56 protein-coding genes (1 of these 56 only partly in view) are annotated in these 57,005 nt (G+C 60.7%); 28 read left to right on the plus strand and 28 right to left on the minus strand.

The genetic code is table 11. From position 1 onward, the window contains the following. Together ACYP2A_RS29525 and ACYP2A_RS29530 are read right to left on the minus strand one after the other, a co-directional pair. A partial coding sequence (locus tag ACYP2A_RS29525) for an argininosuccinate synthase (protein ID WP_459749457.1) occupies positions 1–1,139 on the minus strand: 1,139 nt, incomplete at its 3' end. A gap of 108 nt (positions 1,140–1,247) precedes the next feature. Beyond that, complete coding sequence (locus ACYP2A_RS29530) at positions 1,248–2,225, minus strand: flagellar protein MotY (RefSeq protein WP_459749458.1); 978 nt, start codon at positions 2,223–2,225, stop codon at positions 1,248–1,250. Positions 2,226–2,374: 149 nt separating this feature from the next. Between ACYP2A_RS29530 and pyrC the strand changes: the two genes are divergently transcribed. The 4 genes from pyrC (at position 2,375) to bfr (ending at position 5,150) form a co-directional block, all read left to right on the plus strand. Then, positions 2,375–3,421, plus strand: coding sequence for a dihydroorotase (gene pyrC / locus ACYP2A_RS29535; RefSeq protein ID WP_459749459.1), 1,047 nt, complete (start codon positions 2,375–2,377; stop codon positions 3,419–3,421). Then, positions 3,418–4,092: a ribonuclease T gene (gene rnt / locus ACYP2A_RS29540; protein WP_459749460.1), complete on the plus strand. Its 675-nt coding sequence runs from the start codon at positions 3,418–3,420 to the stop codon at positions 4,090–4,092. The genes pyrC and rnt overlap by 4 nt, the downstream gene beginning before the upstream one ends. A gap of 168 nt (positions 4,093–4,260) precedes the next feature. Then, positions 4,261–4,479: a bacterioferritin-associated ferredoxin gene (locus ACYP2A_RS29545; RefSeq protein ID WP_459749461.1), complete on the plus strand. Its 219-nt coding sequence runs from the start codon at positions 4,261–4,263 to the stop codon at positions 4,477–4,479. Positions 4,480–4,679: 200 nt separating this feature from the next. Next, positions 4,680–5,150: a bacterioferritin gene (gene bfr, locus ACYP2A_RS29550; RefSeq protein ID WP_459749462.1), complete on the plus strand. Its 471-nt coding sequence runs from the start codon at positions 4,680–4,682 to the stop codon at positions 5,148–5,150. A 118-nt stretch (positions 5,151–5,268) separates the two neighbouring features. Here bfr and grxD read toward each other — a convergent pair whose 3' ends face one another. Next, on the minus strand, positions 5,269–5,595 hold the full coding sequence (gene grxD, locus ACYP2A_RS29555) for a Grx4 family monothiol glutaredoxin (protein WP_459749463.1): 327 nt from the start codon (positions 5,593–5,595) through the stop codon (positions 5,269–5,271). Positions 5,596–5,681: 86 nt separating this feature from the next. Then, a complete protein-coding gene (locus ACYP2A_RS29560; protein WP_459749464.1) occupies positions 5,682–5,987 on the minus strand; it encodes a hypothetical protein in 306 nt (101 codons plus the stop codon). 446 nt (positions 5,988–6,433) lie between these two features. On the opposite strand from ACYP2A_RS29560, the gene argF reads away from it, so the two are divergent. Both argF and ACYP2A_RS29570 read left to right on the plus strand, forming a co-directional pair. After that, positions 6,434–7,351 (plus strand): ornithine carbamoyltransferase, encoded by a 918-nt coding sequence (argF, locus tag ACYP2A_RS29565; protein ID WP_459749465.1) that lies wholly within the window; start codon positions 6,434–6,436, stop codon positions 7,349–7,351. After that, positions 7,348–8,424 (plus strand): ABC transporter ATP-binding protein, encoded by a 1,077-nt coding sequence (locus tag ACYP2A_RS29570; protein WP_459749466.1) that lies wholly within the window; start codon positions 7,348–7,350, stop codon positions 8,422–8,424. Before argF ends, ACYP2A_RS29570 begins: the two co-directional genes overlap by 4 nt. 4 nt (positions 8,425–8,428) lie before the next feature. Here the strand turns inward: ACYP2A_RS29570 and ybaK are convergent, their stop codons facing one another. Further along, positions 8,429–8,899 carry a Cys-tRNA(Pro) deacylase gene (ybaK, locus tag ACYP2A_RS29575; RefSeq protein ID WP_459749467.1) on the minus strand — a complete coding sequence of 157 codons (471 nt, stop codon included), beginning with the start codon at positions 8,897–8,899 and terminating at the stop codon, positions 8,429–8,431. 208 nt (positions 8,900–9,107) lie between these two features. Between ybaK and ACYP2A_RS29580 the strand changes: the two genes are divergently transcribed. The 9 genes from ACYP2A_RS29580 to aauR all read left to right on the plus strand — a co-directional run bounded on the left by ACYP2A_RS29580 (position 9,108) and on the right by aauR (position 19,796). Further along, a complete protein-coding gene (locus ACYP2A_RS29580) occupies positions 9,108–9,923 on the plus strand; it encodes an MIP/aquaporin family protein (protein WP_459749468.1) in 816 nt (271 codons plus the stop codon). 11 nt (positions 9,924–9,934) lie between these two features. Continuing rightward, complete coding sequence (gene glpK / locus ACYP2A_RS29585; protein WP_459749469.1) at positions 9,935–11,440, plus strand: glycerol kinase GlpK; 1,506 nt, start codon at positions 9,935–9,937, stop codon at positions 11,438–11,440. Between the two features lie 54 nt (positions 11,441–11,494). Further along, positions 11,495–13,003, plus strand: coding sequence for a glycerol-3-phosphate dehydrogenase (gene glpD / locus ACYP2A_RS29590; RefSeq protein ID WP_459749470.1), 1,509 nt, complete (start codon positions 11,495–11,497; stop codon positions 13,001–13,003). A gap of 271 nt (positions 13,004–13,274) precedes the next feature. Then, complete coding sequence (locus ACYP2A_RS29595; protein WP_459749471.1) at positions 13,275–14,189, plus strand: glutamate/aspartate ABC transporter substrate-binding protein; 915 nt, start codon at positions 13,275–13,277, stop codon at positions 14,187–14,189. Positions 14,190–14,346: 157 nt separating this feature from the next. Then, positions 14,347–15,093, plus strand: a complete 747-nt coding sequence (locus ACYP2A_RS29600; protein WP_459749838.1) for an amino acid ABC transporter permease — start codon at positions 14,347–14,349, stop codon at positions 15,091–15,093. Beyond that, the gene (locus ACYP2A_RS29605; protein WP_459749839.1) at positions 15,090–15,758 is read left to right on the plus strand and encodes an amino acid ABC transporter permease; all 669 of its coding nucleotides are present in this window, start codon (positions 15,090–15,092) and stop codon (positions 15,756–15,758) included. The genes ACYP2A_RS29600 and ACYP2A_RS29605 overlap by 4 nt, the downstream gene beginning before the upstream one ends. Next, positions 15,755–16,489, plus strand: a complete 735-nt coding sequence (locus tag ACYP2A_RS29610; protein WP_459749472.1) for an amino acid ABC transporter ATP-binding protein — start codon at positions 15,755–15,757, stop codon at positions 16,487–16,489. The genes ACYP2A_RS29605 and ACYP2A_RS29610 overlap by 4 nt, the downstream gene beginning before the upstream one ends. A 57-nt stretch (positions 16,490–16,546) precedes the next feature. Then, positions 16,547–18,457 carry a two-component sensor histidine kinase AauS gene (aauS, locus tag ACYP2A_RS29615; protein ID WP_459749473.1) on the plus strand — a complete coding sequence of 637 codons (1,911 nt, stop codon included), beginning with the start codon at positions 16,547–16,549 and terminating at the stop codon, positions 18,455–18,457. Positions 18,458–18,467: 10 nt separating this feature from the next. Beyond that, positions 18,468–19,796, plus strand: coding sequence for a two-component response regulator AauR (gene aauR / locus ACYP2A_RS29620; RefSeq protein WP_459749474.1), 1,329 nt, complete (start codon positions 18,468–18,470; stop codon positions 19,794–19,796). 20 nt (positions 19,797–19,816) lie between these two features. On the opposite strand, the gene ACYP2A_RS29625 is transcribed toward aauR, so the two are convergent. After that, complete coding sequence (locus ACYP2A_RS29625; RefSeq protein ID WP_459749475.1) at positions 19,817–20,812, minus strand: alpha/beta fold hydrolase; 996 nt, start codon at positions 20,810–20,812, stop codon at positions 19,817–19,819. 239 nt (positions 20,813–21,051) lie between these two features. Here ACYP2A_RS29625 and metR point away from each other — a divergent pair, with 239 nt between their 5' ends. After that, positions 21,052–21,969, plus strand: a complete 918-nt coding sequence (metR, locus tag ACYP2A_RS29630; RefSeq protein ID WP_459749476.1) for a transcriptional regulator MetR — start codon at positions 21,052–21,054, stop codon at positions 21,967–21,969. Here the strand turns inward: metR and ACYP2A_RS29635 are convergent. The 3 genes from ACYP2A_RS29635 to ACYP2A_RS29645 all read right to left on the minus strand — a co-directional run bounded on the left by ACYP2A_RS29635 (position 21,966) and on the right by ACYP2A_RS29645 (position 23,895). Continuing rightward, complete coding sequence (locus ACYP2A_RS29635) at positions 21,966–22,373, minus strand: NUDIX hydrolase (protein ID WP_459749477.1); 408 nt, start codon at positions 22,371–22,373, stop codon at positions 21,966–21,968. The genes metR and ACYP2A_RS29635 overlap by 4 nt on opposite strands. Then, positions 22,370–23,461: a D-alanine--D-alanine ligase gene (gene ddlA, locus ACYP2A_RS29640; RefSeq protein ID WP_459749478.1), complete on the minus strand. Its 1,092-nt coding sequence runs from the start codon at positions 23,459–23,461 to the stop codon at positions 22,370–22,372. Before ddlA ends, ACYP2A_RS29635 begins: the two co-directional genes overlap by 4 nt. A 152-nt stretch (positions 23,462–23,613) precedes the next feature. After that, the gene (locus tag ACYP2A_RS29645; protein ID WP_459749479.1) at positions 23,614–23,895 is read right to left on the minus strand and encodes a type B 50S ribosomal protein L31; all 282 of its coding nucleotides are present in this window, start codon (positions 23,893–23,895) and stop codon (positions 23,614–23,616) included. 241 nt (positions 23,896–24,136) lie between these two features. On the opposite strand from ACYP2A_RS29645, the gene ACYP2A_RS29650 reads away from it, so the two are divergent. The 3 genes from ACYP2A_RS29650 to ACYP2A_RS29660 all read left to right on the plus strand — a co-directional run bounded on the left by ACYP2A_RS29650 (position 24,137) and on the right by ACYP2A_RS29660 (position 26,644). Next, positions 24,137–24,505: a hypothetical protein gene (locus ACYP2A_RS29650; protein ID WP_459749480.1), complete on the plus strand. Its 369-nt coding sequence runs from the start codon at positions 24,137–24,139 to the stop codon at positions 24,503–24,505. A gap of 175 nt (positions 24,506–24,680) precedes the next feature. Further along, a complete protein-coding gene (locus ACYP2A_RS29655; protein WP_459749481.1) occupies positions 24,681–25,835 on the plus strand; it encodes an OpgC domain-containing protein in 1,155 nt (384 codons plus the stop codon). 95 nt (positions 25,836–25,930) lie between these two features. Next, the gene (locus ACYP2A_RS29660; RefSeq protein ID WP_459749482.1) at positions 25,931–26,644 is read left to right on the plus strand and encodes a hypothetical protein; all 714 of its coding nucleotides are present in this window, start codon (positions 25,931–25,933) and stop codon (positions 26,642–26,644) included. A gap of 13 nt (positions 26,645–26,657) precedes the next feature. On the opposite strand, the gene ACYP2A_RS29665 is transcribed toward ACYP2A_RS29660, so the two are convergent. After that, on the minus strand, positions 26,658–27,584 hold the full coding sequence (locus tag ACYP2A_RS29665) for a LysR substrate-binding domain-containing protein (RefSeq protein WP_459749483.1): 927 nt from the start codon (positions 27,582–27,584) through the stop codon (positions 26,658–26,660). 108 nt (positions 27,585–27,692) lie between these two features. On the opposite strand from ACYP2A_RS29665, the gene ACYP2A_RS29670 reads away from it, so the two are divergent. From ACYP2A_RS29670 to ACYP2A_RS29685, 4 genes are all read left to right on the plus strand, one after another. Continuing rightward, positions 27,693–28,301 (plus strand): LysE family translocator, encoded by a 609-nt coding sequence (locus ACYP2A_RS29670; protein WP_459749484.1) that lies wholly within the window; start codon positions 27,693–27,695, stop codon positions 28,299–28,301. Positions 28,302–28,394: 93 nt separating this feature from the next. After that, positions 28,395–31,490: a transglycosylase domain-containing protein gene (locus tag ACYP2A_RS29675; protein WP_459749485.1), complete on the plus strand. Its 3,096-nt coding sequence runs from the start codon at positions 28,395–28,397 to the stop codon at positions 31,488–31,490. 115 nt (positions 31,491–31,605) lie between these two features. Next, a complete protein-coding gene (locus ACYP2A_RS29680; RefSeq protein WP_459749486.1) occupies positions 31,606–32,157 on the plus strand; it encodes a PadR family transcriptional regulator in 552 nt (183 codons plus the stop codon). Then, entirely contained in the window at positions 32,154–32,930 is a 777-nt protein-coding gene (locus ACYP2A_RS29685) for a siderophore-interacting protein (RefSeq protein WP_459749487.1), read from the plus strand. Before ACYP2A_RS29680 ends, ACYP2A_RS29685 begins: the two co-directional genes overlap by 4 nt. Before the next feature lie 33 nt (positions 32,931–32,963). Here the strand turns inward: ACYP2A_RS29685 and ACYP2A_RS29690 are convergent, their stop codons facing one another. Both ACYP2A_RS29690 and ACYP2A_RS29695 read right to left on the minus strand, forming a co-directional pair. After that, complete coding sequence (locus tag ACYP2A_RS29690) at positions 32,964–33,584, minus strand: Pr6Pr family membrane protein (protein WP_459749488.1); 621 nt, start codon at positions 33,582–33,584, stop codon at positions 32,964–32,966. Further along, positions 33,584–33,814, minus strand: a complete 231-nt coding sequence (locus ACYP2A_RS29695; RefSeq protein ID WP_459749489.1) for a VF530 family protein — start codon at positions 33,812–33,814, stop codon at positions 33,584–33,586. The genes ACYP2A_RS29690 and ACYP2A_RS29695 overlap by 1 nt, the downstream gene beginning before the upstream one ends. 186 nt (positions 33,815–34,000) lie before the next feature. Here ACYP2A_RS29695 and ACYP2A_RS29700 point away from each other — a divergent pair, with 186 nt between their 5' ends. Continuing rightward, complete coding sequence (locus tag ACYP2A_RS29700; protein ID WP_459749490.1) at positions 34,001–36,394, plus strand: glucose/quinate/shikimate family membrane-bound PQQ-dependent dehydrogenase; 2,394 nt, start codon at positions 34,001–34,003, stop codon at positions 36,392–36,394. Positions 36,395–36,397: 3 nt separating this feature from the next. On the opposite strand, the gene ACYP2A_RS29705 is transcribed toward ACYP2A_RS29700, so the two are convergent. Genes ACYP2A_RS29705 through ACYP2A_RS29725 form a run of 5 tightly spaced genes read right to left on the minus strand, consistent with a single transcriptional unit; the run spans position 36,398 to position 41,976 of the window. Further along, positions 36,398–37,612: a GAF domain-containing sensor histidine kinase gene (locus ACYP2A_RS29705; protein ID WP_459749491.1), complete on the minus strand. Its 1,215-nt coding sequence runs from the start codon at positions 37,610–37,612 to the stop codon at positions 36,398–36,400. 42 nt (positions 37,613–37,654) lie between these two features. Next, positions 37,655–38,083, minus strand: a complete 429-nt coding sequence (locus ACYP2A_RS29710; protein WP_459749492.1) for a group I truncated hemoglobin — start codon at positions 38,081–38,083, stop codon at positions 37,655–37,657. Continuing rightward, a complete protein-coding gene (locus ACYP2A_RS29715) occupies positions 38,083–38,958 on the minus strand; it encodes a DUF3034 family protein (RefSeq protein ID WP_459749493.1) in 876 nt (291 codons plus the stop codon). The genes ACYP2A_RS29710 and ACYP2A_RS29715 overlap by 1 nt, the downstream gene beginning before the upstream one ends. Position 38,959: 1 nt before the next feature. Beyond that, positions 38,960–41,305, minus strand: coding sequence for a bifunctional diguanylate cyclase/phosphodiesterase (locus tag ACYP2A_RS29720; protein ID WP_459749494.1), 2,346 nt, complete (start codon positions 41,303–41,305; stop codon positions 38,960–38,962). After that, positions 41,305–41,976: a methylamine utilization protein gene (locus tag ACYP2A_RS29725; protein ID WP_459749495.1), complete on the minus strand. Its 672-nt coding sequence runs from the start codon at positions 41,974–41,976 to the stop codon at positions 41,305–41,307. Before ACYP2A_RS29725 ends, ACYP2A_RS29720 begins: the two co-directional genes overlap by 1 nt. Positions 41,977–42,243: 267 nt before the next feature. Here ACYP2A_RS29725 and lon point away from each other — a divergent pair, with 267 nt between their 5' ends. The 4 genes from lon (at position 42,244) to cmoB (ending at position 46,939) form a co-directional block, all read left to right on the plus strand. Beyond that, complete coding sequence (lon, locus tag ACYP2A_RS29730; protein ID WP_459749496.1) at positions 42,244–44,658, plus strand: endopeptidase La; 2,415 nt, start codon at positions 42,244–42,246, stop codon at positions 44,656–44,658. Between the two features lie 90 nt (positions 44,659–44,748). After that, the gene (locus ACYP2A_RS29735) at positions 44,749–45,144 is read left to right on the plus strand and encodes a protease inhibitor I42 family protein (protein ID WP_459749497.1); all 396 of its coding nucleotides are present in this window, start codon (positions 44,749–44,751) and stop codon (positions 45,142–45,144) included. Between the two features lie 95 nt (positions 45,145–45,239). Further along, on the plus strand, positions 45,240–45,983 hold the full coding sequence (gene cmoA / locus ACYP2A_RS29740) for a carboxy-S-adenosyl-L-methionine synthase CmoA (RefSeq protein ID WP_459749498.1): 744 nt from the start codon (positions 45,240–45,242) through the stop codon (positions 45,981–45,983). Beyond that, a complete protein-coding gene (gene cmoB, locus ACYP2A_RS29745; protein WP_459749499.1) occupies positions 45,980–46,939 on the plus strand; it encodes a tRNA 5-methoxyuridine(34)/uridine 5-oxyacetic acid(34) synthase CmoB in 960 nt (319 codons plus the stop codon). The genes cmoA and cmoB overlap by 4 nt, the downstream gene beginning before the upstream one ends. A gap of 6 nt (positions 46,940–46,945) precedes the next feature. Here cmoB and pdxJ read toward each other — a convergent pair whose 3' ends face one another. The 11 genes from pdxJ to rpoE form a co-directional block, all read right to left on the minus strand. Next, complete coding sequence (gene pdxJ, locus ACYP2A_RS29750; RefSeq protein WP_459749500.1) at positions 46,946–47,686, minus strand: pyridoxine 5'-phosphate synthase; 741 nt, start codon at positions 47,684–47,686, stop codon at positions 46,946–46,948. Positions 47,687–47,747: 61 nt separating this feature from the next. After that, positions 47,748–48,431, minus strand: coding sequence for a DNA repair protein RecO (gene recO, locus ACYP2A_RS29755; RefSeq protein WP_459749501.1), 684 nt, complete (start codon positions 48,429–48,431; stop codon positions 47,748–47,750). 9 nt (positions 48,432–48,440) lie between these two features. After that, positions 48,441–49,343 carry a GTPase Era gene (era, locus tag ACYP2A_RS29760; protein WP_459749502.1) on the minus strand — a complete coding sequence of 301 codons (903 nt, stop codon included), beginning with the start codon at positions 49,341–49,343 and terminating at the stop codon, positions 48,441–48,443. Next, positions 49,336–50,025, minus strand: coding sequence for a ribonuclease III (gene rnc / locus ACYP2A_RS29765; protein ID WP_459749503.1), 690 nt, complete (start codon positions 50,023–50,025; stop codon positions 49,336–49,338). Before rnc ends, era begins: the two co-directional genes overlap by 8 nt. After that, complete coding sequence (locus ACYP2A_RS29770; protein ID WP_459749504.1) at positions 50,022–50,399, minus strand: DUF4845 domain-containing protein; 378 nt, start codon at positions 50,397–50,399, stop codon at positions 50,022–50,024. The genes rnc and ACYP2A_RS29770 overlap by 4 nt, the downstream gene beginning before the upstream one ends. A gap of 99 nt (positions 50,400–50,498) precedes the next feature. After that, positions 50,499–51,353 carry a signal peptidase I gene (lepB, locus tag ACYP2A_RS29775; RefSeq protein WP_459749505.1) on the minus strand — a complete coding sequence of 285 codons (855 nt, stop codon included), beginning with the start codon at positions 51,351–51,353 and terminating at the stop codon, positions 50,499–50,501. Between the two features lie 8 nt (positions 51,354–51,361). Further along, positions 51,362–53,158 carry a translation elongation factor 4 gene (gene lepA / locus ACYP2A_RS29780; RefSeq protein WP_459749506.1) on the minus strand — a complete coding sequence of 599 codons (1,797 nt, stop codon included), beginning with the start codon at positions 53,156–53,158 and terminating at the stop codon, positions 51,362–51,364. A 160-nt stretch (positions 53,159–53,318) separates the two neighbouring features. Continuing rightward, positions 53,319–54,710: a DegQ family serine endoprotease gene (locus ACYP2A_RS29785; protein WP_459749840.1), complete on the minus strand. Its 1,392-nt coding sequence runs from the start codon at positions 54,708–54,710 to the stop codon at positions 53,319–53,321. Positions 54,711–54,991: 281 nt separating this feature from the next. Continuing rightward, the gene (locus ACYP2A_RS29790) at positions 54,992–55,957 is read right to left on the minus strand and encodes a MucB/RseB C-terminal domain-containing protein (RefSeq protein WP_459749507.1); all 966 of its coding nucleotides are present in this window, start codon (positions 55,955–55,957) and stop codon (positions 54,992–54,994) included. A gap of 8 nt (positions 55,958–55,965) precedes the next feature. After that, positions 55,966–56,547: an RseA family anti-sigma factor gene (locus ACYP2A_RS29795; RefSeq protein ID WP_459749508.1), complete on the minus strand. Its 582-nt coding sequence runs from the start codon at positions 56,545–56,547 to the stop codon at positions 55,966–55,968. A gap of 32 nt (positions 56,548–56,579) precedes the next feature. After that, positions 56,580–57,005 carry the 3' portion of an RNA polymerase sigma factor RpoE gene (gene rpoE / locus ACYP2A_RS29800; protein ID WP_056834582.1) on the minus strand. Its footprint extends 156 nt past the window's final position, so 426 of the gene's 582 nt are visible here — the last part of the coding sequence; its start codon lies off the right edge, out of view; its stop codon occupies positions 56,580–56,582.

Consider the following 57,005-nt stretch of genomic DNA (forward strand, 5'->3'; position numbering starts at 1 on the left):
TGGTTGTAAGCGCCGCCGTCTTCTTCGAAGGTGGCGATATTGGCATCGAACAGCGAGTCATCGGACTTGCGGCCTGTAACGATCACGTTGCCCTTGTACAGTTTCAGGCGCACGACGCCATTCACGTGTGCCTGGGAAGCATCGATCATCTGTTGCAACATCAGGCGCTCAGGGCTCCACCAGTAGCCGGTGTAGATCAGGCTGGCGTAGCGCGGCATCAGCTCATCCTTGAGGTGAGCGACTTCACGGTCCAGGGTGATCGACTCGATGGCGCGGTGAGCGCGCAGCATGATGGTGCCGCCCGGGGTCTCGTAGCAGCCACGGGACTTCATGCCCACATAACGGTTTTCGACGATGTCGAGGCGACCGATACCGTTCTCGCCGCCGATGCGGTTCAGCTCGGCCAGCACCTGGGCCGGGCTCAGATCCTTGCCATCGATGGCAACGATGTCGCCATTGCGGTAGGTCAGCTCAAGGTAGGTCGGGGTGTTCGGCGCATCTTCAGGCGACTTGGTCCAGCGCCACATGTCTTCTTCGTGCTCGGTCCAGGTGTCTTCCAGTACACCGCCCTCGTAAGAGATGTGCAGCAGGTTGGCATCCATGGAGTACGGCGACTTCTTCTTGCCGTGACGCTCGATCGGGATGGCGTGCTTTTCAGCGTAATCCATCAGTTTTTCGCGCGACAGCAGGTCCCATTCGCGCCACGGCGCAATGACTTTGACGCCTGGCTTGAGCGCGTAGGCGCCCAGTTCGAAGCGCACCTGGTCGTTGCCCTTGCCGGTGGCGCCATGGGAGATCGCATCGGCGCCGGTTTCATTGGCGATTTCGATCAGGCGCTTGGCGATCAGCGGACGTGCGATGGAAGTACCCAGCAGGTACTCGCCTTCGTAGACGGTGTTGGCGCGGAACATCGGGAAGACGAAATCGCGCACGAACTCTTCGCGCAGATCGTCGATGTAGATTTCTTTGACGCCCATGGCCTGCGCCTTGGCGCGTGCAGGCTCCACCTCTTCACCTTGCCCCAGGTCAGCGGTGAACGTCACCACCTCGCAGTTATAGGTATCTTGCAGCCACTTCAGGATCACCGAAGTATCGAGGCCACCCGAATACGCCAGAACGACCTTGTTTACGTCCGCCATGCCATCACTCCACCGGGTTGTACGGAAAACCGTCGAGTCTACCGTTCAAACCGGCAGATTTACAGTGGCGCGACAGCGAGTGATCACCAGGCGACAGGCCTCGTCTGCTCAGGAGGCCTTGCCTGGCGTACTTGTGACAGGCGCTGCGGGTGCCGGCAGACTCGCTGCCGGAGCGACCGGTGGTGCCTCTGTCGGTGCCCCGGGCATAGAGGCCGGCGCTGCGTGCTCTGGGGGCGCAACGCGGTCCAGTTGCACATTCACGCGACGGTTGCGCGCACGGTTGGCATTGTTGGTGTTGGCGGCCAGCGGGTAGCGTTCGCCATGAAAGCGCAGCGTGATCTGCTCTTCGGGCACACCATTGGCCTTGAGATAGTCCATGACCGCCAGGGCCCGGCGCCGCGACAGATCGCGGTTGGTCAGGCGATTGCCGCTGTTGTCGGAATGGCCGTCCAGCTCGATATGGTTAACCGTCGGGTCGGCCTTGATATACGCAAGCATGTTGTCCAGCCGCGCCCTGGCCTTGGCATCGAGTTCAATGCCGCCGCCCGGAAAGCCCACCTCGGCCTGCTTGATCTGATCGAAGTTCATCGGCAGCAGTTTGGCCGTACAGGCCTGATACTCGCCAAAAGCTTCACGAAACCTGGCCGGCAACAGACGTACTTCCATTGTGCCGCCACCATCGCGGGCAAAATGACGAATCACCGGACTGCGGCCTTCGAGCAAACCGGAAATCAGACGGCCGGCTTGCGCCTGGGTGGTATTGAATGGAATTTCACCGTTGCTGACCCGCACCGACCCCAGATTGATGTCGCCGCGCCCTGGCTGCCACGGCGCAGCGGCCGCCAGCAGCGTCGCCGAGCCGTTGCCCAGCGTGTTATAGGAAGCCTTCAGACGGAAAGTCGCCTGCTCGCCGGCGCGGCGCACGAACTCTCCGGCACCCAGGTCGGTGATCGGCTGGCTCAGACGGCACTCGAACTGATCGCCGTCGACCTTCCACTCGATGCTTTCCAGGCGCGTCTGGAAATTGACCGCTGCGGCCGGAAGGCTGACGACAAGGCTGAGCAAGGCTAGATATCGCTGGCGCACGGGAGGCTCCACCTGAAAAATTGGCGGCAAAACAGAAAATGCCGACCTGATTGCTTGCTATCGGTAACTTCCTACAAAACTTGATAGCGAGTGCCTGAGACTGTCTTTTCCGGTAGCATTCCGCGAGTTCGAACCGCCTGGAATCCCCAATGTCCGACCGCCTGACCCTATTGCGTCCCGACGACTGGCACATCCATCTCCGTGACGGAGCTGTGTTGCCTCATACCGTCGCCGACGCTGCGCGCACCTTTGGCCGCGCAATCATCATGCCCAACCTGGTGCCTCCGGTACGCAACGCGCAACAGGCCGATGCCTACCGCCAGCGCATCCTTGCGGCGCGACCTGCCGGCAGCCGCTTCGAACCCTTGATGGTGCTGTACCTCACCGACCAGACCACCGCCGAAGACGTACGTATCGCCAAGGCCAGTGGCTTTGTGCATGCTGCCAAGCTGTACCCGGCCGGTGCGACCACCAACTCCGACTCCGGCGTCACCAGCCTCGACAAGATCTACCCGGCGCTTGAAGCCATGGCCGAAGTTGGCCTGCTGCTGTTGGTGCACGGCGAGGTCACGCGTGGCGAAGTCGACGTATTCGACCGCGAAAAGATCTTCATCGACGAGCATCTGCGCCGCGTCGTCGAGCGCTTCCCGACCCTGAAAGTGGTGTTCGAACACATCACCACAGGCGACGCCGTACAGTTCGTCAACGAGGCATCCGCCAACGTGGCGGCGACCATTACCGCGCATCACTTGCTGTACAACCGCAATCACATGCTGGTGGGTGGTATTCGTCCGCACTTCTATTGCCTGCCAATCCTCAAGCGCAACACGCATCAGGTGGCATTGCTTGATGCCGCCACCGGTGGCAGCAACAAGTTCTTCCTGGGCACCGATTCGGCGCCGCATGCCCAGCATGCCAAGGAAGCGGCGTGTGGCTGTGCCGGCTGCTACACCGCCTATGCCGCCATCGAGCTGTATGCCGAGGCGTTCGAGCAGCGCAATGCGCTGGACAAACTCGAAGGCTTTGCCAGCCTGCATGGTCCGGCTTTTTACGGTTTGCCTGCCAACCAGGACACCATCACTTTGATTCGCGACGAATGGACAGCGCCTGCCAGCCTGCCGTTTGGCGAACTGAACGTTATACCGCTACGCGCCGGTGAAAAACTGCGCTGGCGTGTTCTGGAGGAAAACGCGTGAGTGACGATCATCTCGACGACGATCTCGACATCCACCACGGTGGCGGCGGTTCGCGCCACCCGATGGCCGCGCGCTTTCGCGGCTATCTGCCCGTTGTGATCGATGTTGAAACCGGCGGTTTCAATTCGGCCACCGATGCCCTGCTCGAAATCGCAGCCGTGACCATCGGCATGGATGAAAAAGGCTTCGTGTACCCCGACCATACCTACTTCTTCCGTGTGGAGCCTTTCGAAGGCGCCAACATCGAAGCGGCAGCGCTGGAGTTCACCGGGATCAAGCTCGATCATCCGCTGCGCATGGCTGTCAGCGAAGAAACCGCGCTGACCGACATCTTCCGTGGCGTGCGCAAGGCGATCAAGGCCAATGGCTGCAAGCGTGCTGTGCTGGTCGGCCACAACGCCAGCTTCGACCTGGGCTTTCTGAACGCCGCCGTGGCGCGCCTGGACATGAAGCGCAACCCGTTTCATCCGTTCTCCAGCTTCGACACCGCAACGCTGGCCGGCCTGGCTTATGGTCAGACCGTGCTTGCGAAGGCCTGTAACGCTGCTGGCATGGACTTCGACGGTCGCGAGGCCCACTCGGCCCGCTACGACACTGAAAAGACCGCAGAGCTGTTCTGCGGCATCGTCAACCGCTGGAAAGACATGGGCGGCTGGCGCGATTACGACTAAGCCCGCTTGCGCACCTGCACCGCGCAGGTGCGCTTTGGGTGACACGGTTATTGCAACACCGCACCACTCATCGGGCTGGCTGAATCCGCTTCAAAACAATTTTGACAAGCATTCTCATTATCATTAGTCTCGTCGGCAACTAGCAATGCACAGCGACGGTTCAAGCTTATGTATGTTTGTCTCTGCCAAGGTGTTACTGACGGTCAGATCCGGGATGCGATTCTCGAAGGCTGCTGCAGTTACCGCGACGTTCGCCAGACACTCGGTGTAGCCACTCAGTGCGGCAAATGCGCCTGCCTTGCCAAACAGGTCGTGCGTGAAACCTTGACCGAACTGCAAACCAGCCAGGCGTCGCTGGCTTATCCTGCAGAATTTTCTGCCGCATAAAAGACCCTGTTTTATCGAACCGGACCCAGTGTCCGGTTTTTTTATGCCTGCAATTCAATTACTTAGCGTCAAGATGCAGAACTCAAACATTCTTATTCAGATTTAAATTCACTTATTATTCAATAACTTAGGTTTGACAGCCGTTTAGTGCCGGCTCAAACTCGCTGCCTATAGACATTAGCCTGCGGCAGGAACACAACATGAAAGGCGACATTACAGTCATCCAGCACCTCAACAAGATCCTCGGCAACGAGCTGGTCGCCATCAATCAGTACTTCCTGCATGCACGTATGTACGACGACTGGGGCCTGACCAAAATCGGTGCCCACGAGTACCGTGAATCCATTCAGGCGATGAAAGACGCCGACAAAGTCATCAAGCGCATTCTGTTTCTCGAAGGCCTGCCCAACCTTCAGGACCTGGGCAAGATCCTGATCGGCGAGCACACCAAAGAAATGCTTGAGTGCGACCTGCGCATCGAGCACAAAGGCCTGGCCGATCTGAAAGCCGCCATTGCACACTTTGAAACCGTTGGCGATTTCGGTAGCCGCGAACTGCTCGAAGATATCCTGGAATCTCAGGAAGAGCATATCGACTGGCTGGAGACTCAACTGGGTCTGATCGTCAAAGTCAGCATCGAGAACTACCTGCAGTCGCAGATGGACAGCTGATACCGCTAGCGGTTATCGGTTGCACAATGCAGAAAGCCCCGCTCTGTTGTCAGAGGCGGGGCTTTCTTTTGTCTGCTTGCCTGTGCCGGCCGGGTTCAGACCCGGCGGGTCACTTGCATCAGGCCTTGGCTTGCTCTACAGCCTGCTTGACCAGGGTCTGCAACTCACCGTTTGCGTGCATTTCAACGATGATGTCGCTGCCGCCGACCAGTTCGCCGCCTACCCACAGTTGCGGGAAAGTCGGCCAGTTGGCGTACTTGGGCAGGTTGGCGCGAATTTCCGGGTTCTGCAGAATGTCGACGTAGGCGAATTTCTCACCGCAGGCCATCAATGCCTGAGAAGCCTTGGCAGAAAAACCGCACTGTGGCGCGTTCGGAGCGCCTTTCATGTAAAGCAGGATTGTGTTGTTGGCAATCTGCTCTTTGATCGTTTCGATGATATCCATGAAGCACCTCGGCTGAACTTTCCGACTCAGATGTCGGCACGGTGGCGCATTGTAACGGAAAGCCGAGCCTGACGCTCACACCGTCTTCAACCGATATCGGATGCCGAACCGATTGGCGTGACCTTGCGCTGCATCTGGATCTCGGTCACGGTTTCGATCTGTTCCTGGGCCACCGGCACGCCGGTCAGTTCGCCGATCAGACGCCAGTGCTCATCGAGGCCTGCGCTGATGGTTGCCATGCGATCGATCATCCTGCGTCCCGAAGCCCGGGTGACTTCATCCTCACTGCGCAGCAACTCAAAAGACATGGAGGTCATCGAGGCCGTCAGATGCGTAAGGGTGCGGGCCGTCAGCCCCAGAAGCTCCGTTAATTGACGCTCTTTTGAGTTCATGCCGAAAAACCTCCTGTAGATCTGTAAGCTTTATAACTCAGGGTTGATACTAAAGATACAAACGACTTCGTCGCACGTGATGCGCATCGCATCAGCGACCTGGCAGGTGCAAACGGGCAGTGCCCGCCCCAGCCGCTTTGTTGCAAATATTGCAAAGCAATCGGGGGGCAGTGTACAAATGCTCTCTTGCCCAACTGAACAACGGACGGAATGTCTCCCCTACCCGGTCAATGCCCCGCTTGTGGCCATGATGGGTCACCAATCCAGCAAAATACTCCCAACCCCCTGTAAATCAACGGCGCCGTTGTGTTGCTGCGACAATTTTTTATACCATCGCGCCTTCCCTATTCGTCGTTCAATCGGCTTTCGCTGCAGGTCACGACCGTTTTCCCGATATATAACCGGTTATGAACACCTGCGGTCTGTTGCAAAAAAGGTAATCAATAATGAGCGCCAGGCACTTTCTCTCGATGATGGATTACACCCCGGACGAACTGCTGGGCTTGATCCGTCGTGGCGTAGAGCTCAAAGACCTGCGAAATCGCGACGTACTTTTCGAACCCTTGAAGAATCGTGTCCTGGGCATGATCTTCGAGAAATCTTCGACACGTACCCGTCTTTCCTTTGAAGCCGGCATGATCCAGTTGGGTGGTCAGGCCATTTTTCTGTCCCATCGCGACACTCAACTGGGACGCGGCGAACCCATTGCCGACAGCGCCAAGGTCATGTCACGCATGCTCGACGCCGTCATGATCCGTACCTACGCGCACAACAATCTGGTCGAGTTTGCCGCCAATTCGCGCGTACCGGTCATCAATGGCCTGTCGGACGACCTGCATCCTTGCCAGTTATTGGCCGACATGCAGACCTTCCTGGAGCACCGTGGCTCGATCAAGGGCAAGACCGTGGCCTGGATCGGTGACGGCAACAACATGTGCAACAGCTATATAGAAGCAGCGATTCAGTTCGACTTCCAGTTGCGGGTCGCCTGCCCCTCCGGCTACGAGCCCAACCCCGAGTTTCTGGCACTGGCCGGCGACCGGGTCACCGTGACCCGCGACCCCAAAGAGGCAGTGGCCGGCGCGCACCTGGTCAGCACCGACGTCTGGACCTCCATGGGCCAGGAGGACGAAACCGCACGGCGCCTGGCGCTGTTCGCGCCTTATCAGGTCAACCGCGCCCTGCTCGACCTCGCCGCCGAAGATGTGCTGTTCATGCATTGCCTGCCTGCCCACCGTGGCGAAGAAATCAGTGAAGACGTACTCGACGATCCGCGCGCTGTGGCGTGGGATCAGGCTGAAAACCGTTTGCATGCGCAGAAGGCTCTGCTGGAGTTTCTGATCGCACCAATCCGCCAGCCATGAGCCAGCCCTTGCTGCTGAACCTGCGCAATCTGGCATGCGGCTATCAGGACCAACGTGTGGTGCAGGACCTGAACCTGCACCTTAACGTGGGCGATATCGGTTGCCTGCTGGGCTCCTCGGGCTGCGGCAAGACCACCACGCTGCGCGCCATAGCAGGTTTCGAGCCGGTACACGCCGGCGAGATCAGCCTGGGTGGCGAGGTTATCTCCCGCCCAGGCTTTACCCTGGCCCCGGAAAAGCGCCGCATCGGCATGGTGTTTCAGGACTACGCGCTGTTTCCGCACCTGAGCGTTGCACAAAATATCGGCTTTGGTATTCGTCGCCATCCGCGTCTCGATCAGGTCATCGCTGAGTTGCTGGAACTGGTCAACCTCACAGGGCTGGGCAAACGCTACCCGCATGAGCTGTCCGGCGGCCAGCAACAGCGTGTCGCCCTGGCCCGTGCGCTGGCGCCCGAGCCGCAACTGCTGTTGCTCGACGAGCCGTTTTCCAACCTCGATGTCGAGCTGCGCAAACGCCTCAGCCATGAGGTGCGCAGCATTCTCAAGGCACGTGGCACCAGTGCGATTCTGGTCACCCACGATCAGGAAGAAGCCTTCGCCGTCAGCGACCACATTGGCGTATTCAAAGAGGGACGGCTGGAGCAGTGGGACACGCCCTACAACCTCTATCACGAACCGCTGACACCCTATGTCGCCAGCTTCGTCGGCCAGGGCTATTTCATTCGCGGCCAGTTGCTCGACCATGAATCGATCAACACCGAACTCGGCGTACTGCGCGGTAACCGTGCCTACCCTGGCGCACCCGGCAGCGCGGTGGATGTCTTGCTGCGACCGGACGACATCGTGCATGCCCCGGACAGCCCGCTAAAAGCGCGGGTTACCGGGCGCACCTTTCAGGGCGCTTCGACCCTGTACAGCCTGCAACTGTCCACCGGCAGCCAGCTGGAGGCGCTGTTCCCCAGCCATGTCGATCACATGCCCGGCGATGAAGTCGCCATTCGCGTGGCCGCCGAGCACCTGGTTGCCTTTGCCGCTGCGGGCAGTGTCGCGACCCACAGCACCAGGCTCTAGTCGCTCAATTGCGACCGATTGCAGCAAAGCGTGCCGTGGTCTGCTGGGCCAGCGCTGCGGCAGGCAGCTCCACTTCCAGACCACGTCGCCCGGCACTGACGAAAATCGTTTCGAACGGCTCGGCACTCTGGTCGATGAACGTGCGCAGGCGCTTCTTCTGCCCCAGCGGGCTGATCCCGCCCAACAAGTAGCCGGTAGAACGCTGCGCGGCAGCCGGGTCGGCCATCTCGGCCTTTTTCACCCCGGCCGCCTGCGCCAGCGCCTTGAGGTCCAGGGTTCCGGCAACCGGCACCACCGCCACCAGCAACTCGCCCTTTTCGCTGCTGGCCAGCAAGGTCTTGAACACCCGCGCCGCCTCCAGCCCCAGCTTTTCGACCGCCTCAAGCCCATACGACGCCGCCTTGGGGTCATGCTCGTAGCTGTGCACACGATGCTCGATGCGGTTTTTTTTCAGCAAATCCAGGGCAGGTGTCATGGGGCACTCCATTGCGGACAGGGCGGTCGCCACTTTAAGCGAAATGCGCCCTCCGTGCCGCCGCTCTGTAACGAGAAATTTCCCACATCATAAGTAGACCGCCATGAATCGCGCTCAGACCTTGGCCGCGCTATGGTTCCGGGCAGCTATTCAAAGGCCACCCCGGCACCGGGCGGACAATAAAAAATAACAACAAGACGAGGTATGCATGACGCTTGCGATCAACCAACCCACCCTCACCGGCCAGTGTACGGCCGAATTTCTCGGCACGGCCCTGATGATCTTCTTCGGCACCGGCTGCGTGGCCGCACTCAAGGTCGCTGGCGCCAGCTTCGGCCTGTGGGAAATCAGCCTGATCTGGGGCATGGCCGTCAGCCTGGCCATTTACCTGAGTGCAGGCATTTCCGGTGCGCACCTGAACCCTGCGGTCAGCATTGCGCTGTGCCTGTTCGCCGGCTTCGAGCGCCGCAAACTACCGTTCTATGTCGCCGCCCAGGTCTGCGGGGCCTTCTGCGGCGCGAGCCTGGTCTACCTGCTGTATGTCAGCCTGATCGTCGATGTCGAACAGACCCGTCTGATGCTGCGCGGCAGCCAGGCAAGCCTGGAACTGGCCGCTGTGTTCGCCACCTACCCGCACCCGTCGATCTCGGTCGGCCAGGCGTTTGCGGTCGAGGTCATCATTACCAGCGTGTTGATGGCGGTGATCATGGCCCTGATCGATGACCGTAACGGGCTGCCGCGCGGGGCACTGGCGCCCTTGCTGATCGGCGTGCTGGTGGCGGTGATCGGCAGTTCCATGGGACCACTGACCGGTTTTGCGATGAACCCGGCACGGGATTTCGGACCGCGCCTGATGACCTTTCTGGCCGGCTGGAGCGACCTTGTCTTTACCGGTGGGCGCGACATTCCCTACATGCTGGTGCCACTGCTGGCGCCGATTATCGGTGCTTGCCTGGGCGCCGCCGGGTATCGTCTGCTGATTGCCCGCCACCTGCCGGGCGGCAAAACCCCGTCCTGCTCATGAGGCCCATCGACATGACCGACGCAAACGACAAGCACTACATCATTGCCCTCGATCAAGGCACGACCAGTTCGCGAGCCATCGTCTTCGACCGCAATGCCAATGTGGTCAGCAGCGCCCAGAGCGAATTCACCCAGCATTACCCGCAAGCCGGCTGGGTCGAGCACGACCCCATGGAAATCTTCGCCACCCAGAGTGCCTGCATGACCCAGGCCCTGGCCCAGGCCAACCTGTTGCCCAGCCAGGTGGCTGCAATCGGCATCACCAACCAGCGTGAAACCACGCTGGTCTGGGAAAAGGACAGTGGCCGGCCGATCCATAACGCCATCGTCTGGCAATGCCGGCGCAGTACACAGATTTGCCAGCAACTCAAAAGCCAGGGCCTGGAAGATTACATCCGGCAAACCACGGGGCTGGTGATCGACCCGTATTTTTCCGGAACCAAGCTCAAGTGGATTCTGGACAATGTACCCGGCAGCCGCGAACGTGCGCGCAACGGTGAATTGCTGTTCGGTACCGTAGACAGCTGGCTGATCTGGAAACTGACGGCCGGCAAGGTGCATGTCACCGATTACACCAATGCCTCGCGTACCCTGATGTTCAACATCCATAGCCTGCAATGGGACGCACGCATGCTCGAAGTGCTGGACATCCCGGCGCAGATGCTGCCGCAGGTCAAAAGCTCCAGCGAGATCTACGGGCTCACTGAAAGTGGCATTCCGATTGCCGGTATCGCCGGCGACCAGCAGGCCGCCCTGTTCGGCCAGATGTGCGTCGAGCCCGGTCAGGCCAAGAACACCTACGGCACCGGCTGCTTCCTGCTGATGAATACCGGCGACAAGCCTGTGCAATCGGCCCATGGCCTGCTGACCACCATCGCCTGCGGCCCACGCGGCGAGGTGGCTTATGCCCTTGAGGGCGCGGTCTTCAATGGCGGCTCTACGGTGCAGTGGCTGCGCGACGAACTGAAAGTGGTCAACGATGCGCTCGACACCGAATACTTCGCCAGCAAGGTCAAGGACAGCAACGGCGTGTATCTGGTCCCGGCCTTTACCGGTCTGGGCGCGCCCTACTGGGACCCGTACGCCCGAGGCGCCTTGTTCGGCCTGACCCGTGGCGTGAAGATCGACCACATCATTCGCGCGACCCTGGAGTCGATCGCCTTCCAGACCCGCGATGTCCTCGACGCCATGCAAAAGGACGCCGGCGCACGCCTCAAATCGCTGCGCGTCGATGGCGGCGCGGTGGCCAATAACTTTCTCATGCAGTTCCAGGCCGACATCCTCGGCACCCAGGTCGAACGCCCGCACATGCGTGAAACCACGGCCCTGGGCGCTGCGTTTCTGGCGGGCCTGGCCACCGGTTTCTGGAGCAATCTGGACGAATTGCGCAACAAGGCCGGTATCGAGCGGATCTTCGAGCCGCAACTGGACGACGCGCAAAGGCAGCATCACTACGCGAGCTGGCAAAGGGCAGTCGAGCGCACCCGCGACTGGGCACCCCACGACGAGGCGCTGTAAAGAAGAGTGCGGCTGGGCCATGATGGTTATCAACATTCACAGGGGTGCCACGCGATGTCGAAGACCAACCCACCGGTTTCATCCGAGCCCTACGACATCGTGGTCATCGGCGGCGGCATCAACGGCACCGGCATTGCCGCCGATGCCAGCGGTCGTGGGCTGTCGGTGTTGCTGTGTGAGCAGGACGACCTTGCCAGCCATACCTCATCGGCCAGCAGCAAACTGATTCACGGCGGCTTGCGCTATCTGGAGCACTACGAATTTCGCCTGGTGCGCGAAGCGCTGGCCGAGCGCGAGGTGCTGTTGGCCAAGGCGCCGCATATCGTCAAGCCGATGCGTTTCGTGCTGCCGCACCGGCCGCACCTGCGGCCCTCGTGGATGATCCGTGCCGGGATGTTTCTTTACGATCACCTGGGCAAGCGCGAAAAGCTGCCCGCTTCACGCCGGGTGCGTTTCGGCGCAGACAGCCCGCTAAAACCTGCCATTACCCAAGGCTTCGAATATTCCGATTGCTGGGTCGATGACGCCCGCCTGGTGGTGCTCAACGCCATGGCTGCGCGTGAAAACGGCGCGCATATCCACACGCACACGCGCTGCGTAAATGCCCAGCGGGTGAACGGTTTGTGGCAGATCAACCTGCAGGATCGCGAGGGGCACTCGTTTTCGATTCACGCCAGGGCACTGGTCAATGCCGCCGGCCCCTGGGTTGCACGGTTGCTGCGTGAAGACCTCAAGCAGAATTCGCCTTACGGCATTCGCCTGATTCAGGGCAGCCACCTGATCGTGCCGAAACTGTACGAGGGCGAGAACGCCTTTATCCTGCAGAACGAAGACAAGCGCATCGTCTTCACCATTCCTTATCTGGAGCATTTCACCCTGGTCGGCACCACTGACCGGGAATATCAGGGCGACCCCGCCAAGGTGCAAATCACCGACGCCGAAATGGGCTACATCCTCCAGGTGGCCAACGATCACTTCAACCGGCAACTGAACCGCAGCGATGTCCTGCACACCTATTCGGGCGTGCGTCCGCTGTGCAATGACGAGTCCGACAACCCCTCGGCCATTACCCGCGATTACACCCTGTCATTGAACGGCGCCGCCGGTGAAGCACCGGTTCTTTCAGTGTTCGGCGGCAAGCTGACCACCTACCGCAAGCTGGCCGAATCGGCGCTGGGACAACTGGCCGCGTACTTCCCGCACATGAAGCCGGCCTGGACCGCCAGTGCGCCATTGCCGGGTGGCGAACGCAGCATCGAGGCCAGCGAATTGACTGCCCGCTACCCCTGGCTGCCAGCCTCACTGGCCCGCCGCTGGGTGCGCACCTATGGCACGCGCAGCTGGCAATTGCTCGACGGCGCGCAAAGCCTGGCGGACATGGGCGAACACTTTGGCGCTGAACTGTATGCGCGTGAAGTCGATTACCTGTGCAACCACGAATGGGCGATGAACGTTGACGACATTCTCTGGCGGCGAACCAAGCTGGGGCTGTTTACCCATGCCGATCAACAGCGGGCCTTGCAGACCTGGCTGGATGAAAGATCGCGCGCAAGCGCTGCATAAAACATTCGGATTTCCGAACGCCTGCGCGGTCCAAATTCGGCTTCCCGGACGTCCGATAAGCGTCCTGAGGCTGAAACAATAATTTAATGCCCTATAAATCAACAACATAACCATATCGTCCGATCTGGCACGAGTCATGCTCTACACTCATTGTCGACCGCTTCAGCACCAAGGCGCGTGTCTAGCAAAGGCGCTGCTGAAGCATTCGTTAAGCCAGTGGACTGACGACAGATCGGCCACCCGAATAAAAAATGAAGTCGAGGATTCATCGATGCGTATCGTTCCCAAGTTGTTAGGCGCAGCCATCGCTGCCGCTCTGATCAGTACCCCAGTCATGGCTGCCGAACTGACCGGCACACTGAAGAAAATCAAAGAGTCCGGCACCATCACACTCGGTCACCGCGACGCGTCCATTCCGTTCTCGTACATGGCTGACGCGTCCGGCAAACCGGTGGGTTACTCCCACGACCTGCAACTGGCCGTCGTCGAAGCACTGAAAAAGCAGCTGGACGCGCCAAACCTGAACGTCAAGTACAACCTGGTAACCTCGCAGACCCGTATCCCGCTGGTGCAAAACGGCACCGTCGACCTTGAGTGCGGCTCGACCACCAACAACGCAGAACGCGGCCAGCAGGTCGACTTCTCGGTGGGTATCTTCGAAATCGGTACTCGCTTGCTGTCCAAGAAAAACTCCGAGTACAAAGATTTCGATAACCTCAAGGGCAAAAACGTGGTGACTACCGCCGGTACCACCTCCGAGCGCCTGCTCAAGTCCATGAATGCCGACAAGCAAATGGGCATGAACGTGATTTCTGCCAAGGACCACGGTGAGTCCTTCCAGATGCTCGAATCCGGCCGTGCCGTGGCGTTCATGATGGACGACGCGCTGCTGGCAGGCGAAATGGCCAAGGCCAAGAACCCGAATGACTGGGCGGTGACCGGTACTGCGCAATCGTATGAAATCTACGGCTGCATGGTGCGCAAGGGCGACGAGTCCTTCAAGAAAGCCGTCGATGACGCCATCGTTGCCGTGTACAAGTCTGGCCAAATCAACACCATCTACAACAAGTGGTTCCAGTCGCCTATCCCGCCAAAAGGCCTGAACCTGCAATTCCCGATGAGCGACGAGCTGAAAAAGCTGATCGCCGAACCGACCGACAAACCGGCTGAAGCCAAAGCAGGCTGACTCGCCGCTGTCCGCCCGGAGCCGCCTGCGCGGCGCTCCGGGCTCGCTTAACCAACACGCAACAGAGGCTTTACGAAAAGTGGCCATGTCACTTTTCGTAAAGCGCCTGGCGCAAGCGTGCATTTCGATCGACACCGAACAAGAGGGGGAGACCCTGATGAATTACAACTGGGACTGGGGTGTGTTCTTCAAGTCCACCGGCGTCGGCGACGAGACGTACCTGGACTGGTACGTTTCCGGTCTGGGCTGGACCATCGCCATTGCTCTCGTGGCCTGGATTGTCGCACTGGCACTGGGTTCGGTGCTGGGCATCATGCGCACGGTGCCTAACCGTGTGGTCTCCGGCATCGCCACCGCCTACGTCGAAATCTTCCGTAACGTACCACTGCTGGTGCAGCTGTTCATGTGGTACTTCCTGGTCCCCGACCTGCTGCCTCAAGGCATGCAGGAGTGGTACAAACAGGACCTGAACCCGACCACCTCGGCGTTCATCAGCGTGGTGGTGTGCCTGGGCCTGTTTACCGCCGCACGGGTGTGCGAACAGGTGCGTACCGGCATCGAGGCCTTGCCTCGCGGTCAGGAAGCCGCCGCGCGCGCCATGGGCTTCAGCCTGCCGCAGATCTACTGGAACGTGCTGCTGCCGCAAGCCTACCGGATCATCATTCCGCCGCTTACCTCGGAATTTCTGAACGTGTTCAAGAACTCCTCGGTGGCGTCGCTGATCGGCCTGATGGAGCTGCTGGCGCAGACCAAGCAGACCGCCGAGTTTTCGGCCAACCTGTTCGAGGCCTTCACCCTGGCGACGCTGATCTACTTCACCCTGAACATGAGCCTGATGCTGCTCATGCGCCTGATCGAGAAAAAAGTCGCCGTGCCCGGCCTGATCTCCGTAGGGGGTAAATAATGGACTTCAGTGGAATCATTCCCGCCCTGCCCGGCCTGTGGAACGGCATGGTCATGACCCTGCAACTGATGGTCATGGGTGTGGTCGGCGGCATTGCACTGGGTACAGTGCTGGCCTTGATGCGCCTGTCGCCGAGCAAGCTGCTGGCCAACATCGCCGGTGCCTACGTCAACTACTTCCGCTCCATTCCGCTGCTGCTGGTGATTACCTGGTTCTATCTGGCAGTGCCGTTCGTGCTGCGCTGGATCACCGGCGAAGACACCCCGATCGGTGCATTCACCTCCTGCGTTGTGGCGTTCATGATGTTCGAGGCGGCCTACTTCTGTGAAATCGTCCGCGCCGGTGTGCAGTCGATCTCCAAGGGCCAGATGGGTGCCGCCAAGGCACTGGGCATGACCTACGGCCAGATGATGCGCCTGATCATCCTGCCCCAGGCTTTTCGCAAGATGACCCCGCTGCTGCTGCAGCAGAGCATCATCCTGTTTCAGGATACCTCGCTGGTCTACACCGTGGGCCTGGTCGACTTCCTCAATGCCTCGCGCGCCAGCGGCGACATCATTGGCCGTGCCAATGAATTCCTGATTATCGCCGGTCTTGTGTACTTCACGATCAGCTTCGCCGCCTCGCGCCTGGTGAAGCATCTGCAAAAAAGGTTCGCCGTATGATTTCCATAAAAAATGTCAACAAGTGGTATGGGGACTTCCAGGTACTGACCGATTGCACCACCGAGGTCAGCAAGGGCGAAGTGGTCGTGGTCTGCGGTCCGTCCGGTTCGGGCAAATCGACGCTGATCAAATGCGTCAACGCGCTCGAACCGTTCCAGAAAGGCGACATCGTGGTCGACGGCACCTCGATTTCCGACCCCAAGACCAACCTGCCCAAGCTGCGCTCGCGGGTTGGCATGGTGTTCCAGCATTTCGAACTGTTCCCGCACCTGTCGATCGTCGAGAACCTGACCATCGCGCAGATCAAGGTACTGGGCCGCAGCAAGGAAGAAGCGACGCAAAAGGGCCTGCAACTGCTGGAGCGCGTCGGCCTGTCGGCGCACGCCAACAAGCACCCAGGCCAGCTTTCCGGCGGCCAGCAGCAGCGTGTAGCGATTGCTCGCGCCCTGGCCATGGACCCGATCGTCATGCTGTTCGACGAACCGACCTCGGCGCTGGACCCCGAAATGGTCAACGAAGTGCTCGACGTGATGGTGCAACTGGCCCACGAAGGCATGACCATGATGTGCGTGACCCACGAAATGGGCTTTGCCCGCAAGGTCGCCAACCGGGTGATCTTCATGGACAAGGGCCAGATCATCGAAGACTGCGCCAAAGAGGAGTTCTTCGGTGACGTGACAGCGCGCTCCGACCGCGCCCAGCAGTTCCTCGCCAAGATCCTGCAGCACTAAGTCGAGCGGCTGCCCGTGCCAACGCACGGGCAGCTATTCGCTCCGGAACGATTTGTGATGAAATGCGACCCCACCCTGACTCGCGCCGCACCGCCATCACTTGCCGTGAAACCCCGCCTGATCCGCCATCTCTTCATACCGCCCCTGCTGCTGATCCTGGTGATCGCATTGGGCTTCGGTGCCTATCGCGTCAGTGAACACTACGGCATCCGCGATTTGAGCGAGAGCGGCGCACGCCAGCTTGAACTGCACGCGCGCACCGTCGAAAGCGAGATCAGCAAATACACCTACCTGCCGAGCATCCTGGAACTGGAAGACAGTGTCGGGCAGTTGCTCAACGCGCCCAATCCCGAGCTGCAACAGCAGGTCAACCGCTATCTGGAAGGCCTCAACCGGCGCAGCCAGAGCCGCGTGATCTATGTGCTGGACACCACGGGCCGTGTGCTGGCCACCAGCAACTGGCGCGACACCGACAGCTATCAAGGCGAAGACCTGTCGTTCCGGGCCTACTTTCAGGATGCCGTGCGCGGCACGCCGGGGCGCTTTTATGGCATCGGCACCACCATCGGCGAGTCCGGCTATTACCTGGCCCACGGCCTGGAAGAAAAAGGCCGGATCATCGGCGTGGCAGTGGTCAAGGTGCGCCTGGACACCCTCGAAGAGCGTTGGCAACGAGCGCGTCTCGAAGCCTTCGTCAGCGACGAGAACGGCATCATCATTCTGTCCAGCGACCCGGCCCGGCGGCTTAAATCAGTGCGCCCGCTGACACCGACCATCAAGGAACGCCTGGCGCGCAGCCTGCAATATTACTGGTGGCCGCTCAACGAGCTGGTGCCGCTGGAGCGCGAAAGCCTGACCGAGGGCGTCGAAGAACTGACCTTCCCGGCCAACGCGAGCGTCGATCAGGAACACACCCAGGTCAGCTACCTGGCGCAGACCCGGCAACTCAATGACACACCGTGGCACCTGACCCTGCTGACCCCGCTTGAAGACCTGCGCCGCGAAGCCGCCAATCAGGGCATGTTGATGGCGGTGGCCTGCGCACTGGTGACCTTTCTGCTGATCGCCTGGAACGAGCGGCGCAAGGTGATCTCGACCCGGCTGGCGGCCCGCGAGGCCTTGCAGGCCGCCAACGATGAACTGGAACGCAAGATCGCCGAGCGCACCGAACACCTGCGCGCCAGCAACGAACGGCTCAAGGCGCAGATCCGCGAACGCCGACAGGCCGAAGAAACCCTGCGCAAGGCTCAGGATGAACTGGTACAGGCCGGCAAGCTGGCGGCCATCGGGCAGATGTCGACCAGCATCGCCCATGAGCTGAACCAGCCACTGGCGGCGCTGCGCACCCTGTCGGGCAACACCGTTCGGTTCATCGAACGCGGCTCGCTGGACATCGCCACCACCAACCTGCGCACCATCAACGACCTGGTCGACCGCATGGGGCGCATCACGGCCAGCCTGCGCGCCTTTGCCCGACGTGGTGACGACCGCGGCCAGGCGCAACTGGGCAAGGCGGTCGACGCCGCCCTGCAACTGCTCGCAGGGCGCGTCGAAAGCAGTGCACTGACCCTGCACCACGAATACACAGACAGTTTGCTGGGCATCGATCAGACGCGCCTGGAGCAGATTCTGGTCAACCTGATCGGCAATGCGCTGGACGCCATGCAGGCCCAACCGTTGCCCGAACTCTGGCTGACCGGTGCACGGGTCGAAGACCGCTACCAACTGCAAGTGCGCGACAATGGCCACGGCATCGACGATCAGGCGCGCAAGCACCTGTTCGAACCGTTCTTCACCACCAAGCCGGGCGAGCAAGGCCTGGGGCTGGGCCTGACCCTGTCGGCCAGCCTCGCCGCCGCTGCCGGTGGCAGCCTGAGCGCGGAACAACCAGAAGGCGCCGGTACAGTCTTCGTCCTCAGCCTGCCGCTTGTCGATGCCCCATCACCTCGCACAGACGTGCCCACTTGAGGCCACTGCCATGAACATCAACCATGACCTGACCGTGCTGATCGTCGAAGACGATCCTCATGTGTTGCTCGGCTGCCAACAGGCGCTGGCGCTGGAAGACATCGTCAGTGAAGGGGTAGGCAGTGCCGAGGAAGCACTGGCACGGGTGGGCGACAACTTCGCCGGCATCGTGATCAGCGATATCCGCCTGCCGGGCATCGATGGCTTGCAACTGCTCAGCCTGCTCAAGGCCCGCGACGCCAGCCTGCCAGTGGTGCTGATCACCGGCCACGGCGATATCTCGATGGCGGTCAATGCCATGCGCGACGGCGCCTACGACTTCATGGAAAAGCCCTTTTCCCCCGAACGCCTGGTGGATGTCACCCGCCGGGCACTCGAACAACGCGGCCTGGCCCGTGAAGTGTGGGCGTTGCGCCGGCAACTGGCCGAGCGCGACAGCCTGGAAGGCAAGATCATCGGCCGCTCGCCGGCCATGCACAACCTGCGCGAATTGATCGCCAACGTCGCCGACACCTCGGCCAACGTGTTGATCGAAGGCGAAACCGGCACCGGCAAGGAACTGGTCGCCCGCTGCCTGCATGACTTCAGCCGGCGCAGCAGTCACCCATTCGTGGCGCTGAACTGTGGCGGCCTGGCAGAGAGCCTGTTCGAATCGGAGATCTTCGGCCACGAAGCCAATGCCTTCACCGGCGCCGGCAAGCGGCGCATCGGCAAGATCGAACACGCCCACAAGGGCACGCTGTTTCTCGACGAAGTCGAAAGCATGCCGATCCCGCTGCAAATCAAACTGCTGCGCGTGCTGCAGGAGCGCACCCTGGAACGGCTGGGTTCCAATCAGCATGTCGAGGTGGATTGCCGGGTCATTGCGGCGACCAAGTCCGACCTGAATGCATCGAGCAAGGCCGGGCAGTTTCGCAGCGACCTGTATTACCGCCTCAATGTGGTGACCCTGGAGTTGCCGCCGCTGCGCGAACGTCGTGAAGACATCCTGCAACTGTTCGAGCATTTTTTGCAGCTGTCGGCGCTACGCTTCGACCGCGAGCCACGCAGTATCGACCGCCAGACTCTGTCAGCCCTGAACAGCCACGACTGGCCGGGCAATGTCCGTGAACTGCGCAACGTTGCCGAACGCTACGCCTTGGGCCTGCCGGCGTTCAAAGGCGTTGTCAGTGGGGTCGAAAGCCCTGCCTTGAGCTTTGCCGAGGCGGTGGAGGCGTTCGAAAAGAACCTGCTCAACGAAGCCCTGCAACGCAGCGGCGGCAACCTCAGCCAGGCCAGCCAGGAACTGGGCATGGCCAAGACTACACTGTTCGACAAGGCCAAGAAATACGGTTTGTAAACCCGTCCCGCACGACGTGCTTACAACTGCGCCATTTGCCGTTGCTCGTCATCATGGTGGGCCCTGAGATAAGGCAGCACCGCTGCCAGCAGCGGAGCCTTGAAGGCTTCCTGGAAGCGGTGGGCAAAGCCCGGAATCAGCTTGAGCTGGCTGCCACGAATATGCGCCGCCAGATGCACACCGTGCATTACCGGCAATAACGGATCAGCCGTGCCATGCACCACCAGCGTGGGCACACGCAAACGGTTAAGCAGTTCGACACGGCTCGGCTCGGCCAGAATCGCAGTGATCTGGCGCTTGACCCCTTCAGGGTTGAACGCCCGGTCATAGGCAGTGGCAGCCTGTTGCAGCAACACTTGCCGATCATCCTTGACCCGCGGACTGCCCAGCGCGGCGAGCAGGTCGGCCTGCTGTTCCAGCGCCATCGCCCGGTTCGGTGCGCCGCGCCGGGCGAGCAATTGCAGCAAGGCGGCATCGGGCATCGGTAGCCCCTCTGCGCCGGAACTGCTCATCACCAAGGTCAGGCTTTCGACCCGTTGCGGCGCCTGGTCGGCCAGGTGCTGGGCAATCATGCCGCCCATGCTCGCGCCCAGCACATGGAAGCGGCGAATGTTCAGATGGTCCATCAGGCCCAACGCATCATCGGCCATGTCGCTGAGCGAGTAAGGCGTCGACACCGGCACGCCGAGCTTGAAGCGCAGCACCTCGAAGGTCAGGTTGACCTCGGCCACAGGCTTCACCCAACTCGACAGGCCGACATCGCGGTTGTCATAACGAATCACCCGAAAGCCTTGCTGACACAGCGCCGCCACGACCTCATCGGGCCAGTGAATCAACTGCCCGCCCAGGCCCATGACCAATAGCAGCGCAGGGTCCGATTCGGCACCAATGCTTTGATAGGCGATGCGCACATCCTTGAGTGCGGCCACCTGTACGGGTGTATCGACAGCACATTTTTCGGCAGCGAAAGACGGCAGACCGCACAGCAGTGCAGCCAGAAAAAGAAAGACGCGCATTGCACGAACACCAAAAAAAAGATCCCCAGTTGGCGCCCAGTCTGATGATGTTTTGCCATTCGCGCTGCCACACTTTCGTGACGATTTGATGAAGGAGGATCAGCGGCAAGTTTTTAGCTGCAAGCGGCAAGTCAGGCGTGTTGGATGTCAGGCCGGTGACAGGGTCGACATTGGGGTGATCATGAGACAAACTCACCTTATATTTCGAAAACACAAATTCTGCTCATGGAGCGTCTGCCGTGCTGGAAATTCGTCATCTCAAGACTTTGCATGCCCTGCGCGAAGCGGACAGTCTGGTGGAGGCTGCCGAACGCCTGCACCTGACTCAGTCGGCGTTGTCTCATCAGTTCAAGGAACTTGAAGAGCGTCTGGGTATGCAGCTGTTTGTGCGCAAGACCAAGCCGGTGCGTTTTACCAGTGCCGGGCTGCGTCTGCTGCAACTGGCCGATTCGATGTTGCCGCAACTGCGCAGTGCCGAGCGTGACATGGCGCGTCTGGCAGGCGGCACCGCCGGGCGTTTGCACATGGCGATCGAGTGTCACAGTTGCTTTCAGTGGTTGATGCCGACCATTGACCAGTTCCGCGATGCATGGCCTGAGGTCGAGCTGGACTTGTCTTCGGGGTTTTCTTTCGCGCCGCTGCCAGCGCTGGCGCGTGGCGACCTGGACCTGGTGGTGACGTCAGACCCGCTGGACCTGCCGGGCATCACCTATGTGCCGCTGTTCACCTACGAAGCCATGCTGGCGGTGGCCAACCAGCATCCGCTGGCCAGCCGGCCGTACATCGTGCCGGAAGACTTGCTCACCGAAACGCTGATCACCTACCCGGTGGAGCGTGATCGTCTGGATGTGTTTACCCGCTTTCTGGAGCCCGCCGATGTCGAGCCGGCCCAGGTGCGCACCTCCGAGCTGACCGTGATGATGATGCAACTGGTGGCCAGCGGCCGCGGGGTTTGCGGCCTGCCGCACTGGGCGTTGCACGAATACAGCTCGCGCGGCTATGTGAAGGGCAAGCGCCTGGGCGAAAAAGGCCTGTTCGCCACCCTGCACGCGGCGATTCGCGCCGATATGCTCGACGCGCCCTATATGAGGGATTTTCTGCTCACCGCCAAGGACACGTCTTTCGCGACCCTGGACGGCGTCAGCGCGGTGCGTTAAGCGCTTTGCAGGGTTTGCCAGTAGGCCGGCAGAATCAGCTCGCCGGTCAGCGGCGCCAGTTCCAGCACGGCGCTGGCCTGGGCATCGACCCACACGGCTTCTTCGATCTCGGCCGCCGGCTGTACCTGGCCATCACAGGCCACGCGGAACAACTGGCAACGTACCTCAAAGCCCGGCTCGTTGGCCGCTGGTGCCTTGAACTCACCGAGAAACAGCGCCTGCGCTGGGTCGATACGCAGGCCCAGCTCTTCTTCCAGCTCTCGCGCCAGCGCCTGTACCGGCGGCTCACCGGCTTCGATCTTGCCGCCCGGCTGCATGAATGCACGGGTGCCGCGCTTGCGTACCAGCAACGTTTTGCCGTCGGCGCCAACCAGCAGCGCGGCGGCGATATCGATGATCTTCAAAGGTTGGCCTCTCTTTTCAGCAGGAGGTTTTCTTCACCGCGCTCCAGCGCCAGTTCGATCAACCGGTCGATCAGCCCGGCATAGGTCAGGCCGTTGGCCTGCCAGAGCTTGGGGTACATGCTGATCGAGGTGAAACCGGGAATGGTGTTGATCTCGTTGATGACGATGTCGCGCTGTTCGGTGACAAAGAAATCCACTCGCGACAGCCCGGCACAACCCAGCACGCGGTAAGCCTGCAAGGCCACTTCACGCACCTGCAAGGCCAGGTCCGGCGCCAGCTCGGCCGGGATCACGGTACGCGCCTGGCCATCGTTGAGGTACTTGGTGTCGTAGGCATAGAAGTCGTCATTGGCAATCACCTCGCCACACACACTGGCATGCGGCTGGCGGTTGCCGAGTACGGCGCACTCCACTTCACGCCCGACCATGCCCTGCTCGATCAGAACCTTGTGGTCGTATTCGAACGCCAGGCTTAACGCAGTCTGCCAACCGGCTTCGTCGGTGACCTTGCTGACGCCCACCGAAGACCCTTGACTGGCGGGTTTTACGAACATCGGCACGCCCAGTTGCGCGGCGGCCTCATTGAAGCCAAGGGTCTGGCCACGTTCGAGGACCACGAATGGCGCCACGGCAATACCGGCATCGCGCAACAGACGCTTGGTGACGTCTTTGTCCATGCAGGCAGCCGAACCCAGTACATCCGGGCCGACAAACGGAATCGCCAGCAAACGCAGCAAGCCTTGCAGGGCACCATCTTCGCCGAAAGCCCCATGAATCAGCGGAAAAACCACCTCGATACGTGGCAGGGCCTGGCCGGATTCGACCTCGATGAACTGCCCACTCGTACTGCCCGGCAACAACGCCAGTTGCGTGCCAGCGGTGCTCAGGCTGATGTGTGCAGGGTCATGGGCATTGAGCAGGTAATCACTTTCATCGAAGCGCAGCCAGCGCCCCAGCTTGTCGACACCGATCAGGGTCAGGTCGTAGCTGGCACGGTCGATGGCATTGATGACATTGCGTGCCGACTGCAAAGAGACTTCGTGCTCGCTGGATTGCCCGCCGAAAACGATGGCGACTGATTTTTTCAAAACGCGGTACTCCTGTTTTTCAGGCCGCGAAGATAAAAGCAATACCGGGGGGAGTCCAGTGGGCCGGCTGTCGCAGCAGGCAAATGCGGAAAAAAAGATGCCGAGCGGTCACGTGCAGGAAGGCAAATGACCGCTGGACCGCAGTGCGCGGATCATTGTGCGGCAGTTGTGTCCTTGAGCGCAGCCGAACCAAAACCGGCAAAACGCTTGTTGAAGCCTGCGATGCGGCCTTCGGTAGTGGTCTTGCGCTGTTGCCCGGTATAGATAGGGTGCGAGGCGCTGGACACATCGAGTGCCACATAAGGGTAGGTCTGGCCGTCACTGTGCGCATGAGTACGCTGGGTGTCGACGGTCGAACCGATCAGAAAGAACACGTCAGCCGCCGTGTCGTGAAACAGGACGGTGCGGTAAGCGGGATGGATATCGGGTCTCATGATGGCTCCAGATCAATGATGGGTGATTAACAATCGAAAGGTACGTTATACAGTAACATAAAACATCGCCCGGCGGTTATCAACCTGCCACCCTCACCCATGGCGTTGCTTGCTCAGGCTGGCACTTGCCGCTAAGGTTTCGCCCGCCTCTCTCAGATAGAGGCCCGGCCATACGGCTGCGCTGGCTCGAGTGGTAATGGGCCACAAGCGCACCACATCACCTCTATCAGCAGGATTGTTCATGTCCGAGAACCTTGTCACCTATGACCTCCCGCCACACGCTTATGCCCGCTTGATCGAGGCCCGCGACTCATTGCGCTTGCTGGACAGCTACGTCAACAAGACCGACGTGCTGTGCAACCCCTCGATGCTGGTCGGCTATGTGAGCATGTTGCAAAGCGCGTTGCAGGAAGTGATCGCCGCCAGCACCCCGACCGGGCCGCGTGACGGGTTCATGCGCAAGGCCGACGAACTGGGTTTTGTCGCCCTCAATGCCAAGGAACATGAACTGATCGAGCATTTGCGCCGGACCAGCCCGCAGGGTCGCGACGATGTCTACAGCATGGTCGAGCGCATCCGCCGGATAAAACCCCGGGTGATGGAGAACTGAGCCCATAAAGGCGTCCCAGAGCGCCAGCAGAGACATTCTGTAATAGGGCATTTTTTGCATTTGCCGTAGAATCCGGCGACCCTGCCTCGCCCCGGCGACTCTGACTGACGGTAGGCAACCAAGGCCATCGTGCGCCTGTCTTTATTTCACTGACACTTTTCAAGAGCCCACCGTTATGACTAACGGACGCGATTATCGAATCGACTTCTTTCGAGGCCTGGCGCTGATCTTCATCTTTTGGGATCACGTACCGGACAACCCCCTCGCGCAATCGACCGTGCGTAATTTCGGTTTCAGCGACGCCGCAGAAATTTTCGTATTTCTCGCCGGCTACGCCTCCATCCTGGCCTACGGTCGCATCTCCCGACGCGACGGCTGGCTGGTGGCGAGCGTGCGCATCCTCAGGCGCACCTGGGTGCTGTACGTCGTGCACATCTTTTTGCTGACCCTGTTGATGGGCATCGTGTTTGTCGCCAACAACTATGTTGAAACCCGCGATATGGTTCAGCAGATGGGCCTTGAGCATTTTGTCGGCAACCCGCAGCAAGCGCTGGCCGATGAGTTGCTGCTGCGCTTCAAGCCCAACCTCACCGACCCATTGCCGCTGTACATCCTGCTGTTGCTGGCGCTGCCGCTGATCCTGCCGTTGATGCTGCGCAAGGTCGAACTGGCCGTGGCCCTGTCGTTCGCGCTGTACATGATGGTGCCGCTGTACGGCTGGAACCTGCGTTCTTATGAAGGCGGCGGCGTCTGGTACTTCAACCCGGTGGCCTGGCAACTGGTGTTCATCCTTGGCGGCGCCTTTGCCCTCTATAACGAGCGCCCGCGCACGGTCGATACCCGCCCCTTGAGTCAGCAGCCATTGTTCGCGCTGGCAGCAATCTACTTATTGATTGCCGGTGCCCTGACCTTCAGCGAGAAATGGCCACACGTGCACGGCGCACTGGTCGCCAGCCTGCATCTGGAACATCTCTACCCGATCAGCAAGACCGACCTGGCGCCGGTGCGCCTGCTGCACTTCGTGGCACTGGTGTATGTCACCGCCAAACTGCTGCCCACTCACGCCAACTGGCTCGACAACTGGCCAGCACGCCAGACGTGCCTGATGGGCCGCTACTCGCTGGAAATCTTCTGTCTGGGCGTGCTCCTCGCCCCGCTGGCCGACGCCGCCAATGCCCTGGCCGGTGATACCTGGCCCATGCAGGTCACCACCGCCATCGCAGGCCTGGGCCTGATGATGCTGATGGCCAACGGGCTGGAGCTGAACAAGCGACTGGGGGCAAGCAAGGTGGTTGTCGAGAGTACGAAGTTGAGAACGGCTTCGCAATAAGTGGCGCTTTCGGAAGATTCCTACGACGTTATCAGGGCAAGTATCTTTGCGCATCGCCGCTATTGAGAGAACAACACTCTCAAGAGAAAACCCTGATGACGATCAGCGCAGTAGCACACGTAATGCCACTCTTAGAGACGCACATGCGCTCGATGGCCCGGCTTCCCGAAAACGATCCTATCCCGAACATCGAGAACCTCTTGAAACCAGAGGAAGAAGTTTTCGAAAAGTCTTTGATTGATAACTGGCCAGGGGCTCGCTTCCCGCGTTTGCGCCATACGCCAAGGCCCCTTCAAGACATACCCGACGCCATTCTTGAAACAGACCGGGCCTTTTACCTTAAGCTCGTTATCGATGATTGCAACCAATCCATACACGGCATGTTCGACGACTATCACAACTTCCGTCAGCAGTTATCTTTCATCAACCCGGAACTGTCGAAAAAGCACTTTGGCTTCACCCTGGGACCCGATCAGCAGATCAAGATCACCGACCCTGACAACGTATTGACGGCTGCGGAGTCGGGCTATCTGACTGAAAAGCTCAATGAGCGCGAGCGCCTGAAAGAGAATCTGCATATCCACGCCAAAACCGTGATGGAACTGGTCGACCACCTCACCGAGATGTTTGCGGACATGTATTCGGTCACCTTGGAGAACTATCACAAGGTCATCGATTACGGGCAGATCTTCACCCGTAATACCATCGGCAATTTCATGGACACCTGGGCGTGGCAGGTCCACCGGTATGCGGATAAACGTGAGGACACCGATCACGATTCACCCTCCCGGATCGATGTAAACGTTTGATAACTGGCCTGCCTCAGAAGGAGCCGTTCAAATACTCGATACGTTCATCCACCCCCTCCGGCACTTCCCCCAACAAATAATCGCGCAACGCCCGCATCTGCTTCACCTTGGGGCTGTTCTTCAACCACACCAGGTAATAGCCATCCCCCGTCGCCACCGCCTGCTTGAACGGCAGGCGCAATTGCCCGCTGCGCAATTCGGCGTTGACCAGCAGCAGGTCGGCGACAGACACGCCCAGCCCTTGCACGGCGGCGCTGATGCCTTGGTCGAGGGTGTCGAATAACTGGCCGCGGTCCAGATTGATCGGCTCACTGGCGCAGACACCTTCAAGCCAGCGGCGCCAGTCGCGGCGGTCGGCAGAGGGGTGCAGCAACTCCACGCTATTGAGCAGAGACAGCTCGGGCGTGTCGGGCAGATAGTGCGGATGGCAGACCGGGATCAGCCATTCATCGAAGAGCTTGCAGCTCTCGATGTCGGCGCCGAAATGGCCGGGGCCGAGCAGGATGGCGCAGTCGTAGGGCTCGGTATAAAAGTCCACGCTGTCGATGTCCATCCACACACTTGAGAGTTGCACATGACAGTGATTATCGGCCTGGCGAAAACGGTCGAGGGTCTTGAGCAGCCAGCGCATGGTCAGGGTCGAAGGCGCCTTGAGGCGCAGGCTGTGGCGATCGACCTTGAGCAGCGCGCAGGCGTTTTCGATGATCTTGAAACCGGTCTTCAGCTCATCGGCCAGCCGTTGTCCCGGCGCGGTCAGGCTCAGCCTGGGACCATGACGCTCGAACAGCGCACAGTCGAACAGTGATTCGAGGTTCTTGATGTGATGGCTGACGGCACTTTGCGTCACCGAGAGTTCCTGAGCGGCCTTGCTGAACGAGCCGTGTCGCGCCGCCACTTCAAAGGCGCGCAATGAATACAGCGCCGGGATGCGTTCTGCCATGCCCGCCCCAATGATGAGTAAAGCTAATAGTAGGACAGAACTTAACCCGTTTTACAACGCAGCGCTGCAACGCAAGAATCAGCGTCCTTCGCTTGTGGACACTGCGCCGTGAATATCGCCCTGACCCTCACCTATATCGCCACTGTCTTGCTGTTGATCGCTACACCCGGCCCGGTCGTGGCGCTGGTGGTCAATACCGCCAGCCGCACAGGACGTCGTCAGGCCATTGCCACCGCACTGGGCAGCAATGCGGCATCGCTGGTGCTGATTGGCGTGGCAGCCTGGCTGATCGTCGGCAGCACTGTCATCGCTGCAGGATTACTGACGGTTCTCAGCCTGCTCGGCTGCCTGTATATCGCCTGGATGGCGCTGGCGATTCTGCGCGATACGACACCGCACACCGCCGCAAAAAACACAGGGTCGGGTGGTTTGCAGCGTGGCTTCGTGGTGGGTATATCCAACCCCAAGGACATCATTTTCTTCCTGGCCTTCTTTCCGCAATTTCTGCAGATCAGCGCGTCGATGGCGACCAGCCTGGCTCTTCTTTCATTACTGTGGGTCATCATCGACCTGTTGGTACTGGGCGCCTGGATTGTGCTTGCCGGCACGCTGACGCGGCGGGTTGGCGGTCGTTTGATCAACCGTTGTTCGGGCGTCGCCTTGTTGCTGATCGCTGTTGCAGGCGTGATGCATAACCTGCATCAGTGGATGACATAGCGGCAGATTGCCTGACAATTTCTGCTGCCCTCCCCGGCCAGCGTCTACGCTTGTCTGAAGCAGGTTCAACAGGATGACCGGGGCCAATTGTCTATGGGCGTATTACGGCATTCAGATACTGGGCAAGCGGTGGATAGCGCCGAGCAGCCGCCACCGCCTCACTCACCCCCACCGCGCAAGCGTTACGGCTGGCGGGTATTCTGGGTGCTGGTGGTCATGGGTGGTGTGGGGCTGGGTGTGGGGCTGGCGATGGAAACCCGCAGCTCGCGTTTGCAGGCGCAGGAGATTTCCAGGCTGGCCGCCGACCTGACCTGGACGCTGGAGCCAGGCCCCAGCGATCGGCGCATTTATCCGGGCGAAGGGCCGTTCGACAAACGCCTGGGCTATTCCGCTCTTGAGGTGTTCATGCAACGTTTGCTCAAGCGCGATTACCTGATCGCCGAGCAAACGCGTTTTTCGCCTGAGCTGATGCGCTACGGCCAACTTGGTTTTTTTGTGCCCTATCAGGAAAAGATCCAGACCGGGCTGACGATTACCGATTGCCGCGCCGCACCGCTGTACCAGTTCAGTTATCCGCAGCAGTTTTATGCAGAATTTTCCGCCATTCCGCCGCTGGTGGTGCAGAGCCTGTTGTTCATCGAGAACCGCAACCTGCTCGACCCCGAGCAACCGCTGGCCAACCCGGCGGTGGATTGGCCACGCTTTGTCAAAGCGGCCTGGTCGCAAGTGGCCAAGCGTCTGTCGTTGCCCGGCCAGTCGGCAGGCGGCAGCACTCTGGCCACACAACTGGAAAAGTACCGGCATTCACCCGATGGCCTGACGCAGACCGGCATCGAGAAACTGCGGCAGATGTTTTCTGCCAGCGTGCGGGTGTACCAGCAAGGTGAGCAAACCCTGCCCGCGCGCCAGCGCGTGGTGCGTGATTACCTTAATAGCGTGCCGCTGTCGGCGGTGCCCGGCCACGGTGAGGTGCATGGTCTGGCCGAAGGCTTGCGGGTCTGGTTCGGCGCCGACTTTACGCGCACCAATCAGGTTTTGTCAGGCAGCGCCGACACCCCCCAGGCGCTGGATAAACAAGCCCTGGCCCTGCGCGAGGTGCTGGCGCTGATCATTGCGCAGCGGCGGCCATCGTATTACCTGTCCAAAGGCCGCGCCGAGCTGGCCGAGCTGATCGATAGCCATATTCGCGTGCTGGCCGGTGCCGGCATCATCGAGCAACCGCTGGCCAATGCCGCACTGGCCCGGCAGTTGACCTACCGCGACTGGGAACAACAACCCACCTGGCAACCCATCGAAAACAACAAGGGCATCAGCGTGGCACGCAGCCGTTTGTCGAACATGCTCGACCGGCCGTTCTACGACCTCGACCGCCTTGACCTGTCGGCCAGCACCACGTTGCAGGGCGAATTGCAGGACAAGGTCACTCGCTACCTGCGTGAGCTGGCCGACCCCACGTTCGCGGCCAGCCTGGGCCTGATCGGCGAGCGCTTGCTGAGCCCGGCCAGCACCGCGCAGGTGCGCTACAGCTTTACCCTGTTCGAAGGCACGCCGGACGGTTTTCGTGTACGGGTGCAGACCGACAGCACCGACCAGCCGTTCGACATCAACGAAGGCAGCAAGCTGGAGCTGGGCTCTACCGCCAAGCTGCGGGTATTGACCACCTACCTTGAAATCATCGCCGAACTGCATCAGCGCTACGCCGACACCAGCGTTGGTGAGCTGCGCAAGGTGCCGGTGGAGGAGCCCGACCGGCTGACCCGCTGGGCCGTCGACTACCTGATTCAAAACCCCGACCGCGACCTGTCGAAGATGCTCGGTGCAGCGCTGGACCGGCGTTATTCGGCCAGCCCCGGCGAGGCTTTCTTCACCGGCGGCGGCCTGCACCGCTTCAACAACTTTCGCAGCCAGGACAACGGACGGCTGCCGACGCTGCGTGAATCGTTGCGTGAGTCGATCAACCTGCCGTTCATTCGCCTGATGCGCGATGTGGTGCGCTACAGCACCTATCAGGCGCCGGGCAACAGCGCCGAACTGCTCAAGGACGACAGCGACCCGCGCCGTCAGGAATACCTGAGCCAGTTCGCCGACCGCGAAGGCCGGGTGTTTTTGTTGCGCTTCTGGAAACGCTACAAGGACAAGACCTCCGAGGCACGGCTGGACACCTTTCTGGATGGCATGCGGCCTACGGCGTCGCGCCTTGCAGCAGTGCATCGCTACCTGCTACCGGGCGCCGATCAGAAAACCTTCAACACCTTTGTGCGCGCACACCTGGCCGACAGCGAAGCGGCCAAGGTCACCGACAAGCGCCTGAGTGAGCTGTACAAGAACTACGGCCCCGGCGCCTACGATTTGCCTGACCAGGGCTACATTGCCCGGGTCCACCCGCTCGATCTGTGGCTGGTGGGCTTTTTGCTCAATAACCCGCAAGCGCAGTTCAAGGACGCGGTGGCCGCCAGTGTTCATGAGCGTCAGGAAGTCTACAGCTGGCTGTTCAAGAGCCGGCACAAGAGCGCCCGCGACAGCCGTATCCGCAGCATGATGGAGGTCGAGGCGTTTCTGGATATCGAGCAGCGCTGGCAGCGCCTGGGCTATCCGTTCGATCATCTGGTGCCGTCGCTGGCCACCGCCATCGGCAGCTCCGGCGACCGCCCCGCCGCGCTGGCCGAGCTGATCGGGATTATCCAGAACGACGGTATTCGCCTGCCGACGGTGCGCATCGACAGCCTGCACTTCGCCGCCGACACGCCTTATGAAACCCGCCTGGCCATCAACCCCGACCTGGGCAAACGCGTGCTGCCCTCCGAGGTGGCCACCGCCATGCGCGAAGCCTTGTCGGAAGTGGTCGACAGCGGCACCGCCAAGCGTGTGCTGGGCACCTTCAAGCTCCAGGACGGCAGCGTACTGGCCATGGGCGGCAAGACCGGCACCGGCGACAACCGTATCGAAAGCGTCGGCGCCGGCGGGCGCATCCTGCAGTCACGGGCGATCAACCGTACCGCCACATTCGTGTTCTATCTGGGCGACCACCATTTCGGCACCCTGACCGCCTATGTGCCCGGCCGCGCGGCCGAAGGCTATCGCTTTACCTCGGCGCTGCCGGTGCAAGTACTCAAGGGCATGGCGCCGATTCTGACGCCGTATCTGGAGGACCATGGCCTGGCCATGTGTGGCCCACAACCCGGCATTTAAATTTCCAGATGAATCAGGCACTTGATTCTCAAATGAGAACAATTCCAGACAAGCCTCTTGCGAAGACGTAAAGATATATCTTAAGGTATATCTAAACGTAACAACGAGAACCCTGATGAGCGATGACTTTCACCCCACAGCCCCCCACACCGACAAGCGTGGCGGTCGCGAACGCGGCGGGCGCGGGCCACGAGTGTTTGCCCCCGGCGACCTGAAACTGCTGTTGCTGGACCTGATCGCCGGGCAGCCCTGCCATGGCTATGACCTGATCCGCCAGATCGAAACCATGTTCGAGGGTGCCTACACCCCAAGCCCTGGCGTGATTTATCCGACGCTGACCTTTCTTGAAGAAAGCGAGTTGATCCAGGGCGATACCGCCGCCGGCAAGAAACGCTATGCCCTGACCGAAACCGGCCGTGCCTGGCTGGCCGAACAGGCCGTCGCCGTGGACGGCGTACGCATGCGCATCGAAGTCAGCAAGCGCTCGCTGCGCGGCCATGATCGTCCGCTTGAAATCCATGAAGCGGTGAACAACCTGCGCCACGCGCTGCACATGCACCACGGCCGCTGGTCGCCCGAAGAAATCCTGCGGGTGCGCGCCCTGCTCAACGACACCGCCAAAGCCATTGCCGACGGCCCTCATTCCCAAGTCGAGAAACCTTTATGAATTCACCTTTATCGATCCATCGCGTCATGCATGAAATCAAACGTCGCAAGCTCGAAGTGCTGCGCGTGACCGACCTGACACCGCTGATGCGCCGTGTGACCTTGCACGGCCCGGACCTGGCCGGTTTTATCAGCCTGGGCACCGACGACCACGTCAAGCTACTGTTCGCGCGTACCCCGGAAGAACAGGCGGCGCTGGAAAACCTCAGCCTGGGCCGCGACAGCGAAGGCCCGCGCCCGGCAATGCGCGACTACACCCCACGGCGCTTCGATGCGCAAACCAACGAGCTGGACATCGACTTTGTGCTGCACGGCGACGGCCCTGCCGCCAGTTGGGCCGCGCAGGTTCAGCCCGGCCAGTTCCTGTACATCGCAGGCCCGCGTGGTTCGCTGGTGGTGCCGGATATTTTCGACAGCTATTTGCTGATCGGCGACGAAACTGCGATTCCGGCGATTGCCCGGCGTCTGCAAGAACTGCCAGCCGGACGTACCGCGCGGGTGCTGATCGAGGTCGCCAGCCTGCAAGAGCGCCAGCCGCTGAACAGCCAGGCACAGGTTGAAGTCAGCTGGGTGGTGCGCGGCGAGCAGGACCTGCTGGACGCGATCCGCGATGTGCAGGTGCCTGCCGGCAAGCTGTACGCCTGGGTGGCGACCGAAGCTGCGCTGTCGCGCAAGGCGCGCCGCGTATTGCTTGACGATCTGGGGCTGGATGATGAATTCGTCAAGGCGGCTGGTTACTGGCGCCTGGATGAGTCAGAACCGGCAACACATTGATTGTAATAGCCCGCCCCTCGCCGGTCGGGCTCTCTACCCCTTCTTCAGCAAACGATCCGCTGCCAGCACCAGCAGCGCGATCAGCACAAAACCTGCCAGCACGCCGCCCGCATTGATCAGCGCCGGACCAAAGCCGAGGGTACCGACGTCGATGAACGGATACAGGTAGTCGCCGACCACATTGCCGCGCTGCAACACATAGCCGAAGTAGCCGATGGGGTACAGCGTCCACAGCAAGACATGGCGGATGCCCAGCCCGGCCCTTGGCACATACAGCGCCCAATAGATCACGAATGCCAGCGGCATGATGTCGTGCAGCAGTTCGTCGGCCACCCACTGCCAGCCTTGCGGTTGCCACAAGTGGCGCAACAGCAGGTTATAGGCCAGCCCCACCAGCGCGATGCTGGCGGCAATACCGCTGCACACCGCAGGATTACGAAAGAACCGCCAACCGGCGCCCTCGCGGCGGCTGAGCGCACAGGTCAAGGCGACTGCCACCAGCGTATTGGTCAGCACGGTAAAAAAACTGAAAAAGCGCACCAGCCCGCCCAGCAAACTGGCGTGATCGGCCCAACGGCCCAGAAAAATCAGGTATTGCTGCACCGCCAGGCCAAACCAGCCCAGACAGGCCGAGACCAGAACTAAGTGGCGCATCAGGACGGACGTTTGGTGCGCTGTAACTTCACGTACAGGCCTTCGACCTTTTCTCGTGCCCACGGGGTCTTGCGCAAGAACGTCAGGCTCGACTTGATGCTCGGGTCGCTCTTGAAGCAACGGATATCGATGCGTTCGGCCAGGCCCGACCATTCATAGTGCGCCACCAGCGCTTCGAGGATGCCTTGCAGCGTGACACCGTGCAGCGGGTCGTTGGAGGGTGTTGTCATGTCGCACCTTGGCGTTAAAACAGCGCACCTTAGCCCAGCCCGTGCATGGCGGGAAGGGCCACTGAGCGATGCCCGTCGCTGCAGCGGTTTTTACCGCCCGCCATCCGTCCTGTTTATTGCATTTCGCTGAAACGTTTTGTTACCAGCAACGTCTGCAGTCTATTAACGTTCACGGAGATTCGCACTATGAGCACTGAAGGTGCTATTGGGCGCAACCGCCTGCTGCCGAGACTGCTCGGGGTGGTTGTGTTGCTGATGGGGCTGTTCTTGCTGGCCTATGGGGTCCGGCTGCTGCAACTGGGCGGCTCGACGTATTACATCCTGACCGGTCTGGGGCTGGTACTGACGGCGATTCTGCTGTTCAAGGGCCATCGCGCAGCGTTGGGGCTTTACGCCGTCATCCTGTTCGCCAGCACCGTGTGGGCACTCTGGGAAGTGGGCCTGGACTGGTGGCAACTGGTGCCGCGCCTGGCACTGTGGTTTGCCCTGGGCCTGGTCATGCTGCTGCCCTGGGTACGGCGGCCGCTGCAAATCGCCCACCCCGGACGCCTGCACACCGGCAGCCTGAGCATCGCGGTGCTGCTGGCGGGGCTTGCCGCCATCGCCAGCCAGTTCACCCATCCGGGACGTATCGAAGGCCAGCTCGACCGCGAGACCGCCGGTACCACCAATACGGCGCCTGCCATGCCCGATGGCGACTGGCAGTCCTATGGCCGTACCGCCTACGGCGACCGTTATTCGCCACTGGCGCAGATCACGCCCGAGAACGTGCATAAGCTGGAAGCCGCCTGGACCTTTCGTACCGGCGACATTCCTGGGCCGGGCGATCCGGGCGAAACCACGGCGGAAAACACCCCGCTCAAAGTCAACGGCATGCTGTACGTGTGTACGCCGCACAGCCAGGTGATTGCGCTGGACCCGGACAGTGGCAAGGAGATCTGGCGCTACGATCCGAAGATCAGCACGCAGAGCGCCAAGGACTTCAAGGGCTGGGCGCACATGACCTGCCGTGGCGTGGCCTATCACGACGAAGCCGCTTATAGCTCAACGCCGGCCACACAAAACGTGGCCACCAACAGTTGCCCGCGGCGGATCTTTCTGCCCACCGCCGATACCCGCCTGATAGCACTGAATGCCGACACCGGCAAGGTCTGCGAGAGCTTCGGCAATCAGGGTTCGGTCGACCTGAGAACCAACATCGGCAGCTTCGCCCCCGGCGGTTACTATTCGACCTCGCCACCGGCGGTGACCAAGGACCTGGTGGTGATCGGCGGGCATGTCACCGACAACGTTTCGGTCGACGAGCCGTCCGGCGTCATCCGCGCCTTCGATGTGCGCACCGGCCGCCTGGTGTGGAACTGGGACAGCGGCAACCCGGAACAAACCGCACCGATTGCCGAGGGCCAGACCTACACGCGCAACTCGCCCAACATGTGGTCGATGTTCAGCGTCGATGAAAACCTCGGCCTGCTGTACCTGCCGATGGGCAACCAGATGCCCGACCAGTGGGGCGGTAACCGCACCGACGACTCGGAGAAATACAGCGCCGGCCTGGTTGCCCTGGACATTGCCAGCGGCAAGGTGCGCTGGCATTACCAGTTCACCCATCACGACTTGTGGGACATGGACGTCGGCGGCCAGCCGACGCTGATGGACATGAAAACCGCTGACGGCCTCAAGCCTGCGGTGCTGGCCTCGACCAAGCAAGGCAGCATCTATGTGCTGGACCGGCGCAATGGCGAGCCTATCGTGCCGATCAATGAAGTTCCGGTGCCGCAAGGCGCGGTCGAAGGTGACCGTACTTCACCCACTCAGCCCAAATCGGAGCTGAACTTCATGCCACCGCCGCTGCGCGAACGCGACATGTGGGGCGTCACGCCGTTCGACCAGTTGCTGTGCCGTATCGACTTCAAGTCGCTGCGCTACGAAGGACCGTTCACCCCGCCGTCTCTGCAAGGCACGCTGGTCTATCCGGGTAACTTCGGGGTATTCGACTGGGGCGGTATTTCGGTCGATCCGGTGCGCCAGATCGCCTTTGTCAACCCCAGCTACATGGCGTTCCGCTCCAAGCTGGTGCCGGCTGCAGAGGTTGAAGCAGGCCCTGGTCGCAAGAGCGAAACCGAAGGCGTGCAACCCAACAAGGGCGCGCCGTACGGGGTGATTCTCGAGGCCTTGCTGTCGCCCATGGGGCTGCCTTGCCAGGCGCCTGCCTGGGGTTACGTGGCGGCCGTGGACCTGACCACTCACAAGACCCTGTGGAAACACAAGAACGGCACCGTGCGTGACAGCTCGCCGGTACCGATCCCGTTGACCATGGGCGTGCCGAGTCTGGGTGGCACTATTACCACCGCCAGTGGCCTGGGGTTTCTGAGCGGTACGCTCGACCAGTACCTGCGTGCCTACGACCTGCGTAACGGCAAGCAACTCTGGGAGGCCCGCCTGCCGGCCGGCGCGCAGACCACACCGATGACCTACACTGGCAAGGACGGCCAGCAATACGTGCTGGTGGTCGCCGGCGGTCATGGTTCGCTGGGGACTAAACAAGGGGACTATGTGGTGGCCTACAAGCTGCCGAAATAACGCTCAGTCGGCCCTGCGTTCAATGCCCGGCCAGCCTCTACCACTCGGAAAGCGGGCCACAAAGCAGGTGCCGTGCACCTCATCGGAGGTAACCGAGAGGTTGCCTTCATGGCCTTGCATGATCTGCGCGGCGATATACAGGCCCAGCCCCAGGCCTTCGCCGCGCGCACCGGCTTCGCAGCGGGTGAACGGCTGAAACAGCAAGGGCATCAGTGACGCAGGAATTGGCTCGCCCTGATTGCTCACCGACAACAGCAGGTCGCCTTCGTCGATGCGTGCCACCAGCTCGACAGGCGATTGCCGGATACCGTGGGTCACGGCATTGCCCAGCAGATTGGCCAACAGTTGTCCCATACGGCCGGGATCGCAGTAAATGCCGCCACTCAAGTTCAGATCGACGTGGATATGGCTGTCGGGGTTCGACGCCAATACCTCGCCGACCACCGCCTGAAAATAGACCTCCAGGTCCTCGACCCAGACACGCCGCACCGCAATGCCGTCGCCCAGCCGGCCACGGGCAAAATCCAGCACGTCTTCGATCAGGGCGCCCATGCGTTGCGAACTCTTGCCGATTGCCGCCGCCAGCTTTTGCTCACGCTCGGTGGCCACTCGCGCCTGCAGCAGTTCGGCGCTCATGCGAATGGCACTCAAGGGCGTGCGCAGGTCGTGGCCGAGCACGGCGATGAACTGCTCGCGCAAACGCCCGGCCTCTTCGGCATCGGACAAGGCATGTTCTTTGGCTTCAAGGTTGCGTTGCAGGTCAAGGTTAGTGGCAATCAGTTGTGCAAACAGGGTCAGGGTTGACAGCAGGTCGGGATCTTCGACCTCGGCCGGTGCCGGGTCGATGGCACACAGGGTACCGAAGAAATACCCATTGGCCTGAACGATCGGAATCGAGATGTAGCTCTCCAGCTGATAGAGGCGCGGCGTATGGTGCCCGGCATACAGCGGATGCTGGCTGGCATGGCCGAACACCACCGGCTGGCGGTGCTGGCGTATTTCATGGCAGATCGTGGAATCGAGTACCAGTTGACCGCCGGGTTTGAGGCCGAAGTTGATCGAGTCATCGACGGCGCAGGCTACCCAGTGTTGTTCGGTGACCCGCGCCACGGCAGCGAAGCGCAAGCCGGTCATCTGCTTCATCATGCGCAGGATGATCGGTACCGAATCGATACGGCCGATGGCCCGGATATCGCTGGAGAAGTCCGTTGCAGTCATGACGCCCAGACCTGGGTTGTGGAGAAGGCACCGATCATACGCTTACTTGCCAATCACGTCCCCGCGCAGCGCCGCCAGGCGACCGATGAGACGATTTTGCGTCGGCACCGGGATCTTTTGCTCATCCATGGACTTGATCAGATTTTCCACCAGAGCATTGAAGTCACTGCGGGTCAGGTTCTGGCCCTTGTGCGACTCGGGCAGGCTATCGCCGCCGTAGGTGCATGGCCCGCCAGCCTCGACGCAGAAAAATTCCACCAGCCGGTCACGCAACAGCTCGATGTGAACCCGACGAAAACGCTCGACGATACGTTCATCCTGAGCCGAATTGATCAACATGCCCTCGACGATGCGCTGAATACCAGCACGCTGGCCAAGCTCCTGATACAGGCTGTCGTCTTTGGCAGGCGTTGGCGGCTGCGCGCAACCGACCAGCATGAGGAACATCAGGCATGTGATCAGACGCTTCATCAGAACCCCCCCTGCAAGGACACATAAGCGCCGTTCTGGTCTTCCATGGTGGCGATATCGCCCAGACGGGCGTAGGCCGCGACCATAGAGAAATGCTTGTTCGGGAACCAGCCGACAAACACATCGGCCCAGTCGCTTTCACCGGCGAACGAGAGGTTATCGGGTTTTTCCCGGTATTCGACGCCCAGCGCCCAGTGCGGATTGAACAGCACCGCCACAGAGCCCTCTTTCAGCAGGCTGCGGCTGTCGCGACGGTCGCCACCGAAGCCCAGCAGGCCGGTCTCGTTGGCCCGGCTATAACGCACCCCGCCGTTGAGCAGCAGGTTGTAGCCAAACGCAGCGCCCATGAACAATCGGCTGGCGGTCAGGTAGCCTTCGACGTCAGAGTCACGCTTGGCGCCAATCAGGCTGGGAATCAGAAAATCGTTCTGGTGCTTGTACTGCACACCCAGCGATACCTGCGGCAGGTTGTCGTAGATCAGGTCGCCGAACAACCGCACCTTCACGCCGAAAACATCCTGGGTCAGGTTGTCTTCGGGCAGGCTGAGGTCGCGCTGCAAGGTCCCGAGGTCGAAGCGCTGGTGCGCATAGGAAAACTCGATGCGGTTGCCGTATGACACCGTCACCCCGGCCACATCGAAGGTGTAGTCCGGCAGATCGACGTGAGTGGCAGCGGCTGTCGCGCCCCACTCGCCCTCCTCGCTATAGCCACTGATCACCGCCCACGGGGTGATGCCGCCGCCGGCGCTGCCTTCGATGCTGCCGGCACCGCCGGTGGCGACCAGACGGCCATTATCGGCCAGGGCCTGGGGCGCGACAGCACCCAGCAGGCAGCTCAACAGACAACTTGAAAAGCATGAGTAGCGGTCGCGCATATCAATGAACCATCAGGCCAGTGGAGGTATGGCTCTTGGTAATCCAGGCCTCGAATGCCGCCGCCGCGAGCGGACGACTGATGAGGTAACCCTGAGCCGTATCACAATGCCAGCGTTCGAGCAGTTGCAGGCTGTGCTCGTACTCGACGCCTTCAGCGACCACCTTGAGCCCCAGGTTGTGGCTCATCTCGATGGTCGAACGAACAATCACCGCGTCCTCGCTGGTTTCATCCAGATTGCGCACGAACGACTGGTCGATTTTCAGCTCCTGCACCGGCAAACGCTTGAGGTGCGCCAGTGAGGAATACCCGGTGCCGAAATCATCCACCGACAGGCTGATGCCACATTCGCGCAGGCGATTGAGCACAACCAGGGCGCGCTCCGGTTCGCTCATGATGGCGCTTTCGGTGATTTCGAAAATCAATTGCTCGGCCGGTACCTGATGCAGGCGCAGCACATGGGTCACGTGCCCGACCAGATCGCCAGCCAGCAAGTCATCGGCCGAGACGTTGACTGACAGTTGCACCAGCAGACCGCGTCGGCGCCATTCGGCCAACTGGCGCACGGCTTCGCCGATCACCCAGGTGGTCAGCAACTGGATACTGCCGGTGCGCTCGGCCAGCACAATGAATTCGGCCGGCGAAACATTGCCGAACTGCGGATGATTCCAGCGCAGCAAGGCTTCGGCCTGGCGCACATGGCCCTGGCGGATGTCCAGTTTGGGCTGGTAGTGCAGGTGCAGTTCGCCATTACCCGGCGCCTTGCGCAAATCGCGGATCAGGCTGATCTGGCGCTGGTGGGCCAGATCGCGGCCATCTTCATAAATATGCAGGCGGCCCGGCAGGCTGGCCGCATCCTTGCGCGCAATCAACGCACGATTGAGCAGCTCTTGTGCGGCATCGCCGTGCTCGGGGTAGACCGCGATACCGATGCAGCATTCAAGCGCGATATCGTGCCCATCAACGTGCTGTGGCTCGTTGAGCAAACGCTGCAATTGGTCGCCGCGCCCTACGGCACTGTCACTGCTGGTGTGGTCCAGCAACAACAGAAATTCGTTGGCGGTCAACCGTGCGACGGTATCACCGGCGTTCAGGCCCGACTGCAGACGCTGGCCGAGCTCACGCAGCATCGTGTCTACCGCCTCGACACCGACGCTGTCATGAATCGACTTGAAGTTGTCGATGCCCAGGTACATCAGGGCCACCATTCGCCCGGAAGCGATCGAACTGCCCAGGCGTTCCATGACCAGCGCCCGGTTGGGCAGACCGGTCACGGCATCGTGCAACGCGTTATGCGCCAGTTGGTCTTCACGTACCGCAATACCGTGCTGCATGGTGTTGATTGCGCCGGCCAGCATGCCCAGTTCGTCCTCGCGCGCCATGCTGACCGGGGTGCGGTAGTCGCCATCGCCGATGCGCTTGGCGGCCAGCGCCAGGGCGCGCACCGGCAGGGACACACTGCGCGCCAGGGCCAGGGTGCCGATCAGGGAGGCCAGCAGCGCCGCCAGGGATATCCAGAAAATCTTTTCGTCCAGCGGCACAAAAGCCTGCAAGGCCTTGTCCAGCGGGCTTTGCAGCAAGGCCAGCACTTGCCCTTCGCCGGCATTGGCCAGGGTCAGGGTCTGGCTGAGAAACTTGAGATTCTCGTGCTCGGTGAGGTTCATCTGACCGCCCGACGACGACTGCATCAACGCCACCAGACTTTCATGCATGGCTTCGGGCTGGGTGCTGATCAGTTTGCCAGGTTGGCCGTTTTCGATGGTCAGGAACGACACTTCCAGTCCGCTGAGCGAGAGCATCTCTTTGGCAATGTCGCTGTCGATGGTAAACCCCATGACAACCCGGCCTAGTGGCAGCGGCGCCAGGACGGTACTTTCGACCAACAGATGCGGGATACCGCCACCCGGCACGATCAACATCGACTGGTTGTTACGCTTGGCAGTGCGCAGCGCCTGGTCATAAATGAATTTCGAGCCTTCGGGCACTTCAGGCTCGGTACTGGCAATCACCTGGCCATCCATGCCCAGCAGGAACATGTCGCTGGCATTGATACGCCCGCCATGGTTGAGCAGCACCGAACGAATGGTCGAGGCATCGGAACTGGCCACGGCATCGCGAAAGCCGAAGTCGGCTGCCAGCAATTGCACCGCATCGCGCAACCGCCGGCCACGCAGGTCGATCAGGCGCTCGAACACCCGGCTGCCGACCTCGAGCTGCGCCTGAGCCTGACTGCGCACGGCATCGCTGGTGGCAAACTTGACGGCGATAAACACCGCGCCGATCACCACCAGCAGCAATGCGATCAGTACACCGGCAATCCGGCTCTGAAAGCTCAGGCGCAGGTTCATCAATGCGCAGCCTTGTGGAAAGCATCACCAAAAGCACTCGGGGCCGGGCGTGCAGGCTGGTCTTCAGGCTTGACCTCGACGGCCAGGTCGAAACGCTTGCTCAGGCCGGCGGCCGGCACCTCGATATCGCCACCGGACACCGGCTGCATGTCTTCGTTTTGCGGATGCCAGAGGGTCGCGCTATAGCGGCCCGGCGGCAATTGATCGAGCTTGAGCTGGCCGCTGGCGTCGGTCACCGCAAACCATGGATCGTCGGTGACATAGATGTAGCCCAGCATCCAGTCGTGAATATTGCAGCCCAGCACCACAAGGCCGGGCTTGTCGAACAGCACTGGTTCCGAAGGGGTCTTTTCGTAAAGTCGCAGCTCAAAACGTTTGGCCGGCGAGAACGAGTATACCTGGTGGCGAATGTCATCGCTATTGGGAAAAGACACCTGGGTACCGGTGTGCACGGCCAGTACCCGTGGCACGAACTCCTGATTGCGCTGGTCCATGCTGGCCTTGAGCGCAGCGGCCGGTGCCGCGCCACTGCCCTTGAGGGTCAGGACCGCATTGGCCAGCGGCTGGCCCTGGCGATCGAACATTTGCGCGGTCAGGGTTGCCGCATGGGCACCGGCCATAGAGAGCAGACAGACGCCAGCCAGCAGCACGCGAGAAAAAACGTTGGTCATACTGAACTCTTCCACAACGGCCAATGCCGGAAAGTTAAGCCAACCCTGGCAGCGATGCGTCTGGCATGCAGGTTACCGCTCACACAAGGCATTGGGAACGCACTGATTACGGCATTTTGCCATCATTTATCCGTAACCGACGAGTGGCGCTACTTTGCGCCCCCACAAGGTTTGTTGCACACCCATAACACACTATCGACCGCTGCCATTGAAACCTGAGCGCGTCTGCCCCATCTAAACAGGCATGTTCAATCTCCCAGGTGCACCATGAGCGACCAGCCGACCGCTACACACGACTCATCCGATGACGCCACTGAATATGAAGTGAACCTCGGCTCCGGCACCTCGCTGGCCCTGCCCGGACAAAATCTGCCGGACAAGGTCTACATCATTCCGATCCACAATCGCCCGTTTTTCCCCGCCCAGGTACTGCCTGTCATTGTCAACGAAGAGCCGTGGGCCGAGACCCTGGAGCTGGTCAGCAAGTCGGACCATCACTCGCTGGCGCTGTTTTTCATGGACACCCCGCAGGAAGATCCGCGCCACTTCAATACCAAGGCCCTGCCGGAGTATGGCACGCTGGTGAAAGTCCACCACGCCAGCCGCGAAAATGGTCGCTTGCAGTTCGTGGCACAGGGTCTGTCGCGGGTACGCATCAAGACCTGGCTCAAGCACCATCGCCCGCCGTACATGGTCGAGGTCGAATATCCACAGAATTCCAATCAGGCCACCGATGAGGTCAAGGCCTACGGCATGGCGCTGATCAATGCGATCAAGGAACTGCTGCCGCTCAACCCGCTGTACACCGAAGAACTGAAAAACTACCTCAATCGCTTCAGCCCCAACGACCCATCGCCGCTCACCGACTTTGCCGCCGCGCTGACCTCGGCCAGCGGTGTCGACCTGCAAGAAGTGCTCGACTGCGTGCCGATTCTGCGGCGCATGGAAAAAGTCTTGCCGATGCTGCGCAAGGAAGTCGAAGTCGCACGCCTGCAAAAAGAAATCTCGGCCGAAGTGAACCGCAAGATCGGCGAACACCAGCGTCAGTTCTTCCTCAAGGAACAGCTCAAGGTCATCCAGCAGGAGCTGGGCCTGAGCAAGGACGACCGCAGCGCCGACATCGAGCAGTTCGAACAGCGCCTGGAAGGCAAGACCCTGCCGGCCCAGGCGCGCAAGAAGATCGATGAAGAGCTGAACAAGCTCAAGGTCCTGGAAACCGGCTCGCCCGAGTACGCCGTAACCCGCAATTATCTGGACTGGGCCAGCGCTATCCCGTGGGGGGTGAACGGCGTCGACAAACTCGACCTCAAGCATGCGCGCAAGGTGCTGGACCAGCATCACGCCGGCCTGGACGATATCAAGGCACGCATTCTCGAATTTCTCGCCATCGGCGCCTACAAAGGCGAGATTACCGGCTCCATCGTGCTGCTGGTCGGCCCGCCGGGCGTGGGCAAGACCAGCATCGGCCGCTCGATTGCTGAATCGCTGGGCAGGCCGTTCTACCGCTTGAGCGTGGGCGGCATGCGCGATGAAGCCGAGATCAAGGGTCACCGTCGCACTTACATCGGCGCCCAACCGGGCAAGCTGGTGCAGGCAATCAAGGACGTCGAGGTGATGAACCCGGTGATCATGCTCGACGAGATCGACAAGATGGGCCAGAGCTACCAGGGCGACCCGGCTTCGGCGCTGCTGGAAACACTGGACCCGGAGCAGAACGTCGAATTCCTCGACCATTACCTCGACCTGCGCCTGGACCTGTCCAAGGTGCTGTTCATCTGCACCGCCAACACCCTGGACTCGATTCCCGGTCCGTTGATCGACCGTATGGAAGTGATCCGCCTGGCGGGTTACATCACCGAAGAAAAACTGGCCATCGCCAAGCGTCACCTGTGGCCCAAGCAGCTGGAAAAGGCCGGCGTGGCCAAGACCAGTCTGTCGATCAGCGACGCCGCCCTGCGCGCAGTGATCGAAGGCTACGCCCGCGAATCCGGCGTGCGGCAACTGGAGAAACAACTGGGCAAGCTGGTGCGCAAATCGGTGGTCAAGCTGCTGGACAACCCCGATAGCGCAATCAAGATCGGCCCCAAGGACCTGGAAGCCTTGCTGGGCATGCCGGTGTTTCGTAGCGAACAGGTGCTGTCCGGCACCGGGGTGATCACAGGCCTTGCCTGGACCAGCATGGGCGGCGCGACGCTGCCGATCGAGGCGACGCGCATCCACACCCACAACCGTGGCTTCAAGCTGACCGGCCAGTTGGGCGATGTGATGAAAGAGTCGGCAGAAATCGCCTACAGCTACGTCAGCTCCAACCTGTCGAAGTTTGGCGGCGATGCGAAGTTCTTCGATGAGGCCTTCGTGCACTTGCACGTGCCTGAAGGCGCTACGCCCAAGGATGGCCCGAGTGCCGGCATCACCATCGCCAGTGCGCTGTTGTCGCTGGCACGCAATCAGGCGCCGAAAAAAGGCGTGGCCATGACCGGCGAGCTGACCCTGACCGGGCATGTGCTGCCGATTGGCGGGGTGCGTGAAAAGGTGATTGCGGCGCGTCGGCAGAAGATCAACGAGCTGATTCTGCCGGAGCCGAATCGTGGCAACTTCGAGGAACTGCCGGAATACCTCAAGGAAGGTCTGACCGTGCACTTTGCCAAACGCTTCAGCGATGTGGCGAAGGTACTGTTCTAACCCCCTGCATGGCACCGGCCTGCCCTTTGGGTTGCCGGCCGGTGCTGTGATGGTATCCTGCGGTTTTGTCTTGCCGAAACGGACCTTGCCATGACCCCTGCCCGACTGCTTGCGCCCTTCAGCCTTGTTCTGCTTGCGGCGTGCGCGCAAACACCGGACCCGATTGTCTCGCTTGAAGAACAGGACGATTGCCCGCTGGCCCTTGTCAAAGGTCAAACGCTGCTGCTGTCCTTGCCCAGTAATCCCACCACCGGCTTTCGCTGGCAGGTGCGTGACCCCGCAGCAGGCGTTCTGCGCAGCCTGGGGCCCGAGGTGTATAACGCCGACCGGCGCGAGGACATGGTGGTCGGTAGCGGCGGTCAATCGATATGGCGCTACAAGGCTGAAAAGCCCGGCGCCGGCCGTTTGCTGCTGACCTACCAGCAGCCGTGGGAACCCGATGCCCAGCCACAGACCACGTTCGAGTGCGCAATCAGCGTGCAGTGAACCGGCGACTGGTCCGGCAACCTGCACAGGCTCATGCATCCGGCCCGCAACTTGGCTAGAATGCCGGGCTTTGCACGCCTTGCGCCGGAATCGCCGTGAACCAGCCAGCCGATCGCCTCTTCTCCCAGCCCCTGCCCCAGGTGCCTGACTTCGCCTTCAACGAAGACGTGGTGCGGGTTTTCCCGGACATGATCAAACGTTCTGTGCCCGGTTATCCGGCCATCGTCGAAAACCTCGGGGTAATCGCCGCGCATTTTGCCCGGCCCGATACCGTGCTCTATGACCTGGGCAGTTCGCTGGGTGCGGTGACCCAGGCGCTGCGCCGCCATGTGCGGCAGGATGGTTGCCGTGTCATTGCGGTCGATAACTCGTCGGCGATGGTCGAGCGCTGCCGGGAATATCTCAATGCGCAGAACTCGATGTTTCAGGAGCTGCTGCCGGTCGAGGTCATCGAAGGCGATATTCTTGAGCTGCCCTGGCAGCCGGCTTCGGTGGTGGCGCTGAACTTCACCTTGCAGTTCATCGTCCCCGAACAGCGCCTGGAACTGCTCAGCCGTATCCGCAAGACCCTGGTGCCGGGCGGCGCGCTGATTCTCTCGGAAAAACTGCGCTTCAACGATGCCGATGAACATGCCTTGCTCACCGAGCTGCACGTCGACTTCAAGCGCGCCAACGGCTACAGCGAACTGGAAATTGCCCAGAAGCGCAGTGCCATCGAAAACGTCATGAAACCCGACAGCCTCGAAGAACACCGCCAGCGCCTGCGCGAGGCCGGTTTCTCGCGCGTGGTGCTGTGGTTCCAATGCATTAACTTTGCCTCGTTGATAGCCCTGCCATGATCGATCTCGCTCCACTGGTTCGCCGCCTGGCGAACACTCCACTGGCCACTTGGGCCGACGGCCTGCAAGCGCAACTCGATGCCAAGATGGCCAAGGGTCACGGCGACCTCGACCGCTGGAGCAGTGCCCTGCAAGCCTTGCCGGCGCTGACACCCAGCCGCGTTGAACTGCTCGACGGTTTCACTCTGGACGTGGACTGCGACGAGCAGACCCGTGCTCAGGTACGCAGCGCGCTGATGGGCCTTTCACCGTGGCGTAAAGGGCCGTTCGATGTGTTCGGCGTACACGTCGACACCGAATGGCGTTCGGACTGGAAATGGTCGCGGGTTGCACCGCACCTGAACCTGAACGGCAAGCGCGTGCTCGATGTCGGCTGCGGCAACGGTTATTACCAGTGGCGCATGCTCGGTGCCGGCGCCGACAGCGTGATTGGCATCGACCCGAACTGGCTGTTCTTCTGCCAGTTCCAGGCCATGCAGCGCTATTTGCCCGACCTGCCGGCCTGGCACTTGCCGTTCGCCCTGGAAGATTTACCGGCGGGGCTTGAAGGCTTCGACACGGTGTTCTCGATGGGCGTGCTGTACCACCGCAAATCGCCCATCGACCATTTGCTGGCCTTGAAAGACTGCCTGCTCAAGGGCGGCGAACTGGTGCTGGAAACCCTGGTAGTGCCCGGTGATGTGCAGCAGGTGCTGGTGCCCGAAGACCGTTACGCGCAGATGCGCAACGTCTGGTTCTTGCCGTCGGTGGCGGCGCTGGAGCTGTGGATGCGCCGCGCCGGTTTCACCGAGGTGCGCTGTGTGGACGTGAGTACCACCAGTGTCCAGGAACAGCGCAGCACCGACTGGATGCGCTACCAGTCGCTGGGCGATTTCCTCGACCCCGACGACCACAGCCGTACCGTAGAAGGCTTGCCGGCACCGATGCGCGCCGTAGTCATCGGCCGCAAGCCCTGATCGGGCTTAACGGGCAGCGGCGACAATCAGCGCTTTCATTTCGGCCACGGCCGCCTTGAAGCCAACGAACAATGCATGGGCCACCAGTGCGTGGCCGATGTTCAGTTCGTTGATGCCTTTGATCGCGGCGACTGCTTCGACGTTGTGGTAATGCAGGCCGTGACCGGCATTGACGATCAAACCCTGGGCGACGCCAAACGCCACGCCATCGGCAATACGTTGCAGTTCAACCGCGACGTCGGCCGGCGTCTCGGCATCGGCGTAACGGCCGGTGTGCAGCTCGATAGCCGGAGCGCCGACGCGTTTGGAGGCTTCGATCTGCCGTGGGTCGGCATCGATGAACAGCGACACTTCACTGTCGACGCGTGACAGGCGCTCTACCGCCGCCTTGATGCGCTCTTCCTGCCCGGCCACGTCCAGGCCGCCTTCGGTGGTCAGTTCCTGACGGGTCTCTGGCACCAGACACACATGGGCCGGGCGCAGGCGCTCGGCGAACGCGAGCATTTCTTCGGTGACGCCCATTTCGAAGTTCATACGCGTCTGCAACACATCCTTGAGCAACAGGATGTCGCGGTCCTGAATGTGCCGGCGGTCTTCACGCAGGTGCACGGTGATGCCATCGGCCCCCGCCTCTTCGGCGTCCAGCGCAGCCTTGATCGGGTCCGGATAACGGGTACCGCGGGCCTGACGCAGGGTGGCGACGTGGTCGATGTTCACGCCAAGAAGGATACGAGCGCTTTGGGTCACGGGGTTCTCCTGCAAATCAGGGGTTAACTTAAGAAGACAGGCCGCAGAGCATAAAGCCTGTTCATGGCTTGCGAAACAGTTCGCGGCTCACCAATGGCTTTCCGCCCAAATGCACGGCCAGCGCCTGACGCATCAAGCGCTTGGCAGCGGCCAGTGCGCCGGGGGTGTCCCAATCGGCCTCAGACATGGCCAACAGTTCGACACCCTGGAAAAGACCGGGCTGCAACAGCCAGACCCGCTCAAGCCCGGCATCGACACGCAGACGATACCGACCCTCGACGTCCAGCGGCTGGCCGTCGACATCGGTGTCCAGCGCGAAGCCATAGCCCAGGTCGTCGAGCAGCCGCCATTCGAACGAACGCAACAACGGCTCCAGCGGGCGGCCTTCGGCCAGGGCCACCAGGGTGGCGGCATAGTGGTCGAAGACCGCCGGGTGCGGGTCTTCGGCCGGCAGCAGGCGAATCAACAGTTCATTGAGGTACATGCCGCTGAACAGCGCTTCGCCGACCAGCCAGCGGGCGATGCCGGCGCCTTCCATGCGCCCGACATTCTTGAGTTCGCCACGCCCGCGAAACTCGGCTTCCAGCGGTACGAACGGCCGCGCCAGGGTGCCGGCCTTGCCCCGCGCATTGCGCAGCACGGCCCGCAAACGCCCTTGCGGGGTCAGAAAGTCGACCAGCGCACTGTTTTCGCGATACGGCCGGCTGTGCAGCACATAGGCAAGCTGAGCGAGGGGCGTGCTCATCGAGGAGCCTTACAGGTCGTTGTAACCCAGCGAACGCAGGGCGCGTTCATCGTCGGACCAGCCGCCCTTGACCTTGACCCACAGGTTGAGCATGACCTTGGAGTCGAACAGCACTTCCATGTCGCGGCGTGCATCGCTGCCGATGCGCTTGATACGCTCGCCCTTGTCGCCGATGATGATTTTCTTCTGGCCGTCGCGTTCGACCAGAATCAGCGCATGGATATGCAGAACACGCCCTTGTTGCTTGAACTCTTCGATTTCGACGGTGATCTGGTACGGCAGCTCGGCACCGAGCTGGCGCATGATCTTTTCGCGCACCAGTTCAGCGGCCAGGAAGCGGCTGCTGCGGTCGGTGATCTGGTCTTCCGGAAAGAAGTGATCACTTTCGGGCAGGTGCGAAGCAATCAGGCCTTCCAGCGCTTCGAGGTTATGGCCGTGCTGGGCCGAGATCGGCACGATCGAGGCCTTCGGCAACTGGCTTTGCAGCCACTCGAGGTGCGGCATCAGCTCGCCCTTGTCTTCGATGCGGTCGGTCTTGTTGATCGCCAGAATCAGCGGCCCTTCGACGTACTGCACACGCTCCAGCACCATCTGGTCCTCATCGGTCCAGCGGGTACGGTCGACCACGAAGATCACCACGTCGACGTCTTTCAACGCCGCCGAGGCGGTCTTGTTCATATAGCGGTTCAGGGCCTTGTCGCTGTTCTTGTGCATGCCGGGGGTGTCGACGTAGATGGCCTGCACATCGCCTTCGGTCTTGATCCCCAGCATGTTGTGGCGGGTGGTCTGCGGCTTGCGCGAGGTGATCGCCAGCTTCTGGCCAAGGATGTGGTTGAGCAGCGTGGACTTGCCCACGTTGGGTCTGCCGACAATCGCGACATAGCCGCAGCGGGTTACGTTTGTATCAGTCATTGCCATTCTCCACGCCCAGGGCGATTAGGGCCGCAGCAGCAGCGACCTGCTCTGCAATACGCCGGCTGACACCCTGGCCGCGGCTTTTTTCGTTCAACAGGCTGATTTCGCACTCGACAAAGAATGTCCGGCAATGCGGCTCGCCCTGGATATCGACCACCTCGTAGCGCGGCAACTCGCACGCGCGCGACTGCAAAAATTCCTGCAGACGGGTTTTGGGGTCTTTGTTGGTGTCGACCAGCGTCAGGCTTTCGAACTCATTGGTCAGCCAGGCCAGCACGCGCTCGCGCGCGGTGGCCATGTCCGAGTCCAGGTAGATCGCGCCGATCAGTGCTTCCAGGGCATCGGCAAGAATCGACTCACGACGGAAACCGCCGCTTTTCAATTCACCCGAGCCCAGACGCAGGTACTCGCCCAGTGCAAAACCGCGAGCCAGCAAGGCCAGGGTTTCACCCTTGACCAGACGGGCGCGCAAGCGCGACAACTGGCCTTCGCGAGCCTGCGGAAAACGCTCGAACAGCGCCTCGCCGGCCACGAAGTTGAGAATCGCGTCGCCGAGAAACTCCAGACGTTCGTTGTTGCGACCGGCAAAGCTGCGGTGGGTCAGTGCCAGGATCATCAGTTCCTGATCGCGGAAGGTATAGCCGAGCTGACGCTCGAGACGACTTAGGGATGCACTCACGGTTTGGCCACGCTGAATTGCTTGTCGAACTTCATGACCAGGTCGACATTGAAGATCAGGGGTTCACGTTGTTCGTAATCGAGGTGGGCCACGAACCTGTTGTTCTCCACCTTCAGTTTTAAAGCCTGTTTCAAATCTAGATTCCGGATGTTATTGACCTGCATGTTCTTACCGACATAACTGTAAAAGTCATCGACCGAATCAATGCCCAGTGTCGGGTTGGTTTCAGCCGTCTCGATGATCTTCTTCATGGAAAAATAGTCGAGGTAATGAGGCACTATCTTGAAGGCGGTGCTCACGGTAAACGCAATGAGTCCCAGCAGCAGCAACAGCCCCACCAGCGACAATCCCTTTTGCCAGGCACCGAACTTCATGTCCACGTCCAAAGAGTAGCTCGGCACCCTGACTTTACGAGCCAGGATTTCGAGCGGTCAAAATGACATACGGCGCTGTTCGAGACAGCGCCGCAGCGATTACTTGATCAACCCGACCCGTGAAAAGGTCGGGAAGTGACTGAGCTTGGGCTCGGGCCAGCTCATCCAGACCGCGAAGGCCTTGCCCACGATATTACGATCCGGGACCATGCCCAGCTCGTCCTTGGGAATATTGGGATCATCCCAGTAACGGCTGTCGTTGGAGTTGTCCCGGTTGTCGCCCATCATGAAATAGTGCCCGGCCGGCACCGTCCACTCGCTGTCTGGCGGTGCACGGTAGCGAGTCATTTCCTGACGGATCTGGTGCTCGACCTCACCCAGCTTTTCCGAATACAGCTCGGCGCTGCCCAGGGTGCCCGGTTCGCTGCCGATCAGGGTCTTGCTCACCGATTGCCCGTTGACGAACAGACGCTTGTCGCTGGTGTAGCGAATCTGGTCGCCCGGCAGGCCGATGACACGCTTGATGTAGTTGACGCTCGGGTCGCTTGGGTAGCGGAACACCATTACATCGCCGCGCTGCGGATCACCGATCTGGATGACCTTCTGGTCCAGCACCGGCAGGCGAATGCCGTACGAGAACTTGTTGACCAGAATGAAATCACCCACGTCGAGGGTCGGCTTCATGGAGCCAGACGGAATCTGGAAGGGCTCGACCAGAAACGAACGCAGCACCAGCACGATGAACAGCACCGGGAAGAACGACTTGCCGTATTCAACCAGGATCGGCTCTTTGCTCAGGCGCTCGACGACCGCCATGTCCGGCTGTCCGACACTGACCTGATAGTTCGAGATGGCCGCACGGCGCCGAGGCGCCAGCAACACCAGATCGAGCAAGGCCAGCAGGCCGCAGACGAATACAGCAATGACCAACAACAGCGGGAAATTTAGTGACATATGACCTGCTATTCCAACCTGAGCACTGCAAGGAAGGCTTCTTGTGGAATTTCCACGTTGCCGACCTGCTTCATGCGTTTCTTACCGGCCTTTTGCTTCTCGAGCAGCTTGCGCTTACGGCTGACGTCACCGCCATAACATTTGGCCAATACGTTCTTTCTGAGCGCCTTGACAGTGGTCCGCGCGATAATCTGCCCGCCAATGGCGGCCTGGATTGCCACATCGAACATCTGCCTTGGAATCAGTTCCTTCATCTTCTCAGTCAGCGCGCGGCCTTTATAGTTCGCGTTATCGCGGTGCACGATCAGCGCCAGCGCGTCGACCTTGTCACCGTTGATCAATACGTCGAGCTTGACCAGGTTGGCCGACTGATAGCGATCGAAATGGTAGTCCAGCGAAGCGTAGCCACGGCTGGTCGACTTCAGACGGTCAAAGAAATCCAGGACTACTTCGTTCATCGGCAGGTCGTAGCGAACCTGTACCTGTGTGCCGAGGAACTGCATGTCGCGCTGCACGCCACGCTTCTCGATGCACAGGGTAATGACGTTGCCCAGGTGCTCTTGCGGCACAAGGATCGTGGCCTGAACGATCGGTTCACGGAAGTCTTCGACCGCCGAGACATCCGGCAGGCGCGACGGGTTGTCGACGTAGATGGTTTCGCCGGTCTTGAGCTTGATCTCGTAGATCACGCTCGGGGCGGTGGTGATCAGGTCCAGGTCGTACTCGCGCTCAAGGCGCTCCTGGATGATCTCCATGTGCAGCATGCCCAAGAAGCCGCAACGGAAGCCGAAGCCCAGTGCGTCGGAGCTTTCCGGCATATATTGCAACGACGAGTCGTTGAGGGTCAGCTTTTGCAGGGCATCGCGGAAATCTTCGAAGTCGTCGGAGCTGACCGGGAACAGGCCGGCATACACCTGCGGCTGAATACGCTTGAAGCCTGGCAGCATCTCGACATCGGGCGTCGAGTTGAGGGTCAGGGTGTCACCCACCGGCGCGCCAAGAATTTCCTTGATGCCGGCAATGATGAAGCCCACTTCGCCGGCCTTCAGGTCAACGGTGGCGGTGTGCTTGGGGTTGAAGACGCCGACGCTGTCGACCAGGTGCACCTTGCCGGTGGACTTGACCAGAATCTTGTCGCCCTTCTTGACCCGACCCTGGCGCACACGCACCAGCGAGACGACGCCCAAGTAGTTGTCGAACCAGGAATCGATGATCAGCGCCTGCAACGGTGCGTCGATTTCACCGGTCGGCGGCGGGATGGTCGCGACCAGACGCTCGAGCACCTCGTCGACGCCCATGCCGCTTTTGGCGCTGCACGCCACCGCGTCGGTTGCGTCGATGCCGATGATCTTCTCGATTTCGTCCTTGACCCGATCCGGGTCGGCCTGCGGCAGGTCCATCTTGTTCAGGACCGGCATGACTTCCAGGCCTTGCTCGATGGCGGTATAGCAGTTGGCGACCGACTGGGCCTCGACGCCCTGACCGGCATCGACCACCAGCAGTGCACCTTCACAGGCTGCCAGGGAACGGCTGACTTCATAGGTGAAGTCGACGTGGCCCGGGGTGTCAATGAAGTTCAGCTGATAGGTGATACCGTCGCGGGCCTTGTAATACAGGGTGACGCTGTGGGCCTTGATGGTGATGCCACGCTCGCGCTCAAGGTCCATGGAATCGAGAACCTGCGCCTCCATTTCGCGCTCGGACAAGCCGCCGCACATCTGGATGAAGCGGTCGGCCAGGGTCGACTTGCCATGATCGATGTGGGCGATGATGGAGAAATTACGAATGTGGCTCAAATCACTCACGGATCAACACTCAAAAAGGGGCACAGGCAAATCGCCCGCTGAAAAATAGCCGGGAATTGTACCTGAAGGAACGCCGGGGCGTCACGCTCGCCGCAAAGCGAGCCCGACAGTAAAGCAAAAGGGCGACCCATGCCGCCCTTTTGCCGTTCAGCCCCGAAAATTACTCGGCAAGCTTGAAGGTAATGAAGCTCGCACGCCCCTGACGCAACACGCGCATGGACACAGAGCGGTCTTTAGGCAGGCTCTTGGCGACCTCGGTGAACTGCTTGGCCGACACGATGGCCTGGTTGTTGAGGTGGGTAATCACATCGCCCCCCTGCAGACCGATCAGTGCTGCCGGACCACCCTGAACCTCTTTGATGACCACGCCACCCTTGAGATCCAGGCTCTTTTTCTGCTCGGCGGTCAGTTCGATCACCGACACACCCAGACGATTGCTGCTGCGCTCGGCACCGGAACCCTGCACGCCCATTTCCTGGCCTTCGTCAGGCAGCGCACCGACGGTGACGCTGACCTTCTGGCGCTTGCCGTCGCGGATCACTTCCAGTTCGGCCTTGCTGCCGTCCTTGAGGTTACCGATCAGGTGCGGCAGGTCGGCAGACATCACGATTGGCTGACCATTGGCGGTCAGAATCACGTCACCGACCTGCAAGCCACCCTTGGCTGCCGGGCTGTCTTCAAGCACCTGAGCCACCAGCGCACCGGCTGGACGCTCCAGACCGAAGGATTCGGCCAGGTCCTTGTTCACTTCCTGAATGACCACGCCCAGCCAGCCGCGATTGACCTTGCCGCTGGCCTTGAGCTGATTGGCCACATCCATCGCCACATCGATCGGAATCGCGAACGACAGACCCATGAAGCCACCGGAGCGGGTGAAAATCTGCGAGTTGATGCCGACCACTTCGCCTTTCATGTTGAACAGCGGACCACCGGAGTTGCCCGGATTGATCGCCACGTCGGTCTGGATGAACGGCACATAGGTGTCGTTCGGCAGGCTGCGGCCCTTGGCACTGACAATGCCTTTGGTCACCGAATGATCGAAACCGAAGGGCGAGCCGATGGCCAGCACCCACTCCCCGACCTTGAGGGTGTTGGAGTTGCCCAGCTTGGCGGTCGGCAGGTTCTTGCCGTCGATTTTCAGTACGGCGACATCGGTGCGAGGATCGGTGCCGACCAGCTTGGCCTTCAGCTCACTGCGATCGGACAGGCGCACAAGAATCTCATCGGCACCGTCGACCACATGGTTATTGGTCAGCACATAGCCGTCGTCGGAAATGATGAAGCCCGAACCCAGCGACTGGGCCTCGCGCTGACGATCACCGCGCCCCGGCGAACGCGAGCCTGGCGGCGTGCTGCGCTCAAGAAACTCACGCAGCATCGGCGGCAGGCCCTCAAGATCCGGGACCTGGCTTGCGATGGCGCGCTCCGGCATTTTCTGCCGGGTACTGATATTCACTACCGCCGGGGATGCCTGTTCGACCAACCCGGTGAAATCCGGCAGGTCCTCTGCCTGGACTGCGGCGATCTGACCGAGCATCAGCACGGCAGTCATCAAGGATAGATAAGACTTCAAGCGTGGTATCGACATACGGCTCCCGTTGGTACGAGCAAATTAAGCAATAGAGCGACTGATCCTTCAGACAACCTTTTCCAGCCTCATAAAACGACAAAGGCCACAGCTGTGAGGCTGTGACCTATAGAAAAAATTCAGCGTTTTTGCAACCTGCAAAGCTCACCAAACATTTCCGTCAGACCGCTCCAGTCAGAGCAAACTATAGGCTGTATCGACGCCGCAACCGAAGTGAAACCTTTTACATCTGCGACTGCGCGCGGCTATTTACTGGCCGCTGCATCGCCATGACGCATCGACAGCGCAATACGCTCGGCGGTGCCGACCGGTATTTCACCGACCACCGTGATCATGCCCTCACCCTGCGCCGAATTCAGGTGCCGCGACACAACGGCCGTGGGACCGAACTGGGTACGGATGTCCGGTGCAACCTGTGCAGGCACCGGCTCGATAAACACCGAAAAGCGCGTCAGGCCATCGCCATACAGCAGGCTGATAACCTGGGGGCTGGAGTCGCTGTCCTTGCGCACCGATTGATTACTCAGCTCGAAGCCGGGCGGCAGCCAGTCCGCGCGCCAGGCAACCGGCATGGACGAAGCCTGGGCAGCAGGCTTGTTTTTAGGCGCCGGCAAGGGCTTGCATTCGGCACTGGCCTGCAAGGACTGCTCGTCAGGAAGTCGGGAAGGATCGAAGTCCGTGAACTGGAAACGCTCCAGCAGTTGCCCTTTCTCGCTCAACAACAGCGATTTGAGGGTCATGCCGGTTTCGTTGTCCAGGTGCAGCTCGACACCATAACGGTGCTGATCCTTGGGCGACATGACCAGAATTGTGGCAGAGCGTCCGGCGACGCGGGACTTGCCAGCCACTTTCATGTCGTACCAGGCGGACAGCTTTCTGGCATCCAGCACACGCCCTGAAGGATCGGGCAGATTGGCCAGCCCCGTCACCAGCGTGCCACTGACGCATTGCGTCAGGCCGTCGACACGCAGGATTTCCTGGGCTGAGCCATCGAGTTGCAGAAGGCGTTCACGCACTTTGCCATCTTGTACCCTGTGCCAGATGCGATGGGTGGAAAAACCACCGTTACGCTCGTAAACAAAAGTACCTTGAAAGCTTTGTTGCTGCTCGGCTTGCGCAAGACGCTTGAGAAGATCTTGCGCATCGTCGGCATACGCTGGAGCGGCTAGCCATCCACTGAACAACAACGGCAATAGGGGAATGGCTCGCATACTCTTCCTTAGCGGTTTTCCAGGCTGGCAGCGCGTGCGTAAGGCAGAGCGCTTTCAGTCTCCTTCAGAGCCGCCTGCTGGGCATGCTGACGCAGGTAGCCCGGCACACGCTGGTCATCTGCACCGGCCTGAGCCTGTACAGCACCATTGGCGGGACCGGCAGCTTCCTCAGTGTAACCGGCCAGTACCGCAGGCCCTTGAGGCTGTGCGACCGACAGGTTGGCAGGCTGTTGATTCTGCTGGGCCAGCTGGGCACCGGTGATTTCGTCCTGGTTATACAGGCGTACACCGGCCAGTACCGCAACCGTTACCGACGCTGCAACCGCCAGGCGACCAAGGGTACGCCATGGGCCGCGAGCAGCCTTGACTGGCGAAGCCTCGTCGGCAATCGCAGCCGATACAGCGGCCGAGATGTCCAGATGGGGCAGCAACAGTTCCTTGTGCATCGCCGCACGGGCGACCTGATAACGAGACCAGGTGGCGCGTGTCTCCGCGTCGTCGATGGCACTCAGCACTCGACGTAATTCCAGTTCGTCCGCTTGGTTATCCATCACTGCGGACAGCGATTCCTGCAGGGCTTCACGACTCATGGCGGGTTCCTCTCTTGGCTATCGCCGCTGTCTCAGGATTCCTGCAACAACGGCTGCAGGGCTTTATCGATGGCTTCCCGAGCGCGAAAGATCCGAGATCGCACGGTACCCACCGGACACTGCATGACGCTCGCAATGTCTTCGTAACTCAGACCGTCGAATTCGCGCAAAGTTAGGGCCGTGCGTAAATCTTCCGGGAGAAGCTGGATGGTTCGATGCACAGTGCTCTCGATCTCATCCCTCAACAATGAACGCTCCGGAGACTCGATGTCCTTGAGGCCATGATCGCCGTCGTAGAACTCTGCGTCTTCGGATTTCACATCACTGTCCGGTGGCCGCCGACCGCGCGACACCAGGTAGTTTTTCGCCGTGTTGATAGCGATGCGGTACAGCCATGTATAAAAAGCACTGTCGCCGCGAAAGTTGCCGAGTGCGCGGTAGGCCTTGATAAAGGCTTC

Source organism: Pseudomonas sp. 3A(2025), assembly GCF_054589175.1.

Excerpts from the sequence above, each read along its gene's own strand:
- era (WP_459749502.1), bottom strand. The coding sequence starts at position 49,343 with ATGACTGATACAAACGTAACCCGCTGCGGCTATGTCGCGATTGTCGGC.
- pyrC (WP_459749459.1), top strand. The coding sequence starts at position 2,375 with ATGTCCGACCGCCTGACCCTATTGCGTCCCGACGACTGGCACATCCAT.
- ACYP2A_RS29715 (WP_459749493.1), bottom strand. The coding sequence starts at position 38,958 with ATGCGCGACCGCTACTCATGCTTTTCAAGTTGTCTGTTGAGCTGCCTG.
- ACYP2A_RS29665 (WP_459749483.1), bottom strand. The coding sequence starts at position 27,584 with ATGGCAGAACGCATCCCGGCGCTGTATTCATTGCGCGCCTTTGAAGTG.
- glpK (WP_459749469.1), top strand. The coding sequence starts at position 9,935 with ATGACCGACGCAAACGACAAGCACTACATCATTGCCCTCGATCAAGGC.
- aauR (WP_459749474.1), top strand. The coding sequence starts at position 18,468 with ATGAACATCAACCATGACCTGACCGTGCTGATCGTCGAAGACGATCCT.
- ACYP2A_RS29735 (WP_459749497.1), top strand. The coding sequence starts at position 44,749 with ATGACCCCTGCCCGACTGCTTGCGCCCTTCAGCCTTGTTCTGCTTGCG.
- recO (WP_459749501.1), bottom strand. The coding sequence starts at position 48,431 with ATGAGCACGCCCCTCGCTCAGCTTGCCTATGTGCTGCACAGCCGGCCG.
- bfr (WP_459749462.1), top strand. The coding sequence starts at position 4,680 with ATGAAAGGCGACATTACAGTCATCCAGCACCTCAACAAGATCCTCGGC.
- ACYP2A_RS29655 (WP_459749481.1), top strand. The coding sequence starts at position 24,681 with ATGACTAACGGACGCGATTATCGAATCGACTTCTTTCGAGGCCTGGCG.
- ACYP2A_RS29790 (WP_459749507.1), bottom strand. The coding sequence starts at position 55,957 with ATGCGAGCCATTCCCCTATTGCCGTTGTTGTTCAGTGGATGGCTAGCC.
- ACYP2A_RS29545 (WP_459749461.1), top strand. The coding sequence starts at position 4,261 with ATGTATGTTTGTCTCTGCCAAGGTGTTACTGACGGTCAGATCCGGGAT.
- lon (WP_459749496.1), top strand. The coding sequence starts at position 42,244 with ATGAGCGACCAGCCGACCGCTACACACGACTCATCCGATGACGCCACT.
- grxD (WP_459749463.1), bottom strand. The coding sequence starts at position 5,595 with ATGGATATCATCGAAACGATCAAAGAGCAGATTGCCAACAACACAATC.
- ACYP2A_RS29700 (WP_459749490.1), top strand. The coding sequence starts at position 34,001 with ATGAGCACTGAAGGTGCTATTGGGCGCAACCGCCTGCTGCCGAGACTG.
- aauS (WP_459749473.1), top strand. The coding sequence starts at position 16,547 with ATGAAATGCGACCCCACCCTGACTCGCGCCGCACCGCCATCACTTGCC.
- ACYP2A_RS29680 (WP_459749486.1), top strand. The coding sequence starts at position 31,606 with ATGAGCGATGACTTTCACCCCACAGCCCCCCACACCGACAAGCGTGGC.
- ACYP2A_RS29795 (WP_459749508.1), bottom strand. The coding sequence starts at position 56,547 with ATGAGTCGTGAAGCCCTGCAGGAATCGCTGTCCGCAGTGATGGATAAC.
- ACYP2A_RS29650 (WP_459749480.1), top strand. The coding sequence starts at position 24,137 with ATGTCCGAGAACCTTGTCACCTATGACCTCCCGCCACACGCTTATGCC.
- ACYP2A_RS29685 (WP_459749487.1), top strand. The coding sequence starts at position 32,154 with ATGAATTCACCTTTATCGATCCATCGCGTCATGCATGAAATCAAACGT.
- ACYP2A_RS29770 (WP_459749504.1), bottom strand. The coding sequence starts at position 50,399 with ATGAAGTTCGGTGCCTGGCAAAAGGGATTGTCGCTGGTGGGGCTGTTG.
- ACYP2A_RS29785 (WP_459749840.1), bottom strand. The coding sequence starts at position 54,710 with ATGACTGCCGTGCTGATGCTCGGTCAGATCGCCGCAGTCCAGGCAGAG.
- ACYP2A_RS29570 (WP_459749466.1), top strand. The coding sequence starts at position 7,348 with ATGAGCCAGCCCTTGCTGCTGAACCTGCGCAATCTGGCATGCGGCTAT.
- ACYP2A_RS29675 (WP_459749485.1), top strand. The coding sequence starts at position 28,395 with ATGGGCGTATTACGGCATTCAGATACTGGGCAAGCGGTGGATAGCGCC.
- glpD (WP_459749470.1), top strand. The coding sequence starts at position 11,495 with ATGTCGAAGACCAACCCACCGGTTTCATCCGAGCCCTACGACATCGTG.
- ACYP2A_RS29720 (WP_459749494.1), bottom strand. The coding sequence starts at position 41,305 with ATGAACCTGCGCCTGAGCTTTCAGAGCCGGATTGCCGGTGTACTGATC.
- lepB (WP_459749505.1), bottom strand. The coding sequence starts at position 51,353 with ATGTCACTAAATTTCCCGCTGTTGTTGGTCATTGCTGTATTCGTCTGC.
- ACYP2A_RS29725 (WP_459749495.1), bottom strand. The coding sequence starts at position 41,976 with ATGACCAACGTTTTTTCTCGCGTGCTGCTGGCTGGCGTCTGTCTGCTC.
- ACYP2A_RS29610 (WP_459749472.1), top strand. The coding sequence starts at position 15,755 with ATGATTTCCATAAAAAATGTCAACAAGTGGTATGGGGACTTCCAGGTA.
- ACYP2A_RS29660 (WP_459749482.1), top strand. The coding sequence starts at position 25,931 with ATGACGATCAGCGCAGTAGCACACGTAATGCCACTCTTAGAGACGCAC.
- ACYP2A_RS29705 (WP_459749491.1), bottom strand. The coding sequence starts at position 37,612 with ATGACTGCAACGGACTTCTCCAGCGATATCCGGGCCATCGGCCGTATC.
- ACYP2A_RS29690 (WP_459749488.1), bottom strand. The coding sequence starts at position 33,584 with ATGCGCCACTTAGTTCTGGTCTCGGCCTGTCTGGGCTGGTTTGGCCTG.
- cmoB (WP_459749499.1), top strand. The coding sequence starts at position 45,980 with ATGATCGATCTCGCTCCACTGGTTCGCCGCCTGGCGAACACTCCACTG.
- ACYP2A_RS29560 (WP_459749464.1), bottom strand. The coding sequence starts at position 5,987 with ATGAACTCAAAAGAGCGTCAATTAACGGAGCTTCTGGGGCTGACGGCC.
- ACYP2A_RS29600 (WP_459749838.1), top strand. The coding sequence starts at position 14,347 with ATGAATTACAACTGGGACTGGGGTGTGTTCTTCAAGTCCACCGGCGTC.
- ACYP2A_RS29695 (WP_459749489.1), bottom strand. The coding sequence starts at position 33,814 with ATGACAACACCCTCCAACGACCCGCTGCACGGTGTCACGCTGCAAGGC.
- ybaK (WP_459749467.1), bottom strand. The coding sequence starts at position 8,899 with ATGACACCTGCCCTGGATTTGCTGAAAAAAAACCGCATCGAGCATCGT.
- ACYP2A_RS29710 (WP_459749492.1), bottom strand. The coding sequence starts at position 38,083 with ATGAAGCGTCTGATCACATGCCTGATGTTCCTCATGCTGGTCGGTTGC.
- ACYP2A_RS29580 (WP_459749468.1), top strand. The coding sequence starts at position 9,108 with ATGACGCTTGCGATCAACCAACCCACCCTCACCGGCCAGTGTACGGCC.
- ACYP2A_RS29625 (WP_459749475.1), bottom strand. The coding sequence starts at position 20,812 with ATGCGCGTCTTTCTTTTTCTGGCTGCACTGCTGTGCGGTCTGCCGTCT.
- ACYP2A_RS29645 (WP_459749479.1), bottom strand. The coding sequence starts at position 23,895 with ATGAGACCCGATATCCATCCCGCTTACCGCACCGTCCTGTTTCACGAC.
- argF (WP_459749465.1), top strand. The coding sequence starts at position 6,434 with ATGAGCGCCAGGCACTTTCTCTCGATGATGGATTACACCCCGGACGAA.
- ACYP2A_RS29595 (WP_459749471.1), top strand. The coding sequence starts at position 13,275 with ATGCGTATCGTTCCCAAGTTGTTAGGCGCAGCCATCGCTGCCGCTCTG.